The following is a 57,671-nucleotide window of genomic DNA, read 5'->3' on the forward strand; positions in this document are numbered from 1 at the left end:
GGATGGCACACACAACCCCACCCCAACCCACACACCACCAACACCGTCAACACCAATGCCACCAATGCCACCAATGCCACCAATGCCACCAATGCCAGGGCCTACACCACCATCACCACACCAACCGGCCACCACTACACAACAACACCCCCACCCCTACCAGGCACACCCCACTGACCGAGTCAGGTGGGAGGAGGTGGCATAGCGAACCGGCTTCCGCGTATACCGAGACGCACGCTGTTCTAGCTGATTTGAACAGGCGCCTGACTCATTCCGGTCCAGCCATGTCGCCCCAGTGAACAACGGCTCACACCACGACATTGAAGTATGGGTCAGAATCCACGTGACTGGCAGGAGACAGATCGTTTTCTGAGCCGTAAAAGCGACGTGTAAGGGCCCACCGTGACTAGCGCCTTGAATTCTTGACGTTGCCTCCTTGCAAAGTTACCTGATTGCTCAAAACGGCGTTCACGCATTCGTCGAATTACCAGTCATGCACGAGCGCCCGCTTCGCACCCGATACTCGCTACCGTCGTCCGCGGGAACCCCGAAGAAGGGAAGTCCTGAACAGTCCCAAGCCATATCGCCCACGGTAGTATCATCGATGAAATTGCGGGCCGTTTGACTGTTAAGGCAATGATTTTGCTTCGACAAATATCTAAAGCATAATCAAAGAACTGACCCAATCGGAGCCGCGAAACTTGCCAGCGATCCCGGGACGTGATCGGTGGCCACAGCAGAGTCATAATATGAGGGGTCGGCCGCGAAGACTTCGAACTTGCTCATTTCCAGTCGTAAGGCTCATCTTGTCCAAAGACACCGCTATAGACCCGGCAGCATCCACACAGCATTCGACGAATAGCTCTGCCGAGAAGCTGTCCCCTAAATCCGTCATCGTGATTGGCACGCTATTGGCCGCCACGTTTGTCGTGTTCCTCAACGAGACCATACTCAATGTTGCGCTGCCCCGCCTGATTACTGAGCTCAACGTCAATTCCAGCACCGTTCAATGGCTATCGACCGGGTTCATGCTGACCATGGCAATCGTCATTCCTACAACCGGTTTTATCCTCGAAAAGCTCACAACTCGTCAAGCGTTCCTGATATCAATGGGCCTATTTACACTAGGTACAAGCCTTGCCGCCGTAGCACCCGGATTTGGTGTTCTGCTCGCTGCCCGCATTATCCAAGCCTGCGGCACTGCCATAGTGCTGCCGCTGCTTATGACGACTATCTTGACATTGGTCCCTGTTTCTAAACGCGGCCTCGTCATGGGAAACGTCACTATTGCCATTTCCGTTGCCCCCGCCTTGGGCCCCACGGTCTCCGGCTTCATCCTTGAACACTTCAGCTGGCGTTTCATGTTCATTTTTGTGCTCCCTATTACGCTGCTTGTCATCGGGATTGGTTTCAAATTTCTGACCAACGTTGGAAAACGAGGCAGCCAACGACTAGACGTAGCCTCCGTCATCCTGACAGTTCCAGCCTTTGGTGGGATCGTCTATGGCCTGAGCCAAATTGGCGTTAAAACCACCGGAGACGGCCCCAACGTGGCCGCCATCTTGGCTCTCGCGGCCGGTTTTTCGGCAATGGCATTATTCGTCAATCGCCAGCTCAAGCTACAGCGAAGCAACGCGCCATTGTTGGACTTACGCGCCTTCACCTACAAGTTGTTCACCATTTCCACACTGCTGTTGATGGTGGCCATGATGGCATTGTTTGGCGGCGTGCTGCTACTGCCCATCTATCTACAGTCAGTCCTAGACGTCAGTGCACAGCAGACAGGACTAATTCTGCTCCCCGGTGGACTGGTCATGGGTATTACCGGACCTATAGTCGGGCGCTTGTTCGATAAAATTGGTCCCCTGCCGCTGACACTGACCGGCGCTCTCCTGATGGTGCTATGCCTCTTTCAGTACTCCCAACTCACTGCGCACACACCTGTGTGGTGGATAGTTGTAGTCCAAACCACCCTCAGCCTGGGCCTGGCCATGCTATTCACCCCGGCTATCACCACCGGGCTCAACCCATTGCCACCGAAACTATATACACACGGTTCTGCGATCATGAGCACCCTACAGCAGGTAGCAGGCGCAGCAGGCACCGCCCTGTTAGTCTCCATCTTCGCGCTGGTCTCGGCCAACGGCGATCTCGTTGCGGGCATGCGCGCCGCATTCTCCACAGCAACACTGATGGCACTCATCGCTCTAGTGCTCGCCGCCTTGATGCGCCGCACCCTACCCTCTGACGCCGGACAAGACCAAGAGAGCGTCAAGCAAGAAAGCGCTTAGAATAGGGCTACTCGTGCTGTGGACGGGAAGATCTCATCAAGTCTGGCAAGATCCTCCTCCGTCGGCTTCCAAGAAGCCGCTAAAGCATTCTCGCTCACCTGTTCGGGTCGGGTGGCTCCGGCAATGACACTCGCGACTGACGGTTGCGCGGCAAGCCACGAGAACGCCACCTGTACCTCCGTCAGCCCCCTATCAGCGGCAAAGGTACCCAGTTGGTGCAGCTGGGCCAGATCGGCTCCGGCCAGCATGTGCTCACGGGTATACGTCAGGCGGCTACCTTCTGGCGCCTTTCCAGAGCTGTATTTCCCAGTCAACAGCCCGTTTGCCAATGGGTAGTAAGGCATCACGCCCAGCCCAAACGCCTCAGCGGCCGCAGTGACCTCTAATTCAGCCCGCCGGTCTAATAAGTTGTAGTGGTTTTGGCTGGCAACAAAGCGATTTCCACCCGCCATGCGGGCCGTGAATTCTGCCTGAGAAATCTGCCAACCTGCCATGTTTGAGTGCCCCAGGTAGCGAACTTTGCCCGCTGTCACTAGCTCATCCATGGTTGCAAGCGTTTCAGCAATGGACGTTAGCGGATCCGGCGAATGATAATAGTACAGGTCTATGTAGTCTGTGCCCAAGCGGCGCAGGGATGCTTCTACCGATTGCAAAATATATTTTCGCGAACCCCGCCGGCCCCAATCAACACCGTTGGCTCCGCCAGCGTCCAATCCAAACTTAGTGGCAACAATGACGTTTTCCCGTTCGTTTCCCAACGCCTTCGCCAGCATGGTCTCGCTCTGGCCAGGAAATGAGCCGTACATGTCAGCCACATCAAAGAGCGTGATGCCCGCATCTAGCGCTGCATGGACGACGGCGTCGCTGCCCTCCTGAGTCGCCGTCACCGATCCAGTGCGGCCCAGGTTATTGCACCCAAGCCCGACGGTTGAAACGGTCAGTCCGGACATTCCCACTTGGCGGTATTCAGTCATGCGTCCACTCTAGCGAACAGTCGACTGTCTAAAGACTGAAGACAGTCCCGCCAGAGGGTGAATGCTTGGCCTTGATCGCCAAAAGATCATTGGCCGGGGCAACACCGATACTCAGTTTGGTGAAATCGAGCTTTTCCTCACGGATGCACACCTTGATATTGGCGACGGCCCGTGCCGCATCAGGGGCCAAAATATAGATATTGAGTTTTCCAGTGGAGTGCGGCCCTTCCACAATTTCGGACTTTTCTACAATTCCGCTTCCTCTCCACGCAAGGTGGGCAGTAATCGCTTCAACCGCCTTTTCTTGCAAGTATTTGTCCCGATCAGTGGCACGCGCGTTTTTCAGCGCGAACTGCGCCACCACCACAACTTGAGCCTCGCGGTCAAGAACCGCATAACCGTCCTGCGTGCACTGGGCTTTGAAGGCATCAAGCAGTCCACGCGCTTCGTCTTCGTTATCCACCGAAGACTCCTTGGACGTACTCTGATGCCCCACCACACCATGGTTGAGGACAAAGTAGTTTTCTTCCTTATCAGTTTCGCCGGCATCAACCCAAGCTTCTCGAAAGACGAGCGCGCCTTCATCGTCCTTCTTGTACATCCGCACAATGTTGATATCGACAGAAATGTCCTCGGTCTCGCTCATGGCATTGTCCTTCCCAGGGTGAACCAGGCCGTCTCGCGGCCGTCAAAGGGCGCCTGGCGGGTCGCAACGGACTCCATCAGGACTTTGGAAGCCGATTCCATGCGGATGCACAGTTCGGCTGGGTAATTCATTTTCACGCGATGTTCTAAAAACTCGTCCTCGTCATCAACGAACAGGCCCCCTCCACTACTGCGGATCACATCCAAATCCATATCTACCATATGGAATTCAATAACCCCGGCGCGGATGCGGTGCCACGAAAAGTCGCAGGCCAAATCTATGTAAAGTTCGACGCCGGCGGGATGGGCTTCGTCGTAAAACGTCGCCACCCAGTCACCCTCGTGAGGGACAAGCAAGACGGCGTCAGACTCGGTATAGAGGGCCGCCCCCGGCCGAGAAATGAACTCTCCAGTACCTTGGAAGATCCAGTGTCCGTGCTCATCAGAGCCTAGATAACGTCCCGGCACGACCCAGTGGGCTGTGCCGTCAAACTTTCGGTTTCGTGAGACTATGAGGTCCCCGGTGCACAGGCCGGGCACGCTCACAGAATGGGCAGCTGACCGGTACGGGGGGCCTCCTGGCCAGGTAGCGGCCGAGCAAACGGAACCTTCGTACCTAGAACCTGTTCCACCACATCCTGCGATACCCGTTGAGCCGTCAGCCCAACGCGTTCGAGTACCTGCGCACGTGTGCCATGGTCCAAAAATTCTACCGGTAACCCCACTTCATTCAGGGCAGTATCAACTCCGGCGGCACGCAACTCCTGCCGGATTCGTGAACCAACCCCACCGGACCGAACCCCGTCCTCGATGACAATCACTATGCGGTGATGAGAAGCCAACTGGATGATCGATCGCGGCACTGGCAATACCCAGCGCGGGTCCACCACCGTGGAGGTGATGCCTTGGGCGCTAATACGGGTTGCCACGTCCAGAGCAAGCTCGCTCATGGCGCCAACACTGACTATCAACACATCTGTCTGCGGGTCCTGCCCCGCATCCGGCATGTCGTGGCTAATGCGGGCCAACACATCCACCCCGTCATACAGGCGTTCAATCGCCTTAACCTCGGGCCCCACCGTTCCTTTTGAATAACGAAGAACACTCGGTGCATTTTCGATGGCCAAGGCTTCGCGTAGTTCCTCACGCAGACGTTCAGCGTCCCGTGGTGCGGCAAGATGTATCCCCGGCACGACCTGCAAGATCGATAGGTCCCACATGCCGTGGTGACTTGCACCATCTGGCCCCGTGACACCCGCCCGGTCCAACACCAAAGTCACGCCAGCTTTATGCAAGGCGACATCCATGAGTAGTTGGTCAAAGGCGCGGTTGAGGAACGTAGCGTAAATTGCGACAACGGGGTGGAGACCACCGAACGCGAGTCCAGCCGCCATAGTGACGGCGTGCTGTTCCGCAATTCCCACATCTACTACGCGTTGCGGGTACTTGTCGGCGAACTTTTGCAGGCCCACGGGAATCAACATAGCTCCGGTGACCGCGACGACGTCGTCACGCTCATCAGCAATCTGAGCAATTTCTTCGCCAAAGACGCCGGTCCAGGATTTTCCGCTCGGAGTATCAACTGAGATGCCCGTCTCAGGGTCAATGACTCCCACCGCATGGAACTGGTCTGCTTTGTGCGCGCGTGCCGGCGCATAACCGCGACCCTTTTCCGTAAACGCATGCACAATGACCGGTCCGCCATAGTTCTTGGCAGCAGTAAGCGCCGTCTCCATTGCTTTTTCATTGTGGCCGTCCACGGGACCTACGTATTTCAGCCCCAAATCATCAAAGAGACCTTGAGGTGTCCACCAGTCTTTGATGCCCTTCTTCGCAGCATGCAATCCCTTGTAAACAAACTGTCCAGCAGCGTTGCTATCTTGGAGTAGTTTTTTGCCCCAAGACATCGAAGCCTCGTACTTTTGATGAGTACGCACGTGATCAATCGCCGGGCGCAAAGATGCTAAATAATCTGCCAGTCCACCCACGGTTGGTGCGTAGGAGCGGCCATTATCATTGACCACGATCACCACTTTGCGGTCTTTGTCCGCCGCAATGTTGTTCAGGGCTTCCCACGTCATTCCCCCAGTGAGGGCGCCATCGCCAACAACAGCAACTACGTGGCGGTCGTTCTCCCCATTGATCTTGCGGGCACGGGAAATCCCGTCAGCCCAGGAAAGTGAGGAAGACGCGTGGGAACTTTCTACGATGTCATGGACGGATTCGGCTCGCGAGGGGTACCCGGACATGCCACCTTGTTGGCGCAAAGTGGAAAAGTCTTGACGACCCGTCAGCAGTTTGTGCACATACGATTGGTGCCCGGTATCGAAGACAATGCTGTCGCGAGGCGAATCGAAAACCCGATGAATAGCCAAGGTCAGCTCCACGACGCCTAGATTCGGACCAAGATGCCCGCCAGTCTGAGAGACGTTTGAGATCAAAAAATCGCGTATCTCTTGGGCCAATGACACCATTTGGGCGTCACTTAGCTTGTTAAGATCTCGCGGATGCGCGATGCTTTCCAAAATTCCCACTGGTACCTCCCTGGTGCCCTGACAAGATCTAACAATATCGCGTTCAGACCCGGTCAAAGACAAAGACTCGAGACTCGCCACTTAAAAGCTGCTGGGTGGGACCCCGGTCCCCCGGAAACCCACCCAGCAAAATACTCTTGATGCTTTAGGAAGATGCAGCGATCTGGCGCAGCACGTACTGCAAGATGCCACCATTTCGGTAGTAGTCTGCCTCACCTGGTGTGTCGATGCGCAACACCGCGTCAAAGCTGACAGTGTTTCCATCCTCAGCGACAGCAGTGACCTTCAGCGTCTTGGGAGTGGTGCCGTTGTTCAATCCGGTCACGCCTTCGACCGCGAATGTTTCGGTGCCGTTAAGGCCCAATGACTCCGCAGTCACACCAGCTGGGTACTGCAGGGGAAGCACTCCCATGCCGATCAGGTTTGAGCGGTGGATGCGTTCGTAGCTCTCAGCCACAACAGCTTTCACGCCCAGCAGCGCGGTACCCTTAGCCGCCCAGTCACGGGAGGATCCGGATCCGTATTCCTTGCCTGCCAAAACGACCAGCGGGATGCCAGCGTTCTGATAGTTGACCGAAGCATCATAAACAAACGCCTGCGGGGCCCCATCGACGGTGAAGTCGCGGGTGAAGCCACCTTCAACGTTGTCCAAGAGCTCGTTGCGAATACGGATATTCGCGAACGTTCCACGAATCATGACCTCATGATTGCCACGGCGTGAACCGTAGGAGTTGAAGTCCTTGCGTTCCACCCCATTGGCCAGCAAGTACGCTCCAGCGGGGGTGTCAGACTTGAAGGAACCTGCCGGGCTGATGTGGTCAGTGGTGACCGAATCGCCGAGTTTGAGCAGAACCCGCGCTCCGGTGATGTCCTCCACCGGCTCAACGTCTGCGCTCATCCCATCAAAGTACGGAGGCTTGCGAACATACGTTGACTTCGGGTCCCACTCGAAGATGTTGCCTTCGGGGGTAGACAGTGACTTCCAACGCTCGTCGCCATCAAAGATCGTGGCGTAGGAGCTCGTAAACATCTCACGGTCGATCGAGGCATCCATGACCTCTTGGACCTCAACCGGGTTCGGCCAGATATCTGCAAGGAAAACATCGGTGCCGTCGGCATCCTGGCCCAAGGAATCTTTTTCGAAGTCGAAGTCCATGGAGCCAGCCAGTGCGTACGCGATGACCAAGGGCGGGGAAGCCAAATAGTTCATCTTCACGTCTGGGTTGATGCGGCCTTCAAAGTTGCGGTTACCCGAGAGGACAGCCGTCACTGAAAGATCGTTCTCAGCGATGGCCGCTGAGATCTCCGTGTCCAACGGTCCGGAGTTACCAATGCAAGTGGTGCAGCCGTAGCCGACGGTGTAGAAGCCCAACTTCTCCAAGTACGGAACCAACCCGGACTTTTCGTAGTAGTCAGTGACGACCTTCGAGCCGGGAGCAACTGAGGTCTTGACCCACGGCTTGGAGACCAAGCCCTTGTTGACGGCGTTGCGGGCCAGCACTGCTGCTGCCAGCATGACCGAGGGGTTGGACGTGTTGGTGCAAGAGGTGATCGAGGCGATGGAAACTGCACCATGGTCAAGTTCAAATTCGACGCCGGATTCGTTCTTCACATGGATCGGTGCTGAAGGTCGTCCTTCTGCCCCGGTCGCAGCGGAAACAACTGGCCGCTCGGTGTCATGCTGGTGACTACCCGGATGAGTAAACGACGGAGCGTCTGAGGCTGGGAAGGATTCTTCCAAGCACTCATCCACTGTGTTGCCATCAGCATTGGCGTCAGTAGCGACGTAGTTCTTCAGGTCAGAGCGGAACTGGTTCTTGGAATTTGTCAGCTCAATGCGATCCTGCGGGCGCTTAGGTCCGGAAATGGAAGGCACCACTGTGGAAAGGTCAAGACCTAGGTACTCGGAGAACGCAATCTCAACGGAAGGATCGTGCCAGAGGCCCTGCTCCTTGGCGTAAGCCTCGACGAGCGCTACTTGCTCATCGCTACGACCGGTTAGACGCAAATAGTCTAGTGTGACGTCATCAATGGGGAAGATTGCGGCCGTGGATCCGAATTCCGGGCTCATGTTACCGATCGTGGCACGGTTCGCCAGCGGCACTGCAGCGACACCTTCTCCGTAGAACTCCACGAACTTGCCCACCACGCCATGCTTGCGCAACTGCTCGGTGATCGTTAGCACGACGTCGGTTGCTGTGGCACCTGCCGGGATGGACCCGGTTAGCTTGAAGCCCACGACGCGCGGGATCAACATCGAGATGGGCTGACCAAGCATGGCGGCTTCAGCTTCGATGCCACCAACGCCCCAGCCAAGAACACCCAGACCGTTGACCATGGTGGTGTGCGAGTCGGTACCAACAAGGGTATCCGGGTAGGCACGGAGCACACCGTCCACCTCGCGGGTCATGACAGTCCGAGCCAGGTACTCAATGTTTACCTGGTGGACAATTCCCATTCCCGGAGGGACGACTTTAAAGTCTTCAAACGCGCTCTGCCCCCAACGCAGGAACTGGTAGCGCTCACGGTTGCGCTGGTACTCGATATCCATGTTGCGCTCGATCGCGCCGGAGTTTCCGAACACATCAATCTGTACAGAGTGGTCAATCACCATCTCAGCGGGCGCCAGCGGATTCACGCGGGTGGGGTCGCCACCGAGTTCCTTGACGGCTTCGCGCATGGTGGCCAAGTCAACGATGCAAGGCACTCCGGTGAAGTCCTGCATGATGACGCGCGCTGGCGTGAATTGAATTTCCGTGTCGGGCTCCGCATTGGGATCCCAACCTGCCAAGGCACGAACGTGGCCGGCAGTAATATTTGCACCATCTTCGGTGCGCAGAAGGTTCTCCAGCAATACCTTAAGGCTGAACGGAAGGCTCTTCGCGCCTTCAACCGAGTTCAGCCGGAAAATCTCGTATTCGGTACCGGCTACATTAAGTACGCCTTTGGAACCGAAGCTGTCCACATTAGTCATGGATGGACTCCTCTCGCCACTACTTTTATCTTGGTCACGCAAGGGGGTCTGATGCCAGTTAGGCATGCCTTACTCACGTTCGGATACCGCGCCACGTTTCTTTAGAAATCTATATAAAAGTTCGACGGCGAGGCAGCCCATTGCAGTTACTCCAATGGTAGCCGCTAACAGTGCTCCTGACGGGATGTCAAGAGCAAAGAAGTTCCGCGAAAACGGCACGGCCATGATGAGAGCCAGAGTTGCCACCAAAGCTGAGACCAACAATGTGCGCCAGAAATCGAACGGTCGAGCCAGCGCGCCGAGTACCCACAGGGCCACCAAGAGCACTGTCAGGGTGGTCGCTGTCTGTGCCGCCGTCGTAGCTTCCGCTTCCCCCAGCGCAGGGTTAGGGAAGGCCCGGGCAAAGGAATAGACCGCCATGATACAGCCGGCCATGATGGCGCCTGCCGGGATAGAGAACATCAACGCGCGCCGCAAAAAACCCGGCTTATAGCGTCGGCTGTTGGGCAACAGGGCTAGAAAGAATGCTGGGATACCAATCGTCATGGAACTGACGACTGAAAGCTGGCGTGGCAGGAACGGATAAGGCCACAGCAAGATGCCGATCACAATGGAAATGATGATCGCATAGACAGTTTTGCTCAAGAAAAGGTTGGCCACACGCTCCACGTTGGCAATGACGCGCCGGCCTTCAGCCACCACAGACGGGAGGTGGGAAAATTGGCCGTCGAGTAGCACCAGGCGAGAAACTGCCTTGGTCGCTGCTGCCCCGCTGCCCATGGCAATTCCGATGTCGGCGTACTTTAGCGCCAGCGCGTCGTTAACGCCGTCACCGGTCATGGCGACCACGTGGTCGCGGCTTTGCAAGGCCAAGACGATGGCTTTCTTCTGCTCCGGGGTGACCCTGCCAAGCACGCTCTCACGCTCGAGTACCTCGGCCATGGCGTGCTGGTCCTGCGGAAGATGACGGGCGTCGTAACCGTCGCCAGCAAAGTCGAACCCGACGTCACGGGCCACGGCGGCCACTGTGCGCGGGTTATCTCCGGAGATGATTTTCAAGGCGACACCCTGCTCGCGGAAATACGCCAAAGTCGCCGCCGCATCCGGCCGTACTTTTTCACGGAAGACCACCAGGGCCACGGGTATTAATCCCGTCAGAGAATAGTTTTCCTCTGGGGCGCTGCTAACCGATTCGACACGGTGCGCGAGAATGATTGCGCGAAGTCCGCGTCCTGCCGCTTCGTGGGAGAGTTTCAAAGCCGCCTGCGCCTCTGGGGTGCCGGCCGTCGCCAACACCACCTCTGGCGCCCCGATGACCCACGTTCCAGCTGCGGTACCTGCGCCGAAGGTGACGGCGCTGAACTTACGGGCACTGCTAAACGCCACGACGTCCAGCGGCTCCAACGCCAGCACCACGGCATACTGCCCCGCCATGGCTGCCGCCGTCGCATTTGCGTTAGGATCCGCAGCAGTCCAAGCCAGGGCGCTCTCCCACCCAAGGACGGGATTGAGCACAGCGGTACTTGCCCATTCCATCCGCCCCTCGGTCAGGGTTCCGGTCTTGTCCAGACAGACCATGTCCACCCGTGCCAGTCCCTCCACTGCGGGCAGCTCTTGGACCAAAACATTGCGTCTGGCCAGAGAAATGGCCGCCATCCCGAATGAAATGCTCGTCAGCAGCACCAACCCCTCAGGGATCATTGCCACAATACTGGCGACGGCACTGACGACAGCTACTTTCCACTGCCCCGACGCAATCGACGCCGCCCAGCCACCATAGGCATTCATCTGCCCATTCACTACCAAGGCGATAATCGGGATCAGTGCCCACGCAATGTAGACGATGATGCGGTTGATCGAATTGCGAATCTCCGAATTCACCAATGAAAACCTGCGGGCCTCGGCTGTCAGAGCGCTCGCGTAGGAGTCTGTGCCCACCCCATGGACTCGTGCTGCACCGTGTCCGGCCACAACAGCAGATCCGGAAAGCGCCTTATCCCCCGCAGCCTTCGTGACAGGCTCTGATTCACCAGTGAGTAGCGACTCATCAACTTCCAAGGACTCGCAGAAAAGAACTGTGGCGTCAGCGGGAATCTGATCTCCCGTCCGCAAGAGCAGAAGATCGTCATAGAGAACCTCGCCCACGGAAACCTCGGCTTCAAGACCATCCCGGCGCACCAATGCCTTCGGCGCGTGTAACACCGCCAATTTGTCGAGGGTCCGCTTGGACCGATATTCCTGGACCACGCCGATGGCTGCGTTGGCCACCACGATAAAACCGAATAGGGCATCCCGGGGGTCGCCCACCAACAGAACCAAAACTAGTGCGCTGCCCAGCACTGCGTTGAACAGGGTAAAAACGTTCGAACGAACGATGGCCCAGATACTGCGGCTGCTCTCATGCGCTACGTTGTTATCGAGTTCTAACACTCGGCGCTCATGGACCTGCGCTTGCGTTAGCCCATCGCGTTCCAGTGCTGCCGAGTCCACGGGTAGTAGTTTGCTGCGCGCTAACGCTAAAGCTGCACGTTTATGCTCGTCCCGGCGTTCAGCAACAAGCGTGCTCTTGGGTTTACTACGGGTCAGATCCCGCGACCCCGCCTTTCCGTGCGTCCCTTTATCGCTCAAGAGCGGCCCAGATCAGTCTTCTTTGACGGAGTTACCTTGGTCAGCCGTACCACCGTTTCCACATGATGGGTGTGCGGATAGAGATCGAAGGCTGTGATCCGATCTACCTGCCAACCAGCATTGGCAAAGTACTTCACGTCTCTGGCAAGTGAGGCCGGATCGCAAGAGACGTAAACAATAGCGGACGGCCGTTGTGCTACCAGAGAGCGCACCACCGACTTTCCAGCTCCGGCACGTGGCGGGTCAAGCACGACGGCGGAAAGGCCGCGACGTTCCCCTCCCATGACCTGCTCAACGCGGCTCTGGACAATCTCCACCTGAGCGGCGGAATGCAGGTTCTTGCGCGCATCACGACTGGTGCCCGGTGCGGCTTCTACGGACAATACGCTCCCCTGCGGACCCACCGCGTCAGCCAGTGGGGCGCTAAACAGGCCTGCACCGGCATACAGATCAGCTACGTGGGCACCATCATTGAGATATCCACCTTCAAGTAGTGCGCCAAGAGCCGCATCGGTAAGAATCTTGGGGGCATTGCGGTGGATCTGCCAGAAGCCGTCGCCCGTTACTCTAAACTCATGATCTGCCGTGGTTTCCCTGACCCAACCTCGGCCGCTTTGGACTTCAATAGCCCCGGATTCAAAATTCCACCGAGCCACCGACGGAGGAGTTTGGCATCCCGCCAAAGAGCGCGCAACCCGTTTCACGGCAGCACCGGCAGCTTTTTCACTCAGTCCAGCGGCCGGCGCCACGAGCACGAGCACGCCAGAGCCGTTGGCTGGCGCCGCCACTTCAACTCGTTCAATTCCCGTGAAGTCATGCTCCCATAGCCGCAGATCGTTCACTGCGGGAAGGGCCAGAGGCATTTCCTCGATGGGAATAATTGTGTGCGAGCGGTGAGAGTGCATGCCCACCTTGCCCGAAGGGGTAACGGCAAAGCCTACTCGTGTACGCCAGCCCAGCCCGTTCGCTTGCTCGAGTGTGCCTGAGGAGTCCACGTCTTGAACACCGTCGCTGAATAACTCGTCCAAAATTTCCGCTGAGAGTCCACCAAGCCGTTGCAGTTGCTCACGGACAACGGCGGTCTTGAGCGCTCGTTGCCTAGGCCGGGAAACGTGACCAAACTCAGCACCACCAACGGGGATGCTCTGACGGCTGGCGGCACGCAAGGCGTCAGCTTCCGGCCAGAAATGCTGCACCCGATCCGCTGACGCTTCCAGTACTCGTGTGACGTCCGCGCGCCAAAACTTGGCGTCGGCGTCGTGCTCTGTTAAAGCAATCTCGACGATCTCCCCGGGGATAGCGTGGCGAACAAAGATCACACGTCCCTCATGACGGGCAACGCAATGACCGCCGTGGGCAATCGGTCCGACCGTGACGATCAGGCCGGGTGTGCTGGTGGACTCGCTCATGGTTTCTATTCCTGATATTTCTGTGCGTCGGCGGAGGACTTAAGTTGCCATGGCACGCTCGCCACGATAACTCCTGGTTCAAAGTGCAACCGCGTCTTAATGCGCAGGGCCGTCTGGTTGTGAACCAGTTGTTCCCACCATTTGCCCACCACGTATTCCGGGATGTACACCACTATCAAGTCCCGCGGGGAATCCCGGCGCATGGCCTTGATGTGGCTGATCAGCGGCGTCAGCGTTTCCCTGTAAGGGCTCGCCAACACAGTCAACGGTACCGGGATGTCCAGCCGGTCCCAATCCGCTATGGTTTGTTCGGTTTCCACCGGGTCCAGGTCCACGGTGATCGCCTCCAGCGAAGACGGCCGCGATGCGCGGGCAAATGCCAACGCCCGCATGACCGGCTTGCGGACGTGGGAGACAAGAATCACGGCATGGATTCGTGCAGGCAGGGCCCTTGTTGCCGAATTTGTCTCCACAGCTAGTTCCTTGGCCACGTTCGCGTAATGATTGTGGATACTCCACATGACCGCAAACAGAACGGCCATGGCCAGGAGAGCAATCCAGGCACCTTGCTCAAATTTGGTGATCAACACGATGATCAGCACTGTCAGCGTCATGCAAAAACCAACAGTGTTGATGACCCGTGAGCGCTTCATCCGGAAGCGGATGGGACGGTCCTTGACTGTGCGAAGTTGGTGCGTCCAGTGCCGCACCATGCCCAACTGGCTGGCCGTGAAGGAGATAAAAACGCCCACAATGTAGAGCTGGATCAACTTGGTGACGTCAGCGTTGAACGCGACGATCAGCACCAACGCACCCGCAGCAAGCAGGATCACTCCGTTGCTAAAGGCAAGACGGTCTCCGCGGGTGCGCAGTTGGCGGGGTAGGTATCCGTCGCGAGCCAGAATTGACGCCAGCACCGGGAAGCCATTGAAGGCGGTGTTGGAGGCAAAGACCAAGATGACTCCGGTCGCTGCCACAACAATGAAGAATGGGATCGAGCCATTACCAAAAATTGTTGAGCCAATTTGGCTAATAGAGGGGTTTTGCACGTAATCGGCGGTCGGCGGGACGCCGTTCACGAGGAACTCCGTGGCGGGGTCACCCACAATGTGAACGCCCGTCGCATTGGCCAAGAACAAGATTCCCGCCATCATCCCGGCCGCTATTGCACCAAGAAGCAGCAAGGTGGTTGCGGCATTTTTACTCTTGGGCTTGCGGAAGTTCGGCACACCGTTGCTGATGGCTTCCACACCCGTCAAGGCAGCGGCACCAGAGGAGAACGCCCGCAACAGCAGGAAGGCACCGCCCAAGCCCATCAGGCCCTGGTTAAACGCCGCTTCGGGAATGATCACAAAGTCAGCAGACGGTGCGCGCCCCAGTGTTCCCGTCGCCGCTTGGAACAGGCCAATCGCGGTCATGGAGAAGATACAAAACATGAAGATGTATGTTGGCACGGCAAATACGCTGCCGGCCTCCCTGATGCCTCGCAGGTTCACCAGGGCCAGAACTATCACCCCGATGACCGCGACGACCGTTTGGGTGCCATGCCAGCCCGGGACGGCCGTAGCTAAGTAGTTTGCCGCCGAGGACATCGACACGGCCACGGTCAGTACGTAGTCAACCATCAAGGCCGATGCCACCGTCAGTCCTGCCGTTTTACCCAAATTGACGTTGGCGATCTCATAGTCACCGCCACCAGAGGGGTAAGCGTGCACGTTCTGTCGGTAAGAGGCCACCACTGTAAGCAGCACCACCATGACGGCCAAGCCGACCCAAGGGGCCAAAGCAACAGACGCCACGCCCGCCAGAGCCAAGGTCAGTAGAATCTCGTCGGGGGCATAGGCTACCGAGGAGAGAGCGTCAGAGGCGAAAACTGGAAGCGCAATCCGCTTCGGAAGCAGCGTATGCGCCAGTTTGTCGTTTCGATAAGGCCTGCCAACAAGGACGCGTTTGATGGCGTTGAAGAAATTCAGCACGCGGGTAACGCTAGTCGCTTGACGGGCTAAAGTCATGACAGACACTGGCCATGACACACTTTGTAGGTGGACATTGACCTGGATCAACTTGACCGGGCTGCCCCCCACCCGTCAGATTAGTAGCTGAACTGCGTTGCAGTGCACATCAAGAGGAGCATCAATGGCGCACTTTGTGATCATGGGTTGCGGTCGCGTGGGCGCCACCCTGGCCCATACCTTGGAAGACTCTGGGCACTCTGTGGCCATCATCGATCAGGATGAACGTGCTTTTCGTCGGCTGCGAACGGGCTTTGGTGGGCGCAAAATTACCGGCGTCGGCTTTGACCAGGACACCCTTCGCCAAGCCGACATCGAGAACGCCTACGCATTTGCCGCCGTATCCAGTGGCGACAACTCGAATATCCTCGCCACCCGCGTGGCACGGGAGACGTTCCATGTAGAACACGTCGTTGCGCGGATCTATGATCCTGGCCGGGCAGAGATCTATCAGCGTCTTGGCATTGCCACGGTGGCTGCAGTTCGATGGAGCGCTGACCAGGTGCTGCGACGGATACTTCCTGAGACCTCCATTAAGGGCGATTTCCGTGAACCTTCCGGTCGTCTGATTCTGGCTGAGATTTCCTTGAACCCGGAGTGGATTGGCCGAGGTATCAAAGAGATAGAACAGGCAGCCTCGATCCGTGTGGCTTACCTAACCCGATTCGGCGAAGGCATGCTGCCGGGATCTGGGACCAGTTATCAAGACGGCGACACCGTTCACGCGATGGTTACGGGCAAGGACACAGCTGAAGTGACACGAATTTTGGCGGCACCGCCCGTAAAGGAAGGCTGAGATGCTTGTAGTGATTGTAGGTGCAGGCAGCGTTGGCTGCTCTATTGCCCGCGAACTCCTGTCCCACGGCCACGAGTTGCTGTTGATCGATCCCAAACCTGAAGTCATCGGTAAGAGTGGTTTGCGGGGGGCGCGTTGGCTCGTTGGCGATGCGTGCGAAATCAGCACCCTACGCGAAGCTAAGCTTCAAGAAGCTGATGTGGTGGTCTCGGCTACCGGCGATGACAAAGTGAATTTGGTAGTCTCTCTACTCGCTAAGACTGAATTTGGGGTGGGTCGGACGGTGGGCCGCGTCAATAACCCCAAGAACGATTGGATGTTTGATGACTCCTGGGGTGTGGACGTCGCCGTCAACACCCCACGTCTGATGACAGCCCTCGTCGAAGAAGCCGTAGAGATCGGCGATCTGGTCCGCCTCCTGACTCTCCAGGCGGGAGTAGCTTCCCTGGTTGAGTTCACCGTCCCGGAAGAATCACACATCATCGGCCTGACGGTTGGTTCCGTGGACTGGCCCCAGGATGCAACTCTCGTAGCCATTCTGCGCGATGAAGCACCCATCACGCCCAGTAAAGATGACGTGATGGAATCCCGCGATGAACTCTTCTTCATCTCCACGATCGCCGCGGAAGACGAACTGCGGGCGTTGCTGTCAACGCCCAAGGGAAGCTAAGACATGGGCTCCGGCTCCGGACGCTCGGCTACTATGGCCGTAGCGTCCGCTGCCAGTGTGTCCCCTGCCGCTCCGCCATCTGCGATATCGTCTTCTGATACAGGCCGGCTAATCAACCAGGCTATCCACAAGCCCAGGACGTAAAGCGGTAACCCCATGAGTAGACGCATGGCGCCCAGAGCATCGATCTGCGCCGTGAAGTACAGGGGTAGCTGAACAGCTAACCTGAACGCCATTACGCCCACCATTATCCACGTAGCAACCCGGTATGCTCGGAGCCGCTCAGGCTTCTTGCGCCAACGGAGCCCCTCATTGCGAGCGTAGCCAAACACCACACCGAGCACTGGCCAGCGGAAGGCGATCGATAGGACCATCGCGGCCAGATAGATCGCATTCGTGTAGAAACCGATGGTATAAAAGTCCTCAGCCTTGCCAGTTTTCAGGGCCAGAATGGCTGAAAGAGCAACCCCAGCTATCCCAGCCAAGGACTGCGTAAGTGAGGTTCGCTGAAACAAGCGCACGATCACGAAAAGCGCTGCAATGACCACGGACCCGATCAGGGAGACCATTAGCTCACGGGTAAGGGTGAAAGTCACCAAAAAAACTAGGCCTGGCAGAACGCTTTCCACGATGCCACGGATACCGCCGGCAGCAGCTAGAAGGTCAATATGGCCGTTTTCCTTGCGCACCAAAGGTGACGCAGACGCCAGTCCGTTGGCTAGATTGGCGAAAGAGTTGGGTTGGGCCTTCGGATCGCTCTCGAGGGGATCGGACGTGTTCTCGTTCAACTAGCTCTCCTGCGTTCCCATGATTTCGTAGCGTGGATTGTACATAGTGGGCAGTCCGTCTCGCAGGGAGACCATGCCTTCAACCCATACCCGAGTACCCGGGTAGATACCTGGCACTCGTCGCCGCCCGAGCCAGACGAGTCGAAGCCGGTGACTACCACCATCGACGACAGCGCGGTGAAACTCTCGATCCGTGAGAATTGCTGTGTAGCGCGGATATTCGCACGCTGGAACAATGCTCACCTGATCAATGACCCCTGCACATATTGCGCGACCGCGCGGACGCAGCTCGTTAATAGGGGAAGGTGTAGGTGGACCTGTATCTTTTAGGTGCACCAACTTAGCCGATGGCCGTGATTTCAGGTCCTCGGCGCAACGGTTCGCCACCTTGTGCGGGGGCTGTTTGGTCACCCGGTAGTTCACCGCCTGCTGCGGCCGATGCGTCCTTGGGCAAGCGCAGCACCAGCAAGTCGCGGGGCGGCAGGGGGGTCTCGCCTCGGACCACCACAACTCCCCGGAACAACTCTTCAAGCTCTTTCGCAGCCTCGGGATCGACCGCGGCATCACCACCAAGAACCCCGCGCAAGAACCAGCGCGGACCGTCCACGCCAACGAATCGGGCCACGCGGAAGCCCTTGCTTCCGTCAGTGGTTTGGGCCGGAACTTTCGCGAGGACTTCTGGCCCGAAAGTACCATCGAGGACTTCGACTTCCCCGCCCTGTGAGCCTACAGAAACGCCGATTTGCTCGCGGATATCACGCCACAACTGCTCGGAACGAGATGCCGCGAACGCCTGCAACTGCAAGCTCGAGCCGTTTAAATCCAAGGTGACGGCAATGACACGAGAGGTACTTTCTTCCACTTCCAACCGCAGGGACAAGCCCACACGTGGAGTGATGAGCAGTGCTCCGAGGTCTACGTAGCCGTCAGTATCGGTGATCTCGTCCGCGTCTAGTGGCCCGTGAATTTTCCGCTCATAGGCGGTGTCGGTGGGATCTGGCGGCAACGCCAGCCCTCCCTCTTGCGTGGAAGCGTCGTCAGCGTTGGCCGCCGGAGCTGTGCCCGCCGCGTCCTCGTTCTTCGATTTTTTCTTGCCAAGCCCAAAAGCCATGGGGTGGAAACTCCTTGTAAGTAGTGGCCGGTCAAGCGTTAGGGAGTTACGGTTGAGAATCCGCCAGTGGATCCAAATCCGTCGGTTCCGCGCACCGATTCCGGCAGTTCTGCTACCAACTCAAACGCTGCCTGCTCTACGCGTTGAATCACTAGTTGTGCAATTCTATCGCCACGGGACAGGGATAGTGCCTGATGGCTGTCCGTATTGAGCAGGGTGACAGCAATTTCGCCCCTGTAGCCTGCATCCACCGTGCCCGGGCTGTTGACAATGCTCAGGCCGTGTTTCGTGGCAAGCCCGGAGCGAGGATGTATCAGGGCAACGTAGCCAAATGGCAGCGCTAGCGAGACTCCTGTTGGTACGAGTGCCCGTTCGCCGGGAGCGAGCATCACGTCAATTCTGGTCCGCAGATCCGCCCCTGCGTCGCCCGGATGGGCGTAGCGAGGTGGCTCGATACCGTCGTCGAGCATGTGCAGTTGCACGCTCAGGGTGGGAACCGCAGCAGCGGCGTCGGGCAGCTCATGGGAAGTCTGATTCGTCACAGAAGCCCACTCTATCCCGAAGCTGCGGCTTGGCTCCCACCGTCGGCATCAGAGCAGAACAGGAGACGAATATGAATAACCGCGCAAAAGGTGAAAAGCTTGGCTCATGTCTTCAGAGCAGGCGCTCAACGCCACCCCCGTCTCCACAGCCCGTTACACCGAAAAATTGTGGCCCAACTTTTGGGCGTGGGTCATTGTGGTCGGGCTTTCCGCCGCCGGGATCTTGATTTTCATCCCGATCAGTAAATTTGCAGGGATGACAGCCTTCTTTGGCATGTTGGTCATCCAATCCTTGCTCCTAGTGCTTTCCACCCCGAAAATCGAGGTCACCGAACAAACCCTGCAGGTTGGCCGTGCAGTCATTGAACACGGCGATATTGGTGCGGTCACCGTTTTCCACGGCGACGATGCCACCGCCCAAAGGGGCGTCAAACTCAACGGTTTGGCTTATCTTTGCATCCGTGGGTGGATTAAACCCGTGGTGAAAATCGAGGTCACCGATCCGGCAGATAGGACCCCCTACTGGCTAACGTCCTCGCGGAACCCCGAGCGACTAGCTGCTGCTCTTCTGGCGCAGAAGCACAGCTAGGAACAACTCGGTTATAGCTAAGCGCCTCCGAGCTTGCCTGTTATCGGCATTCCGTTCACGCCACGCCTAGGCCGGTAGTAGGATTTGGCACCGTTGCGTGGCAAAGTTTTGAAGTGACACACAATGACTTTGGAGGGCTCTATGACGGATCTACGTTTGGTGGGTGTGCATGAAGACGGCGAACACCTACTTCTCAGTGGAACCGGCGGGGAGATATTTTCGCTGCCCATCGATGAGGCCCTGCGACTGGCCACGATAAGGTCCCCGCACCGCCCGTCACAGTCCACCGGCACAGGCATACGCTTGTCCCCGCGTGAGATCCAAGCCCAGATTCGCAGTGGTGCTTCAGCTAGCGATGTTGCGGAGCATGCTGGGCTTTCCCTGGAGCAGGTTCGCCGTTATGAAGGCCCGGTTTTAGCTGAGCGCGAACATGTAGCTCAACTAGCTCGCAAAGTGATTGTGGCCCCGGCCGCTACCGGCCGCGACGGCTATCTGTCGGTCTTCGGCGACAGCCCCGTCAGCCTTGGCGAAATGGTCATGCACCGCCTGAACGCCTTCGGCATAGACACCTCAACCCTTCGATGGGACGCCTGGCGAGTTCACGATGGCTCATGGACCGTTACCGCTGACTTTGAACCCGGCACGGACCGCCCAGCAAGCAGCATCGGCGAACCCGCCCCCGCACGGTGGACTTTTCACACGGGACGCAAAACGCTTTTCAACGCCAACCGCTGGGCCCAGCAGCTAAGCGAACTGGAACCCCTTGACGGACCAGTCCCGGAACGTCGCTTGAGTGCGGTCGTCGACAGGCCTTTTGACGTTGAAGCTGACACCCCGCAAGAAAATTCCTCTGGCAAAGACACAGATGTTGCAAGCGCTGCGGAGACGCCAGGAGGCGTCGTTTCGGACGGCGAAGCCCCGGCGGCCGACGCCAAATATCCAGGCAATGGCCTACTTGACATGCTGCGTTCCAAGCGCGGCCAGCGACTTGGCCTCGATGAGGACGGCGACGATGAATTGGCGGCCATGCTCGGTGGCCAGCCAGAGGCGATGGGCAAGAACGAAACAGAAACCTCCTCCCTCCTCGACGACGACAGCTCGCACAACGCTGCGGAGGACTCACCTGCCGCCCGCGGAAAAAAACATCTTCGGGCGATCCCTTTCTTGACGCTGGCTCCTAGCGTGCACGGCGAGGGCGAGCCCCCTGTTGTGGGGGTGGGCGAAGTTAGCCCCACAACACGCGAAATTACCGTCTCAGGAGCTCCCTCTGTGCGGCACCCAGCCAGCGGACAGCAGACGTCCACGGGCAACATCGGGCTCTCGCAGTCAGGCAATAATGGGCAGCCCACACTACCAAAACTGGGCATCGATGGCAGCGCCGGAGAGCAGCAAGATCAATCGGACATAGAAGTGGCGGCACGGCTTGAACGCAAAGCTACGGCCAAACCAAAACGATCAAGCGTGCCCAGCTGGGACGAGATCGTGTTTGGTACCAAAGGCGACTAAGCGCGCTTCAGCGGCGTTTGCGCAATTTTTGCGTCCCGCCTGCACGTTGCGTTACGGGTATTCGCAGTAGCGGCACTTCACGTTCAGCCTTAGTGATGGACCCGTGCTGTCCAACCACCTCGATCGCTTGCGGGCGTACCCTGCGCAGATCGTAAAATGCAATGCTATCCCGGGCGATGACCAAAACGTCGCCGATGCGGCTGGCAGCTTCGGGGCGAACCTCACCAAACAATCCTGCGTCTATCGCCTGATTGCGCGTGAGCACCCATGCTTTGTTGGCAAAACGCTCCAGCCATGCGGCTATCAATTTATCGCGGACGGATTCTGTGGAGTCAGGCTCCAGATACAACTGCACCATGCGAGGCTCCCCCGCGGTATGGCGTACTCCAGCCACCAACTCCGGAAACTGCGAATAATCAATCCGCGCATTCCGCGGCACATCCACCATGCCGTGATCAGCCGTGAGCAAGATCAACGTGTCCGCTGGCACTGTAGCGGCCAGGCGCTTCATGGCAGCGTCCAGTTCCTCAAGCTGGTGCTCCCACTGCGGAGAGTCGGCCCCGTAGGAGTGTCCTGCTTTATCCAGTTCGCCCCAGTACAGGTACATGAGCATTTGTGGGTGGGCAGCCAACGTCTGTGCAGCTAGCTCAACCCGAGCCTGTGGGGAGGTCGCCCCTAAGAACGTGCTGCCCCGTAAGGCCGCCGCCGTCATGGGCGAGTGCGCAAATTTGGGTAGGCTCACAGTCGCCGTCGGAATACGCCCTTGAAGCTGTTCAAATACTGTGGGGAAGGGCTGCCATTGCTGGGGGTCCACGCCGTCATCCCAGTTGCCGAGCAGGTTCACTACTTTGTCTTGGTCCGGGTCTAGAACGTCATAGCCGAGCATGCCATGGAGCCCAGGTACGACGCCGGTTCCCAGACTGCTAAGTGACGTCGCCGTCGTACTGGGGAAAGCTGCGTGCAGGGTCCGCGGATGCTCCCCAGCAGTATCAGCTGCCACGACTGAGCGAAGAAAAGGCGCATGAGCACCCTTCTGTTTGAGCAAAGACTTGCCCAGGCCATCGACCAACACCACACAGATGCGCTTGGCAGCGGGTAGGTGCAGCACATTGGCAAAGTCATCGTCGCCCATGGCGGCCGCCGCACTTGTGAAGACGTCTGCCACAGAAGCTGAACCATAGGCAGGTGCCGGGGGAAGAGGCGCTTGTCCTGTCAGCGCAAGGGGCGAAGGGAGGCCTTGTTCAGCGCTGAAGCCAGAGACTGACTCGGTGGGCTTGATGTCTGCCACCTCGCTCAACGCCGGTAGTGGTTGCGGCCCAGACGTTGGCCAAGGACAGGGAATTTGGGTCCCTGCGCGGGCGTTCCTGGGTGGTTAGCTACTCCGGAACCAGTGTTCACGCTTCGCAGCGCACGGGCAAAGGCTTTGGCGTCCGCCACTGCTGCCAATCCGTCAGCTTCTGCGCTGATACGCAAGGCAATATCCTCTTGGGCGATCGATCCCGTGTAGCCATGATCTGCGTCGCACGCGGGGTCTCCGCAGGACGCGGGTCCCATATCGAGTCGCTGTCCACCCGACCAGGCTATGGAGACTGTCAGCTCGCGGGCCGGATCAGATGGCTTGTAGTCCTGAGGCTGCGCATAGGTGTAACTGAGCACCACTGAACGTATCTGATCCACCGGGACGGACTCCGTGGAGACCTGAGCCACCACCTGCTCGCCGGCGTCGTCAAGTTGCTGATCATCCACATGGGTGACCACCAACATTTCTTCGGTCAGTACCAGAACGGTGATGTGACGGTGTACTTCGGTGCGGTCAAAATGTGTTTCTAGGTGTATCAGGTGCGCCAGTGGGTTAGCACCGTCCAATGCGTCACTAACAACGTCCTGTACCAAGCGCGGATAAAACCCAGACCGTTGCAGGGCCGATTCAAGATCGCGGTCCGTGGTCCTCGCCGAGGGTCCGGCTCCAAAGCTGTTCATTGACCTATTTTCGCACTTTGGCACAGACTAAAGCGAACCCATCAGGAAATCATGGCCCGTCGGGCGCTATCGGTACGCTGGGCCGGGTTGCCGATGCGCAGATCTGCGGCCAAGACGCTCACTTTGTTGGGTCCCACCAGAACCGGGTTCAATTCAAGCCAGGCAATGTCCGGGTGCTCGTCCTTGAGCAGTGCCACACGAGCCACCAGATCCTCAAGTGCAGCCACGTTACCGGCCGGCAAACCTTCATAACCAAAGAGCTTCACTGACGCACGAGGCCCCCTGACTAGTTCTTCCACATCCCGGGTGGAGAGCGGAGGTACCCGGTGTGACCAATCGTTGAGTAAGTTCACGGCATCGCCGGAAAGGCCAAAAGAGACAACGGGTCCCAGCAAGGGGTCCTCGATGGCACGCAGGGTGCACGACTGCCCCACTTCCGCCATGCTTTGTACTTCAAATTCCGTACTGCCGTAAGGTTCCAGTAGCTTGCGCATCTGGGCGATGTTGCGACGCAACGATTGAGCGTTTTCAATGTTGATGCGCACGCCGCCTAGATCCAAGCGGTGCCGCAAAGTCGCGTCAAGGGTCTTGATGGCGACCGGCCAACCAAGCCGTTCGGCTGCGGCCACGGCCTCGTCTTCGCTAGAGAACGGAACGGACTCAAGCACTTCAATCCCATAATGAGCCAGTAGCTCCGCTGTCCGGAGAGGATCAAGAGTGAGAAGCTCATTGCCCAGGACGTCTTCCCTCCAGCGCTCCAGGATCTGCGCTGCCGCTTGAGGAGCCACACCACGGGGCGGATCAAAGCTGGGTGTTTCCAGCGTCAGCCATTGCGCATAAGAGGTCACAGCTGCGAGCGCCGCAATTGCTGCTCCGGGGCTGGAATAGGCTGGCAGCCCATCCCCCAGCTGCCGGTTTACATGGATACGCACGTCGACGATCCCGGTGAAGACGGCCACCACGGGTTTGCCAGCCTGTTCGGAGCACTTTTTGAGTGTCTCCGCGATGACATCAACTCTGAGCCCGACGACCGGCAGCAAGGTGACGATAGCCTGATCTACGTCTGGACGCGCCAGCACTTGTGACAAGGTGCGTTGGAGCAGCGGGAGTGCCACAGATTGGCCTGTGTCCAACTTCAGATCAGCGATGATTCCGGCCACACGTAAACCTTCTTGCTCGGCGGCGTCGGCCACCACCTTGCCCAAGGCCAGCGAGTTGCTCAGGATGGCTAAGCCCGGCCCCTTGGGTAACGGCTGACTCACCAGAATCTGAGCGACGTCGGCCAACTGTTCAATGGTGTCAACCCTGATGACGCCGGACTGGCGAAGCATGGAATCCAGGGCTCCGCTGGGGGCCTGCGTGGTTCGTACTGCATGCCCCGGGGGTAAACGAAGGCCCATGGTGTCAGATTTCGCCACAATGACAGGCTTACGCCGGGCTAATCGCCGGGAGATTCGGGAGAATTTGCGTGGGTTTCCGATGGATTCCAGGTAGAGGGCGCACACTGTGGTGTTGGGATCGTCCTCCCAAAACTGCATCAGGTCATTTCCTGAGACGTCAGCTCGGTTGCCGGCTGAAAGGACGGTGGAAAGTCCCACTTCGCGTCGGCTCAACGACGCGTACAAGGACACTCCGATGGCCGCAGACTGGGTAAAAATGCCCAGTCCCCCGCGTCGGAGCGGAACTGGTGCCATCGACGCGTTCAAGGACACTGCTGGATCGGTGTTGGCCAATCCCAGGGACGCCGGACCCACTAGCCGCATGCCATTGGCCCGGGCTTGGCGCACTAAGGTGCGCTGGAGCGCCATGCCCCGTTCGCCGTCGTCGGCAAACCCTGCTGTTGCCACCACCAGCCCCTTGACACCTGCGGCACCGCATTGTTGGACCACAGAGAGCAGTTGCTCATACGGGACGGCAATGACGGCCAAGTCAACGGGGCCCGGAACTTCGCCAATAGTGGCGTAGGGCATCATGCCGGAGACTTCCAGAGCTTCCTGGTTGACCGCATACAGTGCCCCCGTGAATCCGTCCTCAACCACGTGCTCCAGTAATTGCTGCCCAACGCTGCCCCACGCCCGGCTGGCCCCGATGACGGCTACGGAGCGCGGTGCTACCAACCCCGTCACACTGAGGGCCTCGGCACGGTGTTCACGCGATTCCATGACTGCCCGCGATTTTTCGGTGGGATCAATATTGAAGGCCAATGAGACCACTCCGTCATCAAAGTGCCGATGGACCTCGTAGCCGGCGTCGGAGAAGACCTGCATCATCTTCCGGTTTTCCGGCAAGACTTCCGCGGTAAATTTACCGATCCCGTTTTCCCTGGCAGCCGCAGCAAGGTGCTCCAGAAGGATCGAGCCAAGCCCGCGCCCCTGATTCGCATCCGAGACGTTGAACGCCACCTCGGCCTCTGCAGGGTTGTCCAAACGGTCGTAGCGGCCAATCCCTATGATCTCCACACCATGGGTGATGACAAACGCCACCCGATCCCTGTAGTCCAGTTCCGTGAACCGGCGCAGTTCTTTGGGAGTCAGCTGTGACTTGTAGGTAAAGAAGCGCAAATAGATAGAATTCTGGGACTGCGCCATGTGAAACGCTTGGACAGCGTCGGCATCGTCGGCTCTCATGGGACGTAAATGTCCCGTCCCGCCGTCTCGCAGGACGACGTCTGCCTCCCAATATGCCGGATATACGGGTACGGACTCTGGCTTCACCATAGAATCACTGTACCGACATGTTTGCATTACTAGGCCAATGTCCGGCAGTAACATCCGCAGCACAGAATAGGAACCCCCGCCACCATGGCCAAGCGCCAACCGCCAGTAGACGATGACTTCACCGAGAACATTGTTGATATAGACGTCTCCAGCGAAATGGAAGGCTCCTTCCTGGAGTATGCCTACTCGGTGATTTACTCCCGCGCGCTCCCTGATGCCAGAGACGGCCTCAAGCCTGTGCAGCGCCGCATCCTCTACATGATGGCGGATATGGGCCTTACCCCGGATAAGGCGCACGTCAAGAGTGCTCGCGTGGTGGGCGAGGTCATGGGCAAGTTGCACCCACATGGTGACTCTGCCATCTACGACACCATGGTGCGTATGGCCCAATCGTGGACCCTGCGCCTGCCGCTCATTGACGGGCATGGCAACTTCGGTTCGCTCGATGACGGCCCCGCGGCATCCCGTTACACGGAAGCCAGACTCGCCGCACCGGCTCTGGCCTTGACGGGCAACCTCGGCGAGGACGTGGTGGACTTCGTGCCCAACTACGACGGCCAAATTATGCAGCCTTCGGTGCTCCCTGCGGCGTACCCCAACCTTTTGGTCAATGGCGCCACCGGCATTGCCGTGGGAATGGCGACCAATATGGCACCGCACAACCTCGGTGAGGTCATTGCAGCCACTCAACATTTGATCGCCAACCCCGATGCCACTCTCGAAGACATTATGGCGTACATCCCGGGCCCGGACCTGCCCTCCGGAGGCCGGATTGTAGGCCTTGCCGGCATTCGGGACGCCTACGCCACTGGCCGGGGGTCGTTCAAGACACGGGCCAAGATCGCTGTCGAACAGCTCTCGCCTCGCCGCGTTGGATTGGTCGTCACCGAACTGCCATACCTGATCGGACCTGAAAAGGTTGTTGAGAAGGTCAAAGACGCGATCAACGCCAAGAAACTTGTGGGTATTTCGGATCTCGTCGATCTGACGGACCGCAAACACGGACTGCGTTTGGTCGTGGAAATCAAGAATGGTTTCAATCCCGCCGCTGTCATGGCCCAGTTGTACCGATACACCCCCATGGAAGACTCATTCGGCATTAATAACGTGTGTCTGGTGGACGGACAGCCCCAGACTCTTGGTCTGGTGGAACTGCTCAAGGTCTTCCTCACTCATCGGATTGACGTGGTCCGGCGCCGGACAGCTTTTCGCCTGGGAAAAAAGCAAGACCGCCTGCATCTGGTAGAAGGCCTGCTCATCGCGATCGTCGAAATTGACGAGGTGATTGCGATCATCCGCACCTCCGATGAGGTGGCGTCTGCGCGTCAACGTCTCATGGACATTTACGACCTCACCGAAGTCCAAGCCGACTACATCCTGGCTCTTCGTCTGCGTCAACTCACTCGGTTCTCCCTAGTGGAGTTGGAGAGCGAACGCGATGAGCTGCACCGGGAAATTGCCGAACTTCTTGCGATCCTTGAATCCCGGGAAATTCTCCATCAGCTGGTCTCGGACGAGTTGGGCGAGGTTGCAGCCAAATACGCTACGCCACGGCGCACAGTTTTGCTGGAGTCCGAGGCAATGGCCCCATCAGTGGCTAAGGCTCTTGCCGCGGCCGGGCCGGCTGGGAATGGAAAACTGGCTCCACTGGCGTTGGAAATAGCCGATGACCCCTGTTGGGTGGTGCTCAGCGCAACTGGACAAATTGCCCGCACGTCCACAGCTGACACATTTACCGACAACGGTGCCAGAAGCAAGCACGACGTGTTCGCCTCGATTGTGCGCACCAGTGCCCGCTCCGAGGTGGGCGCGCTGACGTCACTGGGCAGGATGGTGAGGCTACAGGTGGTTGATATGCCCGCGCTTCCCCCAACCAATGCCCTTCCGAACTTGGCTGGTGGAGTAGCCGCCAAAGAATTCATTACCCTGACCAAGGGCGAAACTCTGATCGGGTTTGTCCCGCTCAACGAGGTCTTCGCTGTGGGCACAGCTGCCGGAGTCGTCAAACGCATCATGCCCGAGTACCCGTTGAACCGGGATGAGTGGGACTTCATTGCCTTGAAGCCCAAGGACCGTGTGGTCGGCGCCGCAGTAGCCCCGGACGACGCCGATCTGGTGTTTATCTCCGCCCAAGCCCAACTGCTGCGGTACAGTGCCGCGAACGTTCGCCCGCAAGGCCGCTCCGCTGGCGGTATGGCTGGAATGAAACTAAGCGCCGGTGACTACGTTATTAGCTTTGCTGTGGTTTCCCCGTCCGACGAAGACGCAGTGGTAGTTACTGTGGCCGGGGGGCAGGAGGCTCTGCCCGGGACGCCTTCGGGCAGCGCGAAGGTCACAGCTTTTGCTGAATATCCCACCAAAGGACGGGCCACGGGCGGTGTCCGCGCCCACCGGTTCGTCAAGGGCGAGGACAGGCTCACACTGGCTTGGGCTGGCCACGGTCCAGCTAAGGCGTCCACGTCCTCTGGGGTGGCCCGGGCGCTACCCGTCGAGCACGGGCATCGAGATGGCTCAGGCGTTGCATTGTCTGCTGTCATTGATTTACTCGGGCCCAACTTGACGGCACCCAACACTCCGGTGCCCAGTCCAACTCCCAACAGCGCAGATGCGGCTAGCAGCACGGAGCCAACACCCCGAGAGCTGTCCGCGCCGTCGGCTCATCCCACTCCCGTCCCGGATGCGTTGCAGGAGGCGTTTGATCTCCCCACTGACTAGAGCCCGGAGCAGTTTGCTGTCCACGGCGTAAAAATGGCAAGCATCGTAACCCGGGAACACCATAGACTGGCCACATGCCTATCATTGCCGATAATAAAGACTGGACCTGGGTACTTGCGAGGGCTTGCCCGGACTGTGGTTTTGACGCCTCCAGCACCACTCCGGCCACACTGGCGACAACCATTCCCGCCTTGCTACCGCGATGGCAGCAAGCACTCAAGAGGGCTGACGTGGAGCAGCGTCCCAACGATTCGACGTGGTCGGTACTCGAATACGCCGCGCACATCCGGGACGTTTTTGACCTCTTTGCGGGGCGACTAGAGGCAATGCTTGCCACAAACAACCCAACTTTTGCCGACTGGGATCAAGACCAGGCTGCTTTGAATGGTAACTACGATTCCCTTGAGCCCTCAGAAGTCTCCGGAGAGCTTGTCCAATGTGGTCAAGATGCTGCCGAGGCCTTTGGCGCTGTCAACAGTGAGCTTTGGGAACGACGTGGCCTTCGCAGCAATGGCACAGAATTCACCATTTTGACACTATCTGGCTATTTTCTGCACGAATTGATCCATCACCTGCACGATGTGGACGCCTGAGCAGTCCCGCGTCAGCATCGTTTTCGGCTTCGCCGCCGCCTAGTTCCAGATGGGAATCGCCACTGCTAGCCAGAGCGGGGTCATGCGTCACCAGCACCACGGCCGCTTGAGAGAGGGCCGCACGGAGCTCCACAATCAGCGTGGCGGCCTCGTCCACACCTAGATGTGCAGTTGGTTCGTCAAGAAGTACGACGCCGGCACCTGCCACGAGTGTTCTGGCCACTGACAAGCGAGTCCGCTGCCCACCGGAAAGGTGATGTCCGCCAGGTCCAACACGCGTCGACAACCCATCCGGCAAGCCGCAATACCAAGTTTTAAGACCCACGGTTTCAATGACCCGTTCCAGTTCGTCATCCTGCGGCGCATCCACCGCCGGACGTGCTAGCGCTAAATTGGCTCGCAGAGAGGAGTTGAACAAGTACGACTCCTGCGGACACCAAGCCACCCGTCCTAGCGCAGCGAGCGTCGGCGGCTTTTCGTTGAGCGTATAGCTCCCCTGAACTGGCTTGAGAAAACCTAGTAAAACAGCAAGCAGCGTTGATTTTCCCGACCCGGACGGCCCACTCACGGTCCACCACCTACCCCGCATCGTGCTGCCACTGACGCCGCTAAACACTTGCTGGCGCATCCCTGGGTAGCGGGCCGTGATGTTTTCCACCTTCACATCTGTGATCGTCAACCCACGAGCATCTGCAGGTACATCGTCGGGCTTGAACGCACTAGTTTCCACCGTCGTTGCGGAATCGAGCAACGGCATCGTCCGTGCCATCATGGCTGACAATACGGGCAACTGTTCCACCGCTTCGATGTACTGGCCCAAGGGTTCTGCCAACGCCAGCATCAACAGGGCAACCACGGCGGCAGCCCGGGGGTCGGTCCCGGCTCCAACACATACTGCTGCCACCGCCACCGCGGCGAGAGACGTCAGCAGCGAAACAGCTGATTGGCCCAAGCCGTTGGCCCACGCCATGCGGCGCAGGGGTGCGGCAACGCCAGAATCGCTGACAGCAAACGCATCAGCTTGGACAGCACCTACACCATTGGCCCGTAGTTGCTCCGCTGCCCCCAAGAGTGTGGTGGCTCGAGAGGCCAGCCAGGACCGATGCAGGGCTGCCGCTGCGGCGGAATTCCTCTGCGCCCGGTACACAATCACTGGCAATGCCACCATGGCCAACACTCCAAGGATCACTACGACCGTAGCTGCAGGGGGCACCAGCAAGACTGTCGCCGCCAGCACGCCAAGATAAGAGAGCACAGCTGCGGGAATCGGCACAACCACTCGAGGAAGTGCGTCTCGGAGCTCGTCAACGTCGGCGATCAGCGTGCCAAGAGCACCGCCGGAACGTGTGAGCTTCCCCCAATGGCGCACATCCGTACCCAAGGCATCCCACAGGTCCAGCCGCAGCCTCGCCGCCCATCGGAACACCGCATCATGAGTAAGTAGCCGTTCAGAGTAGCGCAGCACCGAACGAGCGATCCCAAAAGTCCGAACTCCCACAATGAGCGTCATAAGATACATGATGGGTGGCGCGGATGCCGCCCAGACAATCAACCAGCCCGATATTCCAGCGAGCGCGGCGGCACTGAGCGTGGCCAACGCAGCAACCAACACGCCGGCGATGAAGCGTGGCGACCGCAGCGGCAAATGTCGCAGCCAGCTCCATTGAAAGCTTGGAGCGATGGACCCTTCGGGCAGATCTGCGCTGTTCGTCGTAGCAGCGTTGGCGCGCAGTGTTTCAGCGCCAACAGCGTCTGACGTACCAAGGTTTGGTCTACAAAAGTCTGGCTCGCCAACGTCTGACGTACCAACGGCGACGGCCTCCAGGGCCGCATGGTCTCCAGTTCCCCGCAAAAGCGCCGCAAGTAAGGTGTCATGCGTGGCTACAACCAGGGCAAGAGAGCCTGCAAGTGCCGCGATGGCGACCCTCACACAGCGTGCTGAGACGGGGTCAAGGTGAGCTGTTGGTTCATCGAACAGGGCTAGTTCCACGGCTGGATCAACAGCAATCCGAGCCAGCGCACGAGCCACCGCCACGCGGCGCAACTCACCGGGGCTGCACTGTAATGGTGCGCGCCCCCCAAGGTGAAGAGCGTTCACCGATGCTAAAGCCCTCTGCACGACTGCCGGTGACACCGGTATTCTAGCCGGGCCACCAGCATAAAGCGCTACTTCCTTGGCCACGGTTTCCTCGGTAAAGAGGGGGTGCTGCGCTATCCAGATCACGGCGTTGCGGGGCGGGGTACGTAAAGAACCCGTCAGCTCCAGAACACGGGGAATTTTCCCCTGGTCCACTGCCTTATTCCCGGTTGGCCCACTGACATCGCCCAGCAGACCAGCCATCGCTGCAAGAGCGGTTGACTTTCCGGTTCCGCTGGCGCCATCCAGCACAAGCACCCCGCCGGGTTCCACTGACGCCGTGAAGGAGTCTAGGGCGGCTTCCGTCCTTCCTGGATACATCACGGTGAACGCCCTAGCATGCACTGCCAGCCCCACCGGATCGCCTGAAGCGGTGGCCACGACGTTGGACCTTGTTGTTGGGCAATCATCTGCGCCCGCACCGGCCTCCAGAATTTCGTTTACACGCCGCAAAGCTTCAACGCCGTCTTCACTGCCATGATGAGCAGCACCGATGTCGCGTAGGGGACGGAAACACTCCGGGGCAAGCATTAGTGCCAGCAATCCAGCATCGAGTGAGAACTGCCCCGTCACCAGGCGGACACCTATGAACACCGCAACCAGTGCCACCGAGATGGTACTGATCAGCTCCAACGCCATTGCTGAGAGAAACGCTGTACGCAAGGTGGCCATTGTGGATATGCGGTACTTTTCAGAAACGTCGGCTAATGCTTGACGCTGCGCTCCAGCTCTCCGCAGGCCAACCAAGACGGGCAGTCCGCGGGCTAGTTCGAGTAGATGATTGGACAAACGATCCAAGCCTTGGGCCGCCAAGTGCACGCGATCCTGTGTGTGGAAGCCAATCAAAATCATGAACACGGGCACCAGAGGGATTGTCAGCGCAACGATGAGAGCGCTGACCCAATCGGTAACGAGGATCGTCAGCCCGATCAGTAGTGGCAGAACGGCACAAGTGACCAACGCCGGCAGATAGGCCGTGAAATAGTTGTCCAAACCATCCAGTCCACGGCTGGCCAGCATCCCTTCAGCGCCGGTCCCCTCTTCGGAACTGCTACCGCCGACACCGCCATTGCCACTGAGGCGATGCACCATCAGACGTGCTCGCAGCTCCTCCTTTGTACCTAGCGCTGCACGGCGAGCCAGGATCTTTTGGCCCCACACAGTCCCTGCCAATAGCAGCGCACCTAGAGAACCCTGAATGCTCAGTCGCGCAAGGTCGGGCTGCGTTCCGCCTGCCCATCCGGCAAGAGCATGCGCCAAGGCACTCATGAGTAGCACGAGGGCTACGGCTTTCAGCGCTGCGAGCCCCCCGAGCCCGGCGAGTGCAAGACGGGTGTGCTGGCCGGACGGAAGAACAGGACGCGGGCTCATTTTATGCTTTCACATCGGCATTGCGAGGTGTTGAATGGGTGTCCGGTCCAACAGCCGGCTCAAAGTCATGAGGTTCGGGCAGGTGTGCAACACTGATGCGTTTACGGAAAATCCAGTAAGTCCACGCCTGGTAGGCCAGCACGAGAGGTACCCCCACTGCTGCCACGATCGTCATCAGTCGCAAGGTATAGGCGGACGAGGAGGCGTTGGTGACGGTCAGGTTCCATACGGGGTTCAGGGTGGACGGGAGCACCACAGGGAAGGCAGCGCTGAAAATGGCACTACTTCCCAGAATCAGAAAAGTTCCCAGTGCCAAGAAGCTGGTGCCTTCCCGACCTTTCCCATTAGCGAGCCACCCAACCACCGCGGCTAGCACTGCCACAGCTATCAGTACCCAGCTAAACCACTTGCCATTCATCAATGCCACGGCTATGACCCAGCCGGCAAGCGGTAGTAGGCACACTGGCAGCCATCGGCTTACTAGACGGCGGGCGCGATGACGGACGTCGCCGTCGGTCTTCAGGGCCAGGAACGCAGCAGCCTGGATGAGGCAGAACCCCACAAGAGCGAGCCCGCCCAGTACCGCGTACCACGTGAACCAGGCAAACGGGCCACCCACGCGGTCGCCGTTTTCATTCAACGGCAGGCCGGTGGTGGTCAAGGCCAGCATGGCACCGATGCCAAAAGCGGCAACAAAGGATCCAACGGCAATAGCCCAGTCCCAAGCGCGACGCCAAGAATCACGATGGATCTTGCCACGGTATTCAAAAGCAACCGCCCGGAAAATCAAGGCCAAGAGGACAAAGACCAGAGGGATGTAAAGCGCTGAAAACAAGGACGCATACCAGAACGGAAAGGCGGCAAAAGTGGCTCCGCCAGCCGTAATGAGCCAGACCTCGTTGCCATCCCAGACCGGACCTACCGTGTTCAGGAGCAGCCGGCGCTCCTTTTCGTCGCGGGCGAACGTCTTCATCAGCATGCCAACGCCCAGATCGAAGCCCTCTAAGAACAGGTACCCGGTCCAGAGCACAGCAATGAGAATAAACCATAGTGTGGGGAGGAAATCCATTGAATGAATCCTTAGCTTAGGTTGGTCGACGCGGGAGTGGCGAAGCGGGTGCGCGAGTCGGCGCTCGTAGGTGAGTGCGCCGGCAGGCTAATAGGCGAATGCAAGAACATCTTCGCTATCTTTCCCACCCGTATGGTCGCCGCCGCCACCTTCGCCTGTGTCATCGAAGTGCCCCAGCTCTGGCATGGCGGACGCTACGCCGCCACGAATGTATTTGGTGAGCAGAACCACTTCAACCACCAACAACACCGCGTACACCGCGCCGAGTGCCACGAGCGAAAAGATCAGCTCCCCCGCCGAGACACCTGGAGAAACGGCTGCTGCCGTGAACATGAAAACCTGGTCCACGCCGGACACAGAAGGGTTGGGGGCCACAACGAAAGGCTGCCGGCCCAACTCCGTAAAGATCCAGCCTGCGGCGTTGGCGCCGAACGGCGCCAAGATGCCCACCAGGGCCAGACGCATCAACCATTTCGCCTGCGGTACCGTTCCCTTGCGTGCAATCCACAGGGCCAGTCCCGAAGCCATGGCGGCGAGGGCGCCGAAGCCGATCATCATCCGGAATCCCCAGTACGTCACCGCCATGACGGGCACGTAGTTGATAGCTTGGCCAGCTCGGTCACCGTATAGGGGATTATCCGGCAAAGTGGAGCCGTATTTCGCCTGGTATTCCGGTACCAGCGTATTGACGCCCTTGATATCAGTGGTGAAGTCGTTGTGCGCCAAGAATGAGAGCAGTCCTGGAATCTCCATCACGGCCACTACTTTGGAGCAGTCTTTGCTGCTCAGATCCCCGACCGAAAGAATGGAGAAGCTGGTGCCGTCGTGGCAGGCAGCCTCTGCTGCCGCCATCTTCATAGGTTGTTGTTCGAACATGAGCTTGCCCGACATGTCTCCAGATACTGCAGATCCGGCAAAAGCGATCATTGCCACCACCGCACCGAAACGTAGGGATTTGATCCATACTGAGTGATCCGTCTTATCCCGTCCCGGTATGGTTTTCGATTCTCCCACCACCACACGGCCCATTGCATCGACGGTGTCGATTCCGTCACGCCGACGCCGCCAGAGGTGGTACCAGGAAATGCCTAGCAAAAAACCTCCAGCCACAGCCAAGGCACCAGTCATGGTGTGGAAAAAGGCGACTAGCGCGGTGTTATTGGTAAACACGGCCCACGCGTCCACCATCTGCGGGTAACCATCAACTAACTGAACGCCCACGGGATGCTGCATCCACGAATTGGCCACCAAGATGAAATAGGCGGAGACGATGGACCCAGAGACGGCAACCCACAAGCAGGCCAGATGAATCTTGGCAGGTAGCTTTTTCCAGCCAAAAATCCACAAGCCCAAGAAGGTCGACTCCACAAAGAACGCCAGTAATGATTCCATGGCTAGGGGCGCACCAAAGACGTCTCCCACAAAACGGCTGTACTCGCTCCACGCCATGCCGAATTGGAACTCCTGCACAATTCCAGTGGCGACACCCATTATGAAGTTGATCAGGAACAGCTTGCCCCAGAACTTTGTGGCTCGGAGGTATTCTTCCCTTCCGGTCCGGTGCCAGGATGTCTGTAAAATTGCGACCAACAGTCCAAGTCCGATGGTCAATGGGACCATCAAAAAGTGATAAACGGTGACAATCCCGAACTGCCATCGGGCAATGTCCAGAGCTTCCATCAATAACCCTCGATCTACAAAAAGCGCGAACTGCACCAATATTTCTACACGTTGTAGAACTTCAAGTTCTACCCTGTGTAGAACATTGCTGTCAAAACCTGTACATTTACTTCTGTAGACATGAAAGTCCACCAGGGTCCGCTTGGGCCGCAAACACGAACATAGAGGTATCTTGCATGGCAACACTTGGAGATCTTGAGCGCGCGGTTATGGATCTTCTATGGGAGCACCCGGAAGCAATCACGGCCAACTCCCTACGCGACCTCCTCTCAGGGCGCCCCTCGGCCACAGACACCCGGCCACTGGCCGTCACGACGGTCCTGACGGTGCTTTCCCGCCTAGAAAAAAAGGCATTGGTAGAGCGGGAACGCTCCTCACGCCCGCACCGTTACCGCGCTGTCACCAGCCGCGCCGAGCACACGGCCGAACTCATGCTCGAGGTATTGGGCTCGGCACCAGACCGCGAAGCCGTTCTAGCACGTTTCATCGGCACCGTGAGCGAGGGCGAAGCCGCAACACTTCGTAAGTTACTCGGGCACGACTGAGTTCATCCGCGCGGAGCGTAGCTCCGGACCCCGACCCGAGACGGTAGTTTTGTAAAACATGTTCTGGACCTCGTGGCTCTTGGCGGGCCTTGCCATCGCCTTGGCTTGGCCTGTTCCCGTCTTCCTTTCGCGCGCCAGCTGGCCCGCCAGAGCGCCCTTCGCTGCCATGGTCCTGTGGCAGGCCATTGCCCTTGCCGGTGGGCTGTCCATGATCGGAGCCATGCTGTTCTGGGGGCTGCTGCCACTGGGCGGCAATTTGGGGGAAGGCCTAGAGGGTCTAAGGCGGATAATCCTCGGCCAAGAATCCCTTGACCGCTTGGGCTTTATTCATACCTTCGCGCTCTCAGCGGCAGGACTGCTCACCGTCCATCTACTCTTCACCCTCTGGTTGACATATTTCCGCATCAACCGCCAACGGCGCCATCACCGCGATTTGTTGCACTTGCTCAGCTTTCCGGATGCCGAGCGCCCGGACACGCTGGTCATCAACCACAAAGCCCCGGTCGCCTACTGCCTGCCAGGTGGTTCGCGCTCCGTAACCGTGCTCTCCGACGGACTCATGGCTTTGCTTTCGCCCGAAGAACTGCGTGCTGTCCTCCTCCACGAGCAAACGCACTTGGCCCAACGCCACCACCTTTTACTGTGGGCGTTTGCCGCCTGGCGCGCGGCCTTGCCATGGCTGCCTACCTCCAAATTGGCTCAGCGCGCAGTTTCGTCACTCATTGAGATCATGGCCGACGACGTCGCCCTGCGCCACGTCACGAAATCGACACTTGTTGCCGCGATCGCTCTAGTGGCCAGTGGCTCCTCGGAGCTCCCGGCAGCCGCCTTGGTCGGGGGCTCCGGAGAGAAAATTGACACTCCCGCCACGACCTCAGCCAGACTGAGCAGGCTTCTGACTCCGGAGCCCGCGCTAGGAACCGGAGCACAAGTCCTAATTTTGAGTGGAGCGCTTCTACTCCTGGCAGCTCCCACGGCACTGCTGACGGTGCCCGGGCTACTGCACTAAAACTCCTTGACGGCAGCCGCGTCTTCTCCCTCAAGCTGTCCTGCGGACAACTGCTCTCCGGACAGCTAGGCGTCGATCCGCTCGACGTCTAGGTGCTCACTTCCGGCAACAATAAATTCCTTGCGCGGAGCAACTTCGGAGCCCATCAGCAGCTCAAATGTCCGCTCTGCGCGATCCGCATCGATGCTAGTTACCCGGCGCAACATTCGGTGACGGGGGTCCATTGTGGTCTCAGCCAATTGCTCCGCATCCATCTCGCCGAGACCCTTGTAACGCTGGATGGGCTTTTTATAATTTTTGCCCGCCTTCTCCAACTTGGACTGCAACGCATGCAGTTCCCTCTCCGAGTACGTGTACACCATCTCGTTAGGCTTGGAGCCGGAATGGACGATCTCTACCCGATGCAAAGGCGGGACTGCCGCGTACACGTTGCCGGCGTCGATCATGGGGCGCATATATCTAAAGAAAAGCGTCAAGAGTAATGTGCGGATGTGGGCACCGTCGACGTCGGCATCCGTCATGAGGATGACCTTGCCGTAGCGGGCGGACTCAAGGTCAAAGCTGCGGCCAGAGCCCGCGCCGACGACCTGGATGAGGGCTGCGCATTCGGCATTCGCCAGCATGTCGCCCACCGACGCTTTTTGCACGTTCAGAATTTTGCCTCGAATCGGAAGCAGAGCCTGAAAGTCGGAGGAGCGGGCCAGCTTGGCAGTACCCAGGGCGCTGTCTCCCTCGACTATGAACAGCTCACTTCTCTTAACGTCGTTGCTACGGCAATCTGCCAGCTTGGTGGGCAATGACGAGGTCTCGAGGGCGTTCTTGCGGCGTTGGGTCTCCTTATGCACACGAGCAGAGATCCTCGATTTCATTTCCGAGACGACCTTCTCCAACAGCGTCGCAGACTGAATCTTCTCGCCACGGGCACTAGATTCCAGCTTGGCCTTGAGCTCCCGTTCTACCACTTTCGCCACGATGCCCTTGACGGCAGCCGTGCCTAGAATCTCCTTCGTCTGGCCCTCAAACTGCGGTTCTGCCAGACGAACCGTCAGTACGGCTGTCATGCCCGCCATCACGTCGTCTTTTTCGATTTTGTCGTTCCCGGCCTTGAGTTTGCGCGCGTTGGACTCAATAACTTTGCGGAACGTCTTCAACAAGGCCTGTTCAAAGCCTTCTTGGTGCCGGCCGCCCTTCGGGGTGGCAATGATATTGACGAAACTACGCATAGTGGTTTCGTATCCAACACCCCAACGCAGGGCAATATCCACTTCACAGTCCCGTTCAACGGCAGTGCTCTCTAGATGGCCCTCGGCGTTGAGCACCGGCACAGTCTCAGTGAATGATCCACCACCTTGTAGACGCCAAATGTCGGTGACCTGTCCACCGACAGAAAGAAAGTCAACGAATTCTGAAATGCCGCCGTCGTGGTGAAAAAGCTCCTCGTGGGAGGCGAACTCGCCCGGCGTACCGGCCATGCGCCGTTCATCGCAGACTGTGATTTTTAAGCCCGGCACCAAAAAGGAAGTCTGACGTGCACGGGCAACTAGTTCTTCGTAAGAGAATTTCGCGTCTGCAGTAAAGATCTGCCGGTCGGCCCAATATCGAATCCGGGTTCCCGTGACCCCACGCTTGGTAGTGCCCACAATATCCACGCTGGACTTCTCAACGAACGGCTCAAAGGAAACATCCGGGCTCAGAGTCCGCCCAGTGTCCATGAAGTGGCCGGGCTCCCCACGCCGGAAGCTCATTTGGTGAGTCTTACCCCCACGGTCAACCTGGGCGTCCATGCGCGCAGAAAGTGCGTTGACCACACTGGCACCAACACCATGCAGGCCACCTGAAGCCGCGTAGGAACTACCTCCAAACTTGCCTCCGGCATGGAGTTTAGTCAGTACGACCTCGAGCCCACTCAGGCCTGTTTTCGGCTCGATGTCCACGGGAATGCCACGGCCTTCGTCATGCACCTCAACGGAATTGTCCCTATGCAAGATGACCTTGATGTTCTGTCCGTAGCCAGCAAGAGCCTCATCGACCGAATTATCGATTATTTCCCACAAGCAATGCATCAGCCCGCGTGAGTCTGTGGAGCCAATGTACATACCGGGTCGTTTCCGCACGGCTTCAAGGCCCTCCAGCACGGAAAGGTGGCGGGCACTGTAATCGGAACTCATTCGTGCCACTGCGGCATACTCCTTGTGACGGTTGAGGCAGGCGATGATCGGAACTAAGCAGGGCACCTGGGCCCTTATCAAGGTTAACGTCTCTTGAGCCCGGAGCTGAACAGGCATGCCGATACGCACGCCTTGAGCTACGCGGTAAGCGAAAGTAGGCCGTGGCGGGCATGGTATTGGCCCCCTTGGTGGTTGTATGAAGTACAAGATCTTTTGAAGGAGGCCATCATGACTACCACCGCCATTGCCAGCCGAGAGCTGAACACGATGGATCGCTGCGACCGATGCGGGGCACAAGCTTACGTCCGCGTAGTGCTGGAATCCTCGGGCGGCGAACTACTTTTCTGTGGGCACCATGCCCGTTCGGTGGAGAGTACCCTTCGCCCACTAGCCTCAGAATGGCACGACGAGACCAGCCGGCTCAACGAGAAGACACCCGTCTCTGTCGATTAGAAACAAAGCGTCGATTAGAAACAAAGCCAAAGGGCTCCAAGAATGAACGGATCCCCGGAAGCTGGGCTCGGTAGCTAAGAGTCTGCGAAGAGAGTGTCTGAGCCCGAAATTTCATTGGGCTCAGACACTCTCTTCGTTAACGAGATGGTGTTGGAGTTGTATCCGTGGAGACAGTCGGCACACTCGCTGGGAACTTATAGGACAAGCGCGAGAAGAAAAAACTCCCCGAAAGTATCGGATCTGAATTATTCAGTCCAACTTCCGGGGAGGATTTCAAGACCCTCGGCGCTTCTTAGCTTTGCCGCAGGACTCTCGCCGCAGGACTTAGCCGCGGCGGCAGATTTAGGCTTAGTCCAGGTAGTCGCGAAGAACTTGCGAGCGGGACGGGTGACGCAATTTGGACATTGTCTTGGACTCAATCTGGCGGATCCGCTCGCGGGTAACACCATAGACCTTGCCAATTTCATCCAAAGTCTTCGGCTGTCCATCCGTGAGGCCAAAACGCATGGCAACTACGCCCGCCTCCCGCTCCGAGAGGGTGTCCAGAACGGAATGCAGTTGTTCTTGCAATAACGTGAAGGAAACGGCATCCGCCGGTACAACAGCTTCGGAGTCTTCAATCAAGTCACCGAACTCTGAGTCGCCGTCTTCGCCCAACGGTGTGTGCAAGGAAATGGGCTCACGACCGTACTTCTGGACCTCAACAACTTTTTCCGGAGTCATGTCCAATTCTTTGGCCAACTCTTCGGGTGTGGGTTCCCGGCCAAGATCTTGGAGCATCTGGCGCTGGACGCGGGCCAACTTGTTAATGACTTCCACCATATGCACCGGGATACGGATGGTACGTGCCTGGTCTGCCATGGCACGAGTGATCGCCTGGCGAATCCACCACGTCGCATAGGTCGAGAACTTGAAGCCCTTGGTGTAATCAAATTTTTCTACAGCACGGATCAAACCAAGGTTGCCTTCCTGGATCAAGTCCAGGAACAACATGCCACGTCCCGTATATCGCTTGGCTAGCGAGACAACCAGACGGAGGTTGGCCTCCAACAGGTGGTTCTTTGCGCGCTTGCCGTCGTGGACAATCCGCTGCAAATCCCTGGTGAGCTGGGCATCCATGGCGCCGTCGTCGGCCGCAAGTTTTTCATGCGCAAACAAACCAGCCTCAATACGCAGTGCAAGGTCAACTTCCTGCTCCGCATTCAGCAGAGCCACCTTACCGATCTGCTTAAGGTAGTCCTTAACAGGATCCGCCGTAGCTCCTGCGGACATGACCTGCTGAACGGGGGCGTCGTCGTCGTCGGAATCCGAATAGACAAAGCCGGTACCTGTCGGCAACGGCTTCTGCGCCTTGTCGGACTCTTCGTGATCGTCATCTTCGGCAGTGGGCGCCTCTGCCGGCGCTTCGGCAGCAGCTTTAGCGCGGGACTTACGGGGAGCCGGAGCCTTCTTGGCCGCGCTGGGTGCACTTTCCCCGGCAGCGTCTGCTGCAGCTTTTTTGGCAGCTATCGTGGCGGCACGCTTCTGCGCCGGCGTCAATGGCGCGGCAGCAGCGTCAACAAGCTCGTTCGTTGTGGAGTCTTTGCTCTTGGCAGTAGCAGACACAGAAAACCTTTCTTACGGCGGTCTGTGGAGTTACCGTCGGGCAACACCACTATGACCCTGTCAAGTCCGTGAGGCTTTTACGCGTCACCGCAACTTGGAGGGTCAGACTGTACAACTCCCCGCAACGCCACAATGTTCCCATTGTCACCATCACGAATAATTTCAGAAAAACGCCTACACGCTGTGCCGCACAAAACACGGACCCAACCGGGTCTCAGCCTCCATTCTCTCACGAAAACAACTCCGGTTTTGTCCACAGCGAGCCCCACGCCAGTTCAGCTGGTACTTGCCCCCTGCCGGTATCCTGGCCAAGCTGTGGTTTGGTTTTTAGCCCAAGCAGCTATACATCCAGCATCCAGTAACTTCTCCAAAAGAAAGGCCAGGCGGTACCCGGGCTGGCACTCTTGCGACTGCTGAAAATAGACGCCAGCCCAGCTACCTCGGCCTCTGCACCACTGGATCCAGCCAAGCATGCACAGCACAGGGGCCCGCTTTGAACCAGTCATGGAGCGCGCCAAGAACAGCAGCACTTCCTCTGCCAGGTCTATCCGCCGCCAGTTCGGCGCTTCGATCAGCTCTTCTCCCTCGGAGCTGCCCCCCCAACAAAATTGCATTAAAGTACGCAATCGCCGCATTGTTTTCGATATCCGATGCATCGAAGATATCCACAATTTTTCCGTCGCCTTGGCCGCCGCTATCCCCCTCCCGTGGCACCCTCACCTGCGTGATGTTGGCGAGAACACATCCGGAGCCTGTGGCGCCAGCCAGGGCCTGCTGTGGTGTTGATGCTATGGACGCCAGCACAGTGTCCCGGACGGAGGACTCCTCGAGGCAGGCCATAAGAAATCCACTCACGGAAGAGCCGGGAGGTTCAGGCCAGCGTGCCAACACCCGTTCCCAGACAGCGAGAGTTGCAGAGAGTTGATTTTCGGCCATACCGTGACCCTGCAAATTCTTTGCGAACATGACAGCGGAATCGGCCACACGCTGGGAAAAATTCGCGTCCCTGACGGCTATTAATTCCGGTACTCGCTCCCGAGGATTTCCCGCTACCGAACTACCCCGATAGATGAGCTCAGCGTTCACGAAACTTGCAGTGATTTTCGTATTGGTTCTACCGGGCCACGGACAGCACTCCGGATTGTTGCAGTCGATGCTTCGCCAATGCTCCTTCCCGACGTACCACGCATCCCGAACGGGCATCCCGTGACTGGCGAGTGCCTGCGTCAGTGCATCGTAAAGTTTCTGATGGACGAAGTGTTCGGGATTGTTCCAATCACTCGATCCGAAAAAGGCTATCAACGCCCCGTCGGCTTGCCGATCAGCGGAGAGTTGTCCAGCCACGAGGGTGGAAAATCTCTCGGTATCCACGGCGCTGCCTGGCGGATAGTCAAGACGAATCGTTGCCCGCAGCGTTTTGCCGAGCATGCCAATGCAGACCACGCTGTTCTCCGGCCAATAGCCAATGATGTGAGGTATGAACGCCAAAAGGTCTTCACCGGAGCTGACTTTAATCTTGTCTATATTTTCCATAACTCAAGGCTGGTCCGAAGGCTGCCGGAGCAAAAGAGAGCCAACCATAAACAGGCAATTTTGTGGAAAACAGGGGCATAGTTCCCACTCCCCCGACGAACCTGCATGGGAATCTCGCAGGACGCCCGCGCACGCCCGGTGCACTAGGTGTACTAACAGTCCTCCGGTCCGGACGGAGTCGGCTGGTCTGAAAAAGGCGAGGCTAAGTGACTCTCACCCGACGTCATCTTTGCTGCGTCGTTGTTGACGCTCTTCGCGCAGTTCGGTCTTGTATTGTGTGCGTCTGCGTCGACTATCGGTGAAGACCACACGCCACGAGAGTACTGCCTCACCAGTCATTGCCATGCGCCGACGGACCTCCCTGCGGACACTGATAACCGCTCCAATGCCTATGGCAAAAACGACAAATTGGAACGATAATGCAATTCGGAATGAGTCTAGAGAATAAAGATCGCCACCGGAAAAGCCGCTGTTGTGCAGCAAGTCAAGTATCAATCCCACCACGTACATGGTGACCAAGGCAGCACAAAAGCCGCCGATGTTAACAATGCCGGTGGCCGTTCCAATGCGGTGGGAAGGGTTGAAAGTGCGGGCAAAGTCAAAGCCAATCATCGATGCAGGCCCGCCCAGTGCAAGCGCCAGAACTAGAACGACTAACAGCCACAGCGGCGATGGCCCAGAATGAAGGATCACGGCTAGCCATGCCGCCGTGATCACACTGGTGACAGCCAGAACCATGGTGGATCGGCGCATGGGATGCCGGCCTACCCAAGTACCCAGCCATGGCCCACACACCAACCCGACCACCACGAACAGGCTCAGCAGCAGGCTCGCTTCCGCCGGGGGGAGACCCTCTCCGGACACTAAGAAGGGGTAACCCCAGGTCAGAACGAAGACATTTCCGGAGAACTGAGTCGCGAAGTGACTCCACATCCCCAAGCGAGTCCCAGGTTGCTTCCACGCTTTCGCAAGGTCCCCGGCAGTTTCCCTGAAACTGGCTAGGACCGGAGGCTCCGCGTCGGACTCCGGTACATTTCGCAATAGGGCAACGGAAAGGATGCACGCAAGCAATCCCAGGGCTGCCAAAGATAGAAACGCCGGGCTCCAGCCCCACACGGTAAGTGCCACGGCGAAAGGAGCAATGGAAATCAGCTGCCCGAGCTGCCCTAGCTGGCCAGTTAGTTGAGTCAGCACTGGGACGCGGCGAGAGGGGAACCATGCCGGGATCAGTCGGATCACCGAAATGAACGTCATAGCGTCCCCGGCTCCGACCAGTACCCTGCCCACTACGCCGCCCGGAACGGAAGTGGCCGCTGCAAGTTGAATTTGACCAATAGTCATCAATGCCGCACCAGAGGCAATCATGAGCCGGGGGCCGAATCTATCAACCAAGACACCGACGGGGATTTGCAACACTGCGTAGACCAATAGCTGAATGACAGTGAAGGCGGATAGTGCCGCCGCAGTTGCGTTGAATCGTTCCGTGGCCTCAAGGCCGGCAATACCAAAAGAGGTTCGCTGAGTCACTGCAATGAGGTAGGCGAAAACGCCGGTTCCCCAAACTATCCACGCGCGTTTACTATCCACCGCCCAAGCTTATGCCTGGAGAGAGTAATGCTGGGGATAGCTGGGGCAGGATATTTCTCACACCCACGGCTAGGGTGTGGTCGTGCCGTTATCTCCCGGAGATCCGGCGTCGCGGCTTGCCAGGTAGGCCTCCACTGCAGCGCCGAGTTCGTCGGCATCGGGCAGTTCATCATTTTCATCAGCCAGCAAGGACCGACGCGCGCTCACGTCGGAATGCTCGTCGTACTGTTTTTCCAAGTTCGATACCACAGCGGCTACATCCGTGGATGCCTGGACTTGTTCGTTGATTTGACGTTCCACAGCCCGTCCGGCCTCACGCAGGCGCTCACTGGGCAGCATCAGGGATGCCGCGGCCCCCAAATATTCTAGACCGGCGACGGCGGCCGGCGGGTATTCGGCGTCGGCCAAGTAGTGCGGGACATGGATTGCATAGCCCACTACGTTGCGACCCTCGGCAGCCAGCCGGTATTCCAACACGTGTCCGATGGCGGCCGGGAGTTCTAACGTGGTCCGCCAGGCCGAAATACCCTCGATCAGCTCCGGACGGTTACCGTGTACCGTTGCCCCGATGGGGCGGGTATGCGGAACCGGCATAGGCACCGAATGCACCCAAGCCGTGAGATTCACATCCAAGCTGCGGACTAGTTCCAGCACAGCCAGCGTAAAGCGTTCCCACTGTAGATCAGGTTCGCTGCCGGTGAGGTACAAAAATGGTTTGCCCAGCGCATCAATCATGCGGTACAGCACCAGGGACGGCGGCACATAGTCGCTGAGGTGGTCTTCAGTAAATGTCATGCGGGGGCGGCGCGAGCGGTAGTCGATCAGCTGATCAATATCGAACACGGCCACTGTTTCGCCAGCTAAGTGATCGGTGAGCTCCCCATTGATCTGTGTGACCACGTGGCCAGCGTCCGCGAAGCCAGTAAAGGACATTAACAGGTTCAGCCCGCGCAAATCTTCAGAGGCTAGCAGCCCCTCATTGAGGGAATACAGGCTTCTTGGATCCTGAAAAGGTGAGCTTGTTGTCTCGGTCATAGTCTTCCTAACACTAACGCCTCTATGCATCACAACGCTGCGGGTGCCCGGTTACATTCCAGACACCTACCGTTTGTTTGCTGTGGTCATTCGTTGGCGGCCGTAGCGGTCCGTCGCCGCCGTATTTTCGTTTGAGACGCTCACCTACACGCGGGGCTTCACCACCGCAGTGCGCACGTCCACGTGACTCACTCTCTAAACGGTACCGCAGGTATCGGGGAGCCACCTCAGCGACTCATTGGAGGGCGGCCCCTGCCGGCCGAAAAGAGTTACGCTCTTTAGGAGCATGACCTCTACAACCATCCCAACGTGAGGAATTTCTAAAGTGAGTGCGAACCACCCCATCTCCTTCAGCGTGATCAGTGCGAATCTGAAAAAGACCACTGCTGATGCTCTAGTCATCGGAGTCGGCAAAGGCGCCGACGGGCCCGTCCTGCTGGACTCTCCATTGTCGGCCTCAGCCGTGAACTCATTGAAAGCTTCCTTGGAAGCTTTGGGCGTCAGCGGCGCCGCTGACCAGTTGGTACGCCTGCCTGGCCTGCCGGATTCGGACACCAAGGTCTTGGTACTGGCTGGCGTCGGCAAATTATCGGGCTCCGAGATCACCCAGGAGGCACTGCGCCGCGCCGCCGGTTCCGCCATCCGCCAGCTCGCCGGGCTCAAGCACGTGATCCTGGCACTGCCGACGACGGCGGTGGCCCAGGTTTCCGCGATCGCCGAAGGCGCAGCACTTGGCGCCTACCAGTATGCTTCCCTGCACTCAGATACCGCAGGGAAGAAGGCGCCAGTAGCCAAGGTCACCATTTTCACTTCGCTGGCTAAGGATCCCGTGTTAGCCGGCGTACTAGAACGCGCCGCTGTTCTGGCCCAAGCAGTGAACGCCACGCGTACGCTCGTCAACGAACCTCCGAGCCGGCTCTTCCCAGCCACGTTTGCTGATGCCGCCAAAGACTTGGCCAAGGGCCTTCCGGTCAAGGTGACCGTTATGGATGAAAAGCGGCTCGCCAAAGACGGTTACGGCGGCATCGTCGGGGTTGGCCAAGGCTCTTCACGCCCACCGCGTCTGGTCAAGCTCGAATATAAGTCGGAGAAGGCGGTGGCCGATCTAGCTTTGGTAGGTAAGGGCATCACCTTTGACTCCGGTGGTATCTCCATCAAGCCGGGCGCCGGAATGATCACCATGAAATGTGACATGGCCGGTGCTGCGGCTGTCCTGAACACGGTCCTGGCTGTGGCCAAGCTTGGCCTCGCAGTGAACGTCACGGGCTGGCTCTGCATAGCAGAAAATATGCCTTCTGGCACGGCAATCCGTCCTTCCGACGTGCTGACCATGTTTGGCGGCAAAACCGTTGAGGTTCTCAATACCGACGCCGAGGGCCGCTTGGTCATGGCCGATGGCCTCGTCGCGGCATCACAGGAGTTCCCGGATGTCATCATCGATGTGGCAACGCTTACGGGCGCCCAGGTAGTCGCCCTGGGCCACCGCACGGCCGGTGTCATGGGAGACGAGGGTGTCACTGCCGCTTTGAAGGCTGCAGCCGACCGCGCCGGCGAATTGATCTGGCCCATGCCGTTGCCGGAGGAATTGCGTCCGTCGCTGGACTCCCCCGTAGCCGATATGGCTAACATCGGAGAACGCATGGGAGGGATGATGGTGGCAGCGGTGTTCTTGCAGGAGTTTATTGGCAAGGATAAGTCCGGACAAACCATTCCGTGGGCTCACCTGGATATCGCTGGCCCCGCGTTCAACGAAAGTGCACCTTACGGCTATACGCCTAAGCAGGGCACTGGTATGGCTGTACGCACACTCGTCACCTACATTGAAGACGTGGTCGCACGTAGCCTCTAACGGTGACTAAAAGCATAGTGACTATGACCACAAAAGGGTGTTCTGTGACATCCTCGTAGTGGAGCATGGGACAACTGACAGCTAAGGTGAGTGCTGAAAGCTTTTTGACTAATTCGTGTATTCGTTAGATACGGGTGCATGTCTTGGGCGGCATTTATTTTGCACATGGCAGGGCTGCACGCTTCGGGGAGTAGCTCTGCCACAACAATTGATGAGATGGCGTGCGGAACCCGCGCGCCACCCGAACGCGAGGGAGCGTCTAAGTGGCCGAACAGGCAGCTGGGCAAGAATTCGACATCCTGATTCTCGGTGGTGGCAGTGGCGGTTACGCCACAGCATTGCGTGCCACCCAATTGGGCATGAGTGTTGGCTTGGTGGAAAAGAACAAGTTGGGCGGCACCTGCCTGCACAACGGCTGTATCCCCACCAAAGCACTTCTACATTCAGCAGAAGTTGCGGACCATGCACGCGAGGGCGCCAAGGTTGGCGTCAACGTTGAACTGAAGTCAATCGACATGACAGCCGTCAACGCGTATAAAGACGGCATCGTTGCTGGTAAGTACAAGGGTCTGCAGGGTCTCATCAAGGGCAAGGGCATCACCGTCATTGACGGCGAAGGCAAGCTCACCGCTGCGAACACCATCACGGTCAACGGAGTGAACTACACGGGCAAAAACATCGTGCTAGCCACGGGATCCTATTCCCGCAGCTTGCCTGGACTTGAAATCGGCGGCCGGGTCATCACTTCGGACCAAGCACTGACGATGGACTACGTGCCCAAGAGTGTGATCGTTCTTGGCGGCGGCGTAATCGGTGTTGAATTCGCTTCTGTTTGGAAGTCATTTGGCGTAGACGTCAGCATCATTGAAGGCATGGCCTCATTGGTACCCAACGAAGACCCCGCCATCATCAAGGTCTTGGAGCGCACGTTCCGCAAGCGCGGCATCAAGTTCAACACCGGCACTTTTTTCCAGGGTGTTGAACAGAGTGCCGACGGCGTCAAAGCCACCTTGGTAGACGGAAAGACTTTTGAGGCTGAGATCATGCTCGTGGCAGTGGGTCGCGGCCCTTCCACTGCAGGTCTGGGCTACGAGGAAGCTGGAGTCACCATCGATCGCGGCTTCGTGATCACCAACGAACGCCTCCACACTGGCGTCGGAAATATTTACGCTGTGGGCGACATCGTTCCGGGAGTCCAATTGGCTCATCGCGGTTTCCAGCAGGGCATTTTCGTCGCCGAGGAAATCGCTGGTTTGAAGCCCGTCGTGGTCGAGGACATCAACGTCCCCAAGGTCACCTACTGCGATCCTGAGATCGCCTCGGTTGGCTTGAATGAGCCTCAGGCTAAGGCCAAGTTTGGCGAAGACAACGTCGAAACCACTGAATATAATCTTGCCGGTAACGGTAAGAGCGCCATTCTGGGTACCGGCGGCATCATCAAGTTCGTTCGGGAAAAGGACGGCCCCGTAGTGGGCGTTCACATGATCGGCACCCGCGTGGGAGAGCAGATCGGTGAAGCACAGCTCATTGTGAACTGGGAAGCCTACCCCGAGGACGTTGCGAGCTTGATTCACGCGCACCCCACTCAGAACGAAGCCCTGGGCGAGGCTGCCATGGCACTAGCCGGGCGTCCGCTGCACGGATAGCAAAGCATTTCCTTAGTGCACCCGGCTCCTGCGCCGGGTGCACTAAACTCGAATACAAATAATCATTACTCATGAATTTCATGTCCAGTGCACGGATATGCACTAGACAAAAAGGAGAACGGGGACGAAATGTCTGAATCCGTGAACTTGCCCGCCTTGGGTGAAAGCGTCACCGAAGGAACCGTCACACGATGGCTCAAGCAGGTCGGCGAGCGTGTCGAAGTGGACGAGCCCCTGCTAGAGGTCTCCACCGACAAGGTCGACACCGAGATCCCTTCGCCGTTTGCTGGCATCTTAGAGCAGATCTTGGTTCCCGAAGACGAGACCGCCGAGGTCGGAGCAACGCTGGCCATCATTGGTTCCGGGGACAGCAATGAGTCCTCAACGGCCACGGCTGAATCAGCCCCCGCAGCCGAAGCTGCCGCTGAGCCTGCCCCCGTAGCCGAAGCTGCCGCTGAGCCTGCCCCGGCAGAGCCACAAGCATCGGCTGCACCCGCCACCGCTTCGACTGGCGACTCCTTTGAAGTGAAACTCCCTGCCTTAGGCGAGTCAGTCACTGAAGGAACTGTCACTCGCTGGCTCAAGGCTGTTGGCGATAGCGTAGAAGTGGACGAACCGCTGCTCGAGGTCTCCACCGACAAAGTGGACACAGAGATTCCCTCCCCCGTTGCCGGGACCCTCCTGGAAATTCGCGTCCCCGAAGACGAGACAGCGGAGGTCGGCGGTATTTTGGCGATCATTGGTTCCGAAGCCACTGCGGCTCCGGCAGCCCAGACACCAGAAGCTCCGGCACCCGCCGCCGCTCCCGCACCGGTCTCAGCACCTGCTCCGGCAGCTCCGGCACCCGCCGCCGCTCCCGCACCGGTCTCAGCACCTGCTCCGGCAGCTCCGGCACCCGCCGCCGCTCCCGCACCGGTCTCAGCACCTGCTCCGGCAGCTCCGGCACCCGCCGCCGCTCCCGCACCGGTCTCAGCACCTGCTCCGGCAGCTCCGGCACCCGCCGCCGCTCCCGCACCGGTCTCAGCACCTGCTCCGGCAGCTCCGGCACCCGCCGCCGCTCCCGCACCGGTCTCAGCACCTGCTCCGGCAGCTCCGGCACCCGCCGCCGCTCCCGCACCGGTCTCAGCACCTGCTCCGGCAGCTCCGGCACCCGCCGCCGCTCCCGCACCGGTCTCAGCACCTGCTCCGGCAGCTCCGGCACCCGCCGCCGCTCCCGCACCGGTCTCAGCACCTGCTCCGGCAGCTCCGGCACCCGCCGCCGCTCCCGCACCGGTCTCAGCACCTGCTCCGGCAGCTCCGGCACCCGCCGCCGCTCCCGCACCGGTCTCAGCACCTGCTCCGGCAGCTCCGGCACCCGCCGCCGCTCCCGCACCGGTCTCAGCACCTGCTCCGGCAGCTCCGGCACCCGCCGCCGCTCCCGCACCGGTCTCAGCACCTGCTCCGGCAGCTCCGGCACCCGCCGCCGCTCCCGCACCGGTCTCAGCACCTGCTCCGGCAGCTCCGGCACCCGCCGCCGCTCCCGCACCGGTCTCAGCACCTGCTCCGGCAGCTCCGGCACCCGCCGCCGCTCCCGCACCGGTCTCAGCACCTGCTCCGGCAGCTCCGGCACCCGCCGCCGCTCCCGCACCGGTCTCAGCACCTGCTCCGGCAGCTCCGGCACCCGCCGCCGCTCCCGCACCGGTCTCAGCACCTGCTCCGGCAGCTGCTCCGTCCGGATCAGAGTCAAACTACGTGACTCCCCTGGTGCGAAAGCTCGCTAACCAGCAGGGCGTGGACATCACGACTGTTTCCGGCACCGGTGTTGGCGGACGTGTTCGCAAGCAGGACGTACTAGCCGCAGCGGAGGCAGCAAAGGCTGCCGCCGTACCTGCTGCTTCTGCTACCTCTGCAGCGTCTGCGCCCAAGGCTTCCGCGGCCGCCGTCGTCCCGTCATCCCTGCGTGGCACCACTGTCAAGGCCCCACGAATTCGCCAGGTCATTGCCCGACGCATGCGAGAGTCCCTTGATGCCTCCACTCAGCTCACACAGGTCCACGAGGTCGATATGACTCGCATTGTGAAGCTGCGCAATCAGGCTAAGAATGCCTTCGCGGCAACCAACGGTGCCAAGCTGACTTTCCTGCCGTTCATTGCCAAGGCTGTCACCGAAGCTCTAAAGGTGCACCCCAAGGTCAATGGGGAGTACAACGAGGAAACCCAGGAGATCACCTACCACAATGCGGAGCACCTGGCGATCGCCGTTGACACGGACAAGGGTCTGCTCGTTCCCGTGATCGCTAACGCAGGGGATCTCAATCTGGCTGGTTTGGCTGGCAAGATCGCTGATGTTGCTGCACGGACCCGTAGTGGCAAGATTGGCCCTGACGAGCTCTCCGGAGGCACGTTCTCCATCACAAACATTGGTTCCGTCGGTGCACTGTTTGACACCCCGATCATCAACCAGCCAAATGTTGCCATTCTGGGTACCGGCGCTATCGTCAAGCGGGCAATGGTTGTGGCCGACGCTGATGGGGATGACACCATCGCCATCCGTCACATGATGTACCTGTGCCTGACATACGACCACCGTTTGGTGGACGGTGCAGACGCCGGCCGCTTCCTGCAGACCTTGAAGGCGCGCTTGGAAGAGGGAGCATTTGAGGCTGATTTAGGCCTGTAGTTTCCATCTGAACAATGTACGACGGCGGTGCTGTGGCTTGGGATTTCAAGTCTGCGCACCGCCGTTGTTCTTTTTTAGACACTGTGTCACCAAGTTGCGTAAACTAGCGTCATGACTTTAGTTATTAACATCCTCATTTTCCTTCACGTACTCGGTGCAGCCGCCATTGTTGGTGGCTGGTTTGCAACGTTCAAGAAGCCAACCGTCCTGCCTATCCAGCTGTGGGGCGCCATTGCCCAGCTCGCTACGGGTCTAGCTTTGATCGGTATATTCGGCTCTCAGCATGAGGATGTGAACTACATTAAGTTCGGCATCAAGCTCCTCATTGCAGTTGCCGTCCTCATACCCGCCATCATCGGCTACCGCAAGGCTAAGACCGGCAAGCCGGTCCCGACGGGCCTAGCCCACGCCGTCGGCGGTATGGCACTGATCAACATCGCCGTGGCAACTCTGTGGAACTGATAGTTTTTACCCCGGTACTAGTTCGTCACTATATGACCGATCATTGCCCACCGCAGCGCTCCACGGCATAAGCTGAAGATGTCTGTCAATCGAATTATTGGCAGCAAGCGTCTTATTCTTTAGAAGGAGTGAACATGGCTACTACACGTAACGCCCACGCTGGATGGATTGGCGATCTGCCCACAGGTGCTGGACAGGTGTCTCTTGACAGCTCAGGCGCAGGAAGCTTCGACGTCACCTGGAAGGCACGCGCCGAGGCCGCCGAAGGCAAGACCAGCCCCGAGGAACTCATCGCAGCAGCCCACGCATCCTGTTTCGCCATGGCATTCTCCAACGAGCTCAGCGAAGCCGGCCATGCTGCCGACTACGTCAACACCAGCGCAGCAGTCACCTTCGTTCCAGGCACCGGAATCACGACCAGCCACTTGACCCTAGCTACCAGGATTCCCGGAATAAGCCAGGAAGACTTTGAGCGGATCGCTAACGGGGCCAAGGCAGGGTGCCCGGTCTCCGCAGCTCTGGCCGGCATAGAGATCACCTTGGAGGCCACGCTGGACGCGTAGCCACCACTGCTGCTAGGTAGCACTCGAGAGAGTCTTCGCTCCCCCAGGGGCAAGGAAGACTATTTTGGGTGCTACCTAGCTTTTTTATGGCCTCGGTGGGAGTGGCGACGGCGCCAAGTTGCGGTAGCCGGAAAGCTGCGGCGCGTGCACCGTGGAGATTTCCTGCTGCATTTCCAGCAGCACTCCGATTGCTGCCTCCAGCTGGGGGTCGTTGCCGGCAGCATAATCATGCGGCGGGAATGGCACCTCAATATCAGGGTCTACACCGTAGTTTTCTACACCGAATCCCAACCCATCCCGGAACCAGTAGGCGTACCTGGGCTGGGTGACGGCAGTGCCGTCAGCTAGCGTAAATCGGCCGTCAATCCCGACTACGCCACCCCACGTCCGCATGCCTACCACCGGGCCAATCCCGCGCAGTTTCGCTACCGCAGTAAGGATGTCACCGTCAGAGCCGGCAAATTCATCGGTAAGGACCACCACGGGTCCCCTGGGTGACCTGGACGGGTAAATCCTCGGAGTCGCCCCCCTCACCATGGTCCAGGCATCCATGCGCCGCCCGATGATCTCCGCCACGAGCTGAGAGGTGTGCCCCCCACGGTTCCGCCGGACGTCCACGACAAGCGCATCGCTAGCAGTCTCCGTATCCAGGTCCCGATGCAGCTGAGCCCACCCGCGTGGCATCATATCCGGAACATGGAGGTAGCCAAAGGTCCCGTTGGAGGCTTGGCGGACTGTGGCACGGTTGCCCGCCACCCACTGTTGGTAGCGCAGGCGTTCTTCGCTCTTCAGAGGTACGACGGCGACCCTCCTGCGCGCGGGAGCTGCACCTTGGTCGGTGGGTAGGCTCAGCAAGGATAGCTCCACGATCCGGCCGGCGGTACCCACCAGCACCGAAGCTGGGCCTTGTTCAGGAATGGCGATGCCGTTAACTGCCTCAAGGATTTCTCCACGCTGTACTGCAACACCCGGTGCGGCGAGGGGGGAGAAAGCTTGGGGATCAGATGATTCGCCACCCATGATCTCTGTAACGGCCCAGCCGTGGGCGGTTTTCTCAAACGCGGCGCCCAGGTGGCCCTGCGCGCCTACTCCGGCTTCCACCACTGGCGCTGGTGTGACATAGGCGTGAGAGGTGCCCAATTCGCCATGTAGCTCCCACAGGAGGTCCACCAGATCGTCGTGTCCACCAAGGCGTTCCACGATCGGCCGATACCTGGCATAGACCGAATCCCAGTCAACACCGGCCATATCTGCGGTGTAGAAGAAATCACGTTGGAGCCGCCACGCCTCATCGAACGCCTGCCCCCATACCTTCGGAGGATCCATCATGACCAGGATCCGGTCTAAGTCGACGCCGGTTCCGGTATTCTCATCCGTACCCGCAGGCGTGCTCGAATAGACTTTCACTTCCTCACCCAGAACGGTGAGAATCCATTTTCCGTCAGCACTAATTCTGAACTGGTCCAGTTCTGGCACAAGCTGGGTCGTCTTTTTACTGGCCAGCTCAAATCGCTCAAGACTGGCCGGCGCTGACTGCGCCGACGCTGTTGCAAGACCGTCACCCGTAGCCCCCCCTGCATGGTCCACCTGCCACAACAGTGCGCCGTCGACGGCAGCAAGTGCGGTGTAACTGCCTTGGGCTACGGGAACGCCAATAATGCGTGCGGCCAGTCCTTCCACATCAACCACAACCTGGGCCGGTTCGGTAGATGTCCCAGCGCTAGCGGACTTCTGGCTGGCAGCAGCGAGCCCTGCATGCGGGGCGCCTTCTTGATACGGGCCAAAAGGTGACTGGGTGTTCCTTGACAACGCCATCAGAAACGGTTTCGTTGACATCGGAAACGAAAGGTCAAATGAGTGGGTGTCATAGACCGGATCAAAACTGCGACGTGACAGAAACGCGACGAACTTGCCATCCGGGGTGAAAGCTGGGCTGTGGTCGGCAAAGCGCCCGTCTGTCAGCTCGACGATGCGAGTTTCTCCTTCGCCACGCACGGCCGCCATTCGCAACCGAGTTCGGGGCTCATCAGATTCCAGGGGTTCGCTCCAAAGAAGCCACGCTGAATCAGGGCTGAACACTAATTCTTCAACCGCGCCTGCCGATGATTGGGAAAGCAATTCCATACTGCCAGCCGTCACATCAACCAAGTACACCTGCCCGAACTCGGTGCCAATAGCAATCCACCCCCCATCGGGGCTACCCACGGCTTCGGCCGCCCGAGTGCGTTCCGGGAAATCGATACGGCGAGCCTGTTCAAAGCCCGTAGTGGAACCGAGCACTTCCCCACGACCAGCTCCTTCCCCGTCCGGGGTTGGGACCGGCGCAGCATCTCCGCGCTGGGCCAACTCATCTCTGGGGGCCGTGGTGCGCTCCATGCCAGGGGCAGCAACGCGGAATGTATCGTTGTTGACGCTCTGCGCCGAGACAGGATGTGGCAACCCGGCCTCCCCGCTGTCAACGGCTCTTACTTCCTGGTCTAGCTCTGTGCCTGCGGAAGTGTCCGTGGGAGCGCTTTCACCGCTATCAGAACCGTGTTGGGCGCTGCCGACGCCGTTCGTATCACTAGTGGATCCAACCGCGCAGGCCCCCTCAGGGGTATCCGCGAGTTTACGGATGTAGAGAGCTTCCTCACCACCATTGTCAGCGATATGAAAAATGTGTCCGCTGCCTAGCGGACGAGCCAACCGGGCTCTAACCCCGGCTTCACAAACAATAACCCGGGCGGGGCCGTCGCTATGCGTGAGTAAGTGCAGCGTTCCGTGCGATTCCACTACGCTGCTCCGCCCGTCTGGGAGAGGCACTACATCACCCAAGTGTTCAGCCACTTTCAACAGCCGTGGCGTGCGAGCCTGTACTGTGGCACCGAGCTTAATGTCCAACTGCACGGCGTCGCTACCCCGGCTAAGTGTCCCGTCTAGCTTCTTGGATCCCTCGAGCTCACTGATGAGGAACAAGTTCCCCGCGGATTCGAAAACAATCCTTGTTCCATCCGTACTGGCATGGCGTACATAGAAGCCCTCGAAATCAGTATGCCGGCGCAGATTTGAGCCGTCGGGAAGCACTGAATACAGATTGCCGTGGCCCTCGTGGTCCGAGAGGAAGGCCACCCGCCCACCGACCCACATGGGGTCGCAGAGGTTACCGTCAAGTTCAGGAGCGAGGCGGGAAAACTCCCCCGATCCATCCCGGTCAATCCACAGCTTGCCACTGGTGCCGCCACGGTAGCGTTTCCAGGCAGATGGCTCGCGAGACAGGACAGAGGAAACGACGACGGGACGTTCGTCGCCGACTACCGGTCCATACGCGGCACTATTCACCGGCCCATAGTTCAAGGCAGTACTTCGACCGTCGGCAAGGCGGAGCCCATAGGCCCAGCTCAAACGTGCATCCGGCTGCTCAAAAGCGCTCGTCACCAACACGCTGCCATCTGCGGCGAAGCCCTTGACTGTGGTGGAGGGGTGCCCCCAGTACGTGAGCTGGCGAACCGGTCCGCCGTCGACGGGGGCGGTGACCACTTCCGGAGACTCCCCCCGAGGGAGAGTCCACACTAGATGCTTGCCGTCGGGGGTGAATCGTGGGTTTCGAGGTGGCAGCCCTTCGGAGGACACCCGCCAGGCCCGCCCTCCGGATAGCGGGGCGACCCAGACGTCGTCTTGGGCCACAAACGTAAGCGTGTCCTGGTATAGATGTGGGTAGCGCAGATAGCTCGAGGAAGTCATGAACGTATCTTAGTCAATCGGGATCAAGGTCCCGCGTTGATTTCCTGAATCATCCACCGTCCGCTGACACTAACCAGCACTATCACCAACTCTTGCTGCTGTTCTCGCTCATGGAGATTGATGGTGCTCCCGCGCGCGTCGAGCTCGGCGAAAGCAGTTGTGGTGATGGTGGCAGCCACCGTCGAACTCATCGTGGGGTTTTCAGATCCGCCACGGATCAATCCGCTGGCCACCACCTTGGCCTGAGACACTCCCGTTTCCAACCCGGCGAAGGAATGCTGGCTCGTTTCCAATGCCTGAACCACAGCGCTGTCAGCGATCATGGCCGGTGAACCCACTGCGTTGACGCTTGCCATCAACGCGAACTGTCCGCTGGAGAGTGCGTAGTTGCGCACCCACGCCAGCGCCGGCAAGGCCACTTCAGGTTGGGTAGATGCCAGGCCCCGACGGATCTCCTCCGGTAAGGGCCGCGCATCAGCAGGACTCACTGAGGAGCTTGCGAACGTGGCGTCACCGGACGAATCTACGCCGGCTGGCACGGACGACCCCTGCCACCCGGCCGCTGCGATTCCCGCCACAGCCATGAGTATGCCCAGCCACAACCACAGCCGGGTACTTCGAAAAGGGGCATTCCCGACGGCGCCCGCGGGAGGAAACCTGTGTTGTCGCGGCCGGTTTACGTCTTTCACATGGTTTGGTTTCGCCAGGCCACCGTGCCGCCAAAAGCGTTTGCTGGGACCACGCTGGGCTCGCCTGGTCAAGAGTTGTGGGAGCACACTCGGGTGAACCGACTCCGCCAAGGCCAACGACTCGGCACGTGCACTGCGAAAGATCGATTGGGCCATGGCCGCGGCGGTCGGGCGCTGGCCCGCGTCCTCAGCCAGTCCTGCCTCGAGTGCCGCCGCCAATTCTCCTGGAACTCCGGGCACGAGCAAGGAGAGGGGTAGACGCTCTTTTGTTTCCGGTGGAGGCCAGCCCGTCAACGCAAACCACCCAAGAGCAGCCATGGAGTACACGTCTGATGCGGCACTTTTTCCAGAGTCAAAGCTGCTGAAGAATCCGGGGGTGCCGGAGCCGGGCAGCGGAGGCTGTCCAGCCAACATTGCG

At 58.8% G+C, this 57,671-nt stretch carries 41 protein-coding genes (1 of these 41 running past the window's edge); 15 read left to right on the forward strand and 26 right to left on the reverse strand.

Annotated features, from left to right (window positions below; genetic code table 11):
• The first annotated feature begins 749 nt into the window (after nt 1-749).
• On the forward strand, nt 750-2,291 hold the full coding sequence (locus LOH53_RS11895) for an MDR family MFS transporter (protein WP_376991715.1): 1,542 nt from the start codon (nt 750-752) through the stop codon (nt 2,289-2,291).
• Here LOH53_RS11895 and LOH53_RS11900 read toward each other — a convergent pair.
• The 8 genes from LOH53_RS11900 to LOH53_RS11935 form a co-directional block, all read right to left on the reverse strand.
• Nucleotides 2,288-3,265, reverse strand: coding sequence for an aldo/keto reductase (locus LOH53_RS11900; protein WP_230067966.1), 978 nt, complete (start codon nt 3,263-3,265; stop codon nt 2,288-2,290). The two genes, LOH53_RS11895 and LOH53_RS11900, sit on opposite strands and share 4 nt — an antisense overlap.
• A gap of 28 nt (nt 3,266-3,293) precedes the next feature.
• Nucleotides 3,294-3,911, reverse strand: coding sequence for a hypothetical protein (locus tag LOH53_RS11905; protein WP_230067967.1), 618 nt, complete (start codon nt 3,909-3,911; stop codon nt 3,294-3,296).
• Nucleotides 3,908-4,450 carry a DUF402 domain-containing protein gene (locus LOH53_RS11910; RefSeq protein ID WP_230067968.1) on the reverse strand — a complete coding sequence of 181 codons (543 nt, stop codon included), beginning with the start codon at nt 4,448-4,450 and terminating at the stop codon, nt 3,908-3,910. Before LOH53_RS11910 ends, LOH53_RS11905 begins: the two co-directional genes overlap by 4 nt.
• A gap of 2 nt (nt 4,451-4,452) precedes the next feature.
• Nucleotides 4,453-6,444, reverse strand: a complete 1,992-nt coding sequence (gene dxs, locus LOH53_RS11915) for a 1-deoxy-D-xylulose-5-phosphate synthase (RefSeq protein ID WP_230067969.1) — start codon at nt 6,442-6,444, stop codon at nt 4,453-4,455.
• A 145-nt stretch (nt 6,445-6,589) separates the two neighbouring features.
• Nucleotides 6,590-9,418 carry an aconitate hydratase gene (locus LOH53_RS11920; RefSeq protein WP_230067970.1) on the reverse strand — a complete coding sequence of 943 codons (2,829 nt, stop codon included), beginning with the start codon at nt 9,416-9,418 and terminating at the stop codon, nt 6,590-6,592.
• Between the two features lie 69 nt (nt 9,419-9,487).
• Nucleotides 9,488-11,908: an HAD-IC family P-type ATPase gene (locus tag LOH53_RS11925; RefSeq protein WP_230067971.1), complete on the reverse strand. Its 2,421-nt coding sequence runs from the start codon at nt 11,906-11,908 to the stop codon at nt 9,488-9,490.
• Between the two features lie 134 nt (nt 11,909-12,042).
• On the reverse strand, nt 12,043-13,455 hold the full coding sequence (locus LOH53_RS11930) for a class I SAM-dependent RNA methyltransferase (protein ID WP_230067972.1): 1,413 nt from the start codon (nt 13,453-13,455) through the stop codon (nt 12,043-12,045).
• A gap of 5 nt (nt 13,456-13,460) precedes the next feature.
• Nucleotides 13,461-15,467, reverse strand: a complete 2,007-nt coding sequence (locus LOH53_RS11935; RefSeq protein WP_230067973.1) for an APC family permease — start codon at nt 15,465-15,467, stop codon at nt 13,461-13,463.
• A 124-nt stretch (nt 15,468-15,591) separates the two neighbouring features.
• Here LOH53_RS11935 and LOH53_RS11940 point away from each other — a divergent pair, with 124 nt between their 5' ends.
• Both LOH53_RS11940 and LOH53_RS11945 read left to right on the forward strand, forming a co-directional pair.
• Nucleotides 15,592-16,263: a potassium channel family protein gene (locus LOH53_RS11940; RefSeq protein WP_230067974.1), complete on the forward strand. Its 672-nt coding sequence runs from the start codon at nt 15,592-15,594 to the stop codon at nt 16,261-16,263.
• A gap of 1 nt (nt 16,264) precedes the next feature.
• On the forward strand, nt 16,265-16,933 hold the full coding sequence (locus LOH53_RS11945) for a potassium channel family protein (protein ID WP_230067975.1): 669 nt from the start codon (nt 16,265-16,267) through the stop codon (nt 16,931-16,933).
• On the opposite strand, the gene LOH53_RS11950 is transcribed toward LOH53_RS11945, so the two are convergent.
• The 4 genes from LOH53_RS11950 to dut form a co-directional block, all read right to left on the reverse strand.
• Nucleotides 16,930-17,721, reverse strand: coding sequence for a DUF3159 domain-containing protein (locus LOH53_RS11950; protein ID WP_230067976.1), 792 nt, complete (start codon nt 17,719-17,721; stop codon nt 16,930-16,932). The two genes, LOH53_RS11945 and LOH53_RS11950, sit on opposite strands and share 4 nt — an antisense overlap.
• Nucleotides 17,722-17,964, reverse strand: coding sequence for a single stranded DNA-binding domain-containing protein (locus tag LOH53_RS11955; RefSeq protein WP_230067977.1), 243 nt, complete (start codon nt 17,962-17,964; stop codon nt 17,722-17,724). It abuts the gene before it with no gap.
• A 97-nt stretch (nt 17,965-18,061) separates the two neighbouring features.
• Nucleotides 18,062-18,832 carry a DUF3710 domain-containing protein gene (locus tag LOH53_RS11960; RefSeq protein WP_230067978.1) on the reverse strand — a complete coding sequence of 257 codons (771 nt, stop codon included), beginning with the start codon at nt 18,830-18,832 and terminating at the stop codon, nt 18,062-18,064.
• Between the two features lie 38 nt (nt 18,833-18,870).
• Nucleotides 18,871-19,374: a dUTP diphosphatase gene (gene dut / locus LOH53_RS11965; protein ID WP_230067979.1), complete on the reverse strand. Its 504-nt coding sequence runs from the start codon at nt 19,372-19,374 to the stop codon at nt 18,871-18,873.
• 106 nt (nt 19,375-19,480) lie between these two features.
• Here dut and LOH53_RS11970 point away from each other — a divergent pair, with 106 nt between their 5' ends.
• Both LOH53_RS11970 and sepH read left to right on the forward strand, forming a co-directional pair.
• Nucleotides 19,481-19,963: a DUF3093 domain-containing protein gene (locus LOH53_RS11970; protein WP_230067980.1), complete on the forward strand. Its 483-nt coding sequence runs from the start codon at nt 19,481-19,483 to the stop codon at nt 19,961-19,963.
• A 141-nt stretch (nt 19,964-20,104) separates the two neighbouring features.
• Entirely contained in the window at nt 20,105-21,469 is a 1,365-nt protein-coding gene (gene sepH, locus LOH53_RS11975) for a septation protein SepH (protein ID WP_230067981.1), read from the forward strand.
• Nucleotides 21,470-21,476: 7 nt separating this feature from the next.
• Here sepH and LOH53_RS11980 read toward each other — a convergent pair whose 3' ends face one another.
• The 3 genes from LOH53_RS11980 to LOH53_RS11990 all read right to left on the reverse strand — a co-directional run bounded on the left by LOH53_RS11980 (nt 21,477) and on the right by LOH53_RS11990 (nt 26,166).
• Nucleotides 21,477-22,685, reverse strand: coding sequence for an alkaline phosphatase family protein (locus tag LOH53_RS11980; protein WP_230068086.1), 1,209 nt, complete (start codon nt 22,683-22,685; stop codon nt 21,477-21,479).
• Nucleotides 22,686-22,762: 77 nt separating this feature from the next.
• The gene (locus LOH53_RS11985; protein WP_230067982.1) at nt 22,763-23,449 is read right to left on the reverse strand and encodes a DUF5998 family protein; all 687 of its coding nucleotides are present in this window, start codon (nt 23,447-23,449) and stop codon (nt 22,763-22,765) included.
• Between the two features lie 41 nt (nt 23,450-23,490).
• Nucleotides 23,491-26,166, reverse strand: coding sequence for a bifunctional acetate--CoA ligase family protein/GNAT family N-acetyltransferase (locus LOH53_RS11990; RefSeq protein WP_230067983.1), 2,676 nt, complete (start codon nt 26,164-26,166; stop codon nt 23,491-23,493).
• Nucleotides 26,167-26,250: 84 nt separating this feature from the next.
• Here LOH53_RS11990 and LOH53_RS11995 point away from each other — a divergent pair, with 84 nt between their 5' ends.
• Nucleotides 26,251-28,881, forward strand: a complete 2,631-nt coding sequence (locus LOH53_RS11995; RefSeq protein WP_230067984.1) for a DNA gyrase/topoisomerase IV subunit A — start codon at nt 26,251-26,253, stop codon at nt 28,879-28,881.
• A gap of 74 nt (nt 28,882-28,955) precedes the next feature.
• Nucleotides 28,956-29,474, forward strand: coding sequence for a DinB family protein (locus tag LOH53_RS12000; RefSeq protein WP_230067985.1), 519 nt, complete (start codon nt 28,956-28,958; stop codon nt 29,472-29,474).
• Here LOH53_RS12000 and cydC read toward each other — a convergent pair.
• The 3 genes from cydC to LOH53_RS12015 form a co-directional block, all read right to left on the reverse strand.
• Nucleotides 29,404-32,982: a thiol reductant ABC exporter subunit CydC gene (cydC, locus tag LOH53_RS12005; RefSeq protein WP_230067986.1), complete on the reverse strand. Its 3,579-nt coding sequence runs from the start codon at nt 32,980-32,982 to the stop codon at nt 29,404-29,406. The genes LOH53_RS12000 and cydC overlap by 71 nt on opposite strands.
• Nucleotide 32,983: 1 nt before the next feature.
• Complete coding sequence (cydB, locus tag LOH53_RS12010; protein ID WP_230067987.1) at nt 32,984-34,051, reverse strand: cytochrome d ubiquinol oxidase subunit II; 1,068 nt, start codon at nt 34,049-34,051, stop codon at nt 32,984-32,986.
• An 87-nt stretch (nt 34,052-34,138) separates the two neighbouring features.
• Nucleotides 34,139-35,731 carry a cytochrome ubiquinol oxidase subunit I gene (locus tag LOH53_RS12015; RefSeq protein WP_230067988.1) on the reverse strand — a complete coding sequence of 531 codons (1,593 nt, stop codon included), beginning with the start codon at nt 35,729-35,731 and terminating at the stop codon, nt 34,139-34,141.
• A 176-nt stretch (nt 35,732-35,907) separates the two neighbouring features.
• Between LOH53_RS12015 and LOH53_RS12020 the strand changes: the two genes are divergently transcribed.
• The gene (locus LOH53_RS12020) at nt 35,908-36,276 is read left to right on the forward strand and encodes a BlaI/MecI/CopY family transcriptional regulator (RefSeq protein ID WP_230067989.1); all 369 of its coding nucleotides are present in this window, start codon (nt 35,908-35,910) and stop codon (nt 36,274-36,276) included.
• 58 nt (nt 36,277-36,334) lie between these two features.
• A complete protein-coding gene (locus tag LOH53_RS12025) occupies nt 36,335-37,285 on the forward strand; it encodes a M56 family metallopeptidase (protein WP_230067990.1) in 951 nt (316 codons plus the stop codon).
• 65 nt (nt 37,286-37,350) lie between these two features.
• Here LOH53_RS12025 and LOH53_RS12030 read toward each other — a convergent pair whose 3' ends face one another.
• Entirely contained in the window at nt 37,351-39,453 is a 2,103-nt protein-coding gene (locus LOH53_RS12030) for a DNA gyrase/topoisomerase IV subunit B (protein ID WP_230068087.1), read from the reverse strand.
• 228 nt (nt 39,454-39,681) lie between these two features.
• Between LOH53_RS12030 and LOH53_RS12035 the strand changes: the two genes are divergently transcribed.
• Nucleotides 39,682-39,906, forward strand: a complete 225-nt coding sequence (locus LOH53_RS12035; protein WP_230067991.1) for a DUF7455 domain-containing protein — start codon at nt 39,682-39,684, stop codon at nt 39,904-39,906.
• A gap of 348 nt (nt 39,907-40,254) precedes the next feature.
• Here LOH53_RS12035 and LOH53_RS12040 read toward each other — a convergent pair whose 3' ends face one another.
• The 5 genes from LOH53_RS12040 to LOH53_RS12055 form a co-directional block, all read right to left on the reverse strand.
• Entirely contained in the window at nt 40,255-41,511 is a 1,257-nt protein-coding gene (locus tag LOH53_RS12040) for an RNA polymerase sigma factor (protein WP_326832775.1), read from the reverse strand.
• Between the two features lie 275 nt (nt 41,512-41,786).
• Nucleotides 41,787-42,017 carry a DUF4192 family protein gene (locus LOH53_RS17040; RefSeq protein WP_376991720.1) on the reverse strand — a complete coding sequence of 77 codons (231 nt, stop codon included), beginning with the start codon at nt 42,015-42,017 and terminating at the stop codon, nt 41,787-41,789.
• Nucleotides 41,947-43,044, reverse strand: coding sequence for a DUF4192 family protein (locus tag LOH53_RS12045; RefSeq protein ID WP_230067992.1), 1,098 nt, complete (start codon nt 43,042-43,044; stop codon nt 41,947-41,949). The genes LOH53_RS17040 and LOH53_RS12045 overlap by 71 nt, the downstream gene beginning before the upstream one ends.
• A 213-nt stretch (nt 43,045-43,257) precedes the next feature.
• Nucleotides 43,258-44,631: an MFS transporter gene (locus LOH53_RS12050; RefSeq protein WP_230067993.1), complete on the reverse strand. Its 1,374-nt coding sequence runs from the start codon at nt 44,629-44,631 to the stop codon at nt 43,258-43,260.
• A 69-nt stretch (nt 44,632-44,700) separates the two neighbouring features.
• On the reverse strand, nt 44,701-45,666 hold the full coding sequence (locus tag LOH53_RS12055) for a proteasome assembly chaperone family protein (RefSeq protein ID WP_230067994.1): 966 nt from the start codon (nt 45,664-45,666) through the stop codon (nt 44,701-44,703).
• Nucleotides 45,667-45,991: 325 nt separating this feature from the next.
• On the opposite strand from LOH53_RS12055, the gene LOH53_RS12060 reads away from it, so the two are divergent.
• From LOH53_RS12060 to LOH53_RS12080, 5 genes are all read left to right on the forward strand, one after another.
• The gene (locus LOH53_RS12060; protein ID WP_230067995.1) at nt 45,992-47,515 is read left to right on the forward strand and encodes a leucyl aminopeptidase; all 1,524 of its coding nucleotides are present in this window, start codon (nt 45,992-45,994) and stop codon (nt 47,513-47,515) included.
• Between the two features lie 263 nt (nt 47,516-47,778).
• Complete coding sequence (lpdA, locus tag LOH53_RS12065; RefSeq protein WP_230067996.1) at nt 47,779-49,161, forward strand: dihydrolipoyl dehydrogenase; 1,383 nt, start codon at nt 47,779-47,781, stop codon at nt 49,159-49,161.
• A gap of 129 nt (nt 49,162-49,290) precedes the next feature.
• Nucleotides 49,291-51,819 carry a 2-oxoglutarate dehydrogenase, E2 component, dihydrolipoamide succinyltransferase gene (sucB, locus tag LOH53_RS12070; RefSeq protein ID WP_230067997.1) on the forward strand — a complete coding sequence of 843 codons (2,529 nt, stop codon included), beginning with the start codon at nt 49,291-49,293 and terminating at the stop codon, nt 51,817-51,819.
• 111 nt (nt 51,820-51,930) lie between these two features.
• Nucleotides 51,931-52,281, forward strand: a complete 351-nt coding sequence (locus LOH53_RS12075) for a hypothetical protein (protein WP_230067998.1) — start codon at nt 51,931-51,933, stop codon at nt 52,279-52,281.
• Nucleotides 52,282-52,415: 134 nt separating this feature from the next.
• A complete protein-coding gene (locus LOH53_RS12080; RefSeq protein WP_230067999.1) occupies nt 52,416-52,844 on the forward strand; it encodes an OsmC family peroxiredoxin in 429 nt (142 codons plus the stop codon).
• An 84-nt stretch (nt 52,845-52,928) separates the two neighbouring features.
• On the opposite strand, the gene LOH53_RS12085 is transcribed toward LOH53_RS12080, so the two are convergent.
• Both LOH53_RS12085 and LOH53_RS12090 read right to left on the reverse strand, forming a co-directional pair.
• A complete protein-coding gene (locus LOH53_RS12085; protein ID WP_230068000.1) occupies nt 52,929-56,564 on the reverse strand; it encodes a S41 family peptidase in 3,636 nt (1,211 codons plus the stop codon).
• 23 nt (nt 56,565-56,587) lie between these two features.
• Nucleotides 56,588-57,671, reverse strand: the 3' portion of a protein-coding gene (locus LOH53_RS12090; RefSeq protein ID WP_326832778.1) for a serine/threonine protein kinase. It continues 557 nt past the right edge of the window; the window shows 1,084 of its 1,641 coding nt (coding positions 558-1,641); the start codon falls outside the window, past its right edge; it ends in the stop codon at nt 56,588-56,590.

Source organism: Arthrobacter cryoconiti, from assembly GCF_020905375.1.
GTDB classification, from domain to species: domain Bacteria; phylum Actinomycetota; class Actinomycetes; order Actinomycetales; family Micrococcaceae; genus Specibacter; species Specibacter cryoconiti.

What these genes read in the sequence shown, in the direction of transcription:
- LOH53_RS12025 (WP_230067990.1), top strand. Translation starts at nt 36,335, where the DNA reads ATGTTCTGGACCTCGTGGCTCTTGGCGGGCCTTGCCATCGCCTTGGCT.
- LOH53_RS11895 (WP_376991715.1), top strand. Translation starts at nt 750, where the DNA reads ATGAGGGGTCGGCCGCGAAGACTTCGAACTTGCTCATTTCCAGTCGTA.
- LOH53_RS17040 (WP_376991720.1), bottom strand. Translation starts at nt 42,017, where the DNA reads ATGACTGGTTCAAAGCGGGCCCCTGTGCTGTGCATGCTTGGCTGGATC.
- LOH53_RS11905 (WP_230067967.1), bottom strand. Translation starts at nt 3,911, where the DNA reads ATGAGCGAGACCGAGGACATTTCTGTCGATATCAACATTGTGCGGATG.
- LOH53_RS11945 (WP_230067975.1), top strand. Translation starts at nt 16,265, where the DNA reads ATGCTTGTAGTGATTGTAGGTGCAGGCAGCGTTGGCTGCTCTATTGCC.
- cydB (WP_230067987.1), bottom strand. Translation starts at nt 34,051, where the DNA reads ATGGATTTCCTCCCCACACTATGGTTTATTCTCATTGCTGTGCTCTGG.
- LOH53_RS12080 (WP_230067999.1), top strand. Translation starts at nt 52,416, where the DNA reads ATGGCTACTACACGTAACGCCCACGCTGGATGGATTGGCGATCTGCCC.
- LOH53_RS12055 (WP_230067994.1), bottom strand. Translation starts at nt 45,666, where the DNA reads ATGACCGAGACAACAAGCTCACCTTTTCAGGATCCAAGAAGCCTGTAT.
- LOH53_RS12075 (WP_230067998.1), top strand. Translation starts at nt 51,931, where the DNA reads ATGACTTTAGTTATTAACATCCTCATTTTCCTTCACGTACTCGGTGCA.
- LOH53_RS12015 (WP_230067988.1), bottom strand. Translation starts at nt 35,731, where the DNA reads ATGGAAGCTCTGGACATTGCCCGATGGCAGTTCGGGATTGTCACCGTT.
- LOH53_RS11990 (WP_230067983.1), bottom strand. Translation starts at nt 26,166, where the DNA reads ATGGTGAAGCCAGAGTCCGTACCCGTATATCCGGCATATTGGGAGGCA.
- LOH53_RS12030 (WP_230068087.1), bottom strand. Translation starts at nt 39,453, where the DNA reads ATGAGTTCCGATTACAGTGCCCGCCACCTTTCCGTGCTGGAGGGCCTT.
- sepH (WP_230067981.1), top strand. Translation starts at nt 20,105, where the DNA reads ATGACGGATCTACGTTTGGTGGGTGTGCATGAAGACGGCGAACACCTA.
- LOH53_RS11970 (WP_230067980.1), top strand. Translation starts at nt 19,481, where the DNA reads ATGTCTTCAGAGCAGGCGCTCAACGCCACCCCCGTCTCCACAGCCCGT.
- LOH53_RS12085 (WP_230068000.1), bottom strand. Translation starts at nt 56,564, where the DNA reads ATGACTTCCTCGAGCTATCTGCGCTACCCACATCTATACCAGGACACG.
- cydC (WP_230067986.1), bottom strand. Translation starts at nt 32,982, where the DNA reads ATGAGCCCGCGTCCTGTTCTTCCGTCCGGCCAGCACACCCGTCTTGCA.
- LOH53_RS11940 (WP_230067974.1), top strand. Translation starts at nt 15,592, where the DNA reads ATGGCGCACTTTGTGATCATGGGTTGCGGTCGCGTGGGCGCCACCCTG.
- LOH53_RS11960 (WP_230067978.1), bottom strand. Translation starts at nt 18,832, where the DNA reads ATGGCTTTTGGGCTTGGCAAGAAAAAATCGAAGAACGAGGACGCGGCG.
- LOH53_RS12020 (WP_230067989.1), top strand. Translation starts at nt 35,908, where the DNA reads ATGGCAACACTTGGAGATCTTGAGCGCGCGGTTATGGATCTTCTATGG.
- LOH53_RS11985 (WP_230067982.1), bottom strand. Translation starts at nt 23,449, where the DNA reads ATGAACAGCTTTGGAGCCGGACCCTCGGCGAGGACCACGGACCGCGAT.
- LOH53_RS12035 (WP_230067991.1), top strand. Translation starts at nt 39,682, where the DNA reads ATGACTACCACCGCCATTGCCAGCCGAGAGCTGAACACGATGGATCGC.
- LOH53_RS12000 (WP_230067985.1), top strand. Translation starts at nt 28,956, where the DNA reads ATGCCTATCATTGCCGATAATAAAGACTGGACCTGGGTACTTGCGAGG.
- sucB (WP_230067997.1), top strand. Translation starts at nt 49,291, where the DNA reads ATGTCTGAATCCGTGAACTTGCCCGCCTTGGGTGAAAGCGTCACCGAA.
- LOH53_RS11930 (WP_230067972.1), bottom strand. Translation starts at nt 13,455, where the DNA reads ATGAGCGAGTCCACCAGCACACCCGGCCTGATCGTCACGGTCGGACCG.
- LOH53_RS11900 (WP_230067966.1), bottom strand. Translation starts at nt 3,265, where the DNA reads ATGACTGAATACCGCCAAGTGGGAATGTCCGGACTGACCGTTTCAACC.
- LOH53_RS11995 (WP_230067984.1), top strand. Translation starts at nt 26,251, where the DNA reads ATGGCCAAGCGCCAACCGCCAGTAGACGATGACTTCACCGAGAACATT.
- LOH53_RS12045 (WP_230067992.1), bottom strand. Translation starts at nt 43,044, where the DNA reads ATGGAAAATATAGACAAGATTAAAGTCAGCTCCGGTGAAGACCTTTTG.
- LOH53_RS11920 (WP_230067970.1), bottom strand. Translation starts at nt 9,418, where the DNA reads ATGACTAATGTGGACAGCTTCGGTTCCAAAGGCGTACTTAATGTAGCC.
- LOH53_RS11935 (WP_230067973.1), bottom strand. Translation starts at nt 15,467, where the DNA reads ATGACTTTAGCCCGTCAAGCGACTAGCGTTACCCGCGTGCTGAATTTC.